The sequence below is a fragment of the Achromobacter sp. 1012554356 genome (assembly GCF_059760815.1).
In genome coordinates, this window is the sequence record NZ_JCBANC010000038.1 from 1 (window position 1) to 57,032 (window position 57,032).

The 57,032-nt window shown below is 63.0% G+C and carries 51 protein-coding genes and 3 tRNA genes (1 of these 54 running past the window's edge); 19 read left to right on the forward strand and 35 right to left on the reverse strand.

Translation table 11 applies throughout. The annotated features are described in order from the left end of the window. From AC6LJW_RS18990 to AC6LJW_RS19040, 11 genes are all read right to left on the reverse strand, one after another. On the reverse strand, positions 1–102 hold a 102-nt coding region (locus AC6LJW_RS18990), incomplete at its 3' end, for a GTP-binding protein (RefSeq protein WP_033456734.1). 55 nt (positions 103–157) lie between these two features. Further along, positions 158–232, reverse strand: a tRNA-Thr gene (locus tag AC6LJW_RS18995). 12 nt (positions 233–244) lie between these two features. Then, positions 245–318: transfer RNA gene (locus AC6LJW_RS19000), tRNA-Gly, on the reverse strand. Positions 319–465: 147 nt separating this feature from the next. After that, positions 466–552: transfer RNA gene (locus AC6LJW_RS19005), tRNA-Tyr, on the reverse strand. A 113-nt stretch (positions 553–665) separates the two neighbouring features. Next, a complete protein-coding gene (locus AC6LJW_RS19010) occupies positions 666–1,829 on the reverse strand; it encodes an iron-containing alcohol dehydrogenase (protein WP_498087991.1) in 1,164 nt (387 codons plus the stop codon). 24 nt (positions 1,830–1,853) lie between these two features. Beyond that, positions 1,854–3,260 carry an aldehyde dehydrogenase family protein gene (locus AC6LJW_RS19015; RefSeq protein WP_498087992.1) on the reverse strand — a complete coding sequence of 469 codons (1,407 nt, stop codon included), beginning with the start codon at positions 3,258–3,260 and terminating at the stop codon, positions 1,854–1,856. A gap of 27 nt (positions 3,261–3,287) precedes the next feature. Then, positions 3,288–4,673, reverse strand: coding sequence for a glutamine synthetase family protein (locus AC6LJW_RS19020; RefSeq protein ID WP_056566129.1), 1,386 nt, complete (start codon positions 4,671–4,673; stop codon positions 3,288–3,290). Positions 4,674–4,832: 159 nt separating this feature from the next. Further along, positions 4,833–5,831 (reverse strand): Bug family tripartite tricarboxylate transporter substrate binding protein, encoded by a 999-nt coding sequence (locus AC6LJW_RS19025; protein ID WP_498087993.1) that lies wholly within the window; start codon positions 5,829–5,831, stop codon positions 4,833–4,835. 154 nt (positions 5,832–5,985) lie between these two features. After that, positions 5,986–7,590, reverse strand: coding sequence for a rhodanese-like domain-containing protein (locus tag AC6LJW_RS19030; RefSeq protein WP_498088015.1), 1,605 nt, complete (start codon positions 7,588–7,590; stop codon positions 5,986–5,988). Further along, positions 7,590–8,783 carry a cystathionine beta-lyase gene (gene metC / locus AC6LJW_RS19035; protein ID WP_498087994.1) on the reverse strand — a complete coding sequence of 398 codons (1,194 nt, stop codon included), beginning with the start codon at positions 8,781–8,783 and terminating at the stop codon, positions 7,590–7,592. The genes AC6LJW_RS19030 and metC overlap by 1 nt, the downstream gene beginning before the upstream one ends. 2 nt (positions 8,784–8,785) lie before the next feature. Continuing rightward, positions 8,786–9,373 (reverse strand): cysteine dioxygenase family protein, encoded by a 588-nt coding sequence (locus tag AC6LJW_RS19040; protein ID WP_056566118.1) that lies wholly within the window; start codon positions 9,371–9,373, stop codon positions 8,786–8,788. Between the two features lie 140 nt (positions 9,374–9,513). On the opposite strand from AC6LJW_RS19040, the gene AC6LJW_RS19045 reads away from it, so the two are divergent. After that, positions 9,514–10,413: a LysR substrate-binding domain-containing protein gene (locus tag AC6LJW_RS19045; RefSeq protein ID WP_056566113.1), complete on the forward strand. Its 900-nt coding sequence runs from the start codon at positions 9,514–9,516 to the stop codon at positions 10,411–10,413. Here the strand turns inward: AC6LJW_RS19045 and AC6LJW_RS19050 are convergent. From AC6LJW_RS19050 to AC6LJW_RS19090, 9 genes are all read right to left on the reverse strand, one after another. Continuing rightward, on the reverse strand, positions 10,407–11,411 hold the full coding sequence (locus AC6LJW_RS19050) for an asparaginase (RefSeq protein WP_498087995.1): 1,005 nt from the start codon (positions 11,409–11,411) through the stop codon (positions 10,407–10,409). The genes AC6LJW_RS19045 and AC6LJW_RS19050 overlap by 7 nt on opposite strands. Continuing rightward, complete coding sequence (locus AC6LJW_RS19055; protein WP_056566108.1) at positions 11,404–12,321, reverse strand: ParB/RepB/Spo0J family partition protein; 918 nt, start codon at positions 12,319–12,321, stop codon at positions 11,404–11,406. Before AC6LJW_RS19055 ends, AC6LJW_RS19050 begins: the two co-directional genes overlap by 8 nt. A 45-nt stretch (positions 12,322–12,366) precedes the next feature. Further along, on the reverse strand, positions 12,367–13,188 hold the full coding sequence (locus AC6LJW_RS19060) for a GNAT family N-acetyltransferase (RefSeq protein WP_056566104.1): 822 nt from the start codon (positions 13,186–13,188) through the stop codon (positions 12,367–12,369). Positions 13,189–13,196: 8 nt separating this feature from the next. Next, complete coding sequence (locus AC6LJW_RS19065) at positions 13,197–13,997, reverse strand: ParA family protein (RefSeq protein WP_056566102.1); 801 nt, start codon at positions 13,995–13,997, stop codon at positions 13,197–13,199. Further along, complete coding sequence (gene rsmG, locus AC6LJW_RS19070; RefSeq protein ID WP_056566099.1) at positions 13,994–14,683, reverse strand: 16S rRNA (guanine(527)-N(7))-methyltransferase RsmG; 690 nt, start codon at positions 14,681–14,683, stop codon at positions 13,994–13,996. Before rsmG ends, AC6LJW_RS19065 begins: the two co-directional genes overlap by 4 nt. Beyond that, positions 14,680–16,599: a tRNA uridine-5-carboxymethylaminomethyl(34) synthesis enzyme MnmG gene (gene mnmG, locus AC6LJW_RS19075; protein WP_427986286.1), complete on the reverse strand. Its 1,920-nt coding sequence runs from the start codon at positions 16,597–16,599 to the stop codon at positions 14,680–14,682. Before mnmG ends, rsmG begins: the two co-directional genes overlap by 4 nt. Before the next feature lie 2,713 nt (positions 16,600–19,312). Next, positions 19,313–19,489, reverse strand: a complete 177-nt coding sequence (locus AC6LJW_RS19080) for a hypothetical protein (protein ID WP_156395160.1) — start codon at positions 19,487–19,489, stop codon at positions 19,313–19,315. A gap of 292 nt (positions 19,490–19,781) precedes the next feature. Continuing rightward, positions 19,782–19,988, reverse strand: coding sequence for a cold-shock protein (locus tag AC6LJW_RS19085; protein ID WP_056566091.1), 207 nt, complete (start codon positions 19,986–19,988; stop codon positions 19,782–19,784). A gap of 223 nt (positions 19,989–20,211) precedes the next feature. Beyond that, entirely contained in the window at positions 20,212–21,246 is a 1,035-nt protein-coding gene (locus AC6LJW_RS19090) for an AbrB family transcriptional regulator (RefSeq protein WP_498087996.1), read from the reverse strand. A gap of 111 nt (positions 21,247–21,357) precedes the next feature. Between AC6LJW_RS19090 and AC6LJW_RS19095 the strand changes: the two genes are divergently transcribed. Continuing rightward, on the forward strand, positions 21,358–22,524 hold the full coding sequence (locus tag AC6LJW_RS19095; protein ID WP_498087997.1) for a pyridoxal phosphate-dependent aminotransferase: 1,167 nt from the start codon (positions 21,358–21,360) through the stop codon (positions 22,522–22,524). A gap of 155 nt (positions 22,525–22,679) precedes the next feature. Here the strand turns inward: AC6LJW_RS19095 and AC6LJW_RS19100 are convergent, their stop codons facing one another. The 5 genes from AC6LJW_RS19100 to AC6LJW_RS19120 form a co-directional block, all read right to left on the reverse strand. Next, a complete protein-coding gene (locus AC6LJW_RS19100; protein WP_427986289.1) occupies positions 22,680–24,206 on the reverse strand; it encodes a tripartite tricarboxylate transporter permease in 1,527 nt (508 codons plus the stop codon). Continuing rightward, positions 24,203–24,640 carry a tripartite tricarboxylate transporter TctB family protein gene (locus tag AC6LJW_RS19105; RefSeq protein ID WP_427986290.1) on the reverse strand — a complete coding sequence of 146 codons (438 nt, stop codon included), beginning with the start codon at positions 24,638–24,640 and terminating at the stop codon, positions 24,203–24,205. The genes AC6LJW_RS19100 and AC6LJW_RS19105 overlap by 4 nt, the downstream gene beginning before the upstream one ends. Before the next feature lie 114 nt (positions 24,641–24,754). Further along, the gene (locus AC6LJW_RS19110) at positions 24,755–25,753 is read right to left on the reverse strand and encodes a Bug family tripartite tricarboxylate transporter substrate binding protein (RefSeq protein ID WP_427986291.1); all 999 of its coding nucleotides are present in this window, start codon (positions 25,751–25,753) and stop codon (positions 24,755–24,757) included. Positions 25,754–25,871: 118 nt separating this feature from the next. Then, positions 25,872–27,356: a sensor histidine kinase gene (locus AC6LJW_RS19115; RefSeq protein WP_369818956.1), complete on the reverse strand. Its 1,485-nt coding sequence runs from the start codon at positions 27,354–27,356 to the stop codon at positions 25,872–25,874. Continuing rightward, entirely contained in the window at positions 27,346–28,023 is a 678-nt protein-coding gene (locus tag AC6LJW_RS19120) for a response regulator (RefSeq protein ID WP_056566075.1), read from the reverse strand. Before AC6LJW_RS19120 ends, AC6LJW_RS19115 begins: the two co-directional genes overlap by 11 nt. Positions 28,024–28,512: 489 nt before the next feature. On the opposite strand from AC6LJW_RS19120, the gene AC6LJW_RS19125 reads away from it, so the two are divergent. Then, complete coding sequence (locus tag AC6LJW_RS19125; protein WP_498087998.1) at positions 28,513–29,892, forward strand: ClcB-like voltage-gated chloride channel protein; 1,380 nt, start codon at positions 28,513–28,515, stop codon at positions 29,890–29,892. A gap of 60 nt (positions 29,893–29,952) precedes the next feature. Here AC6LJW_RS19125 and AC6LJW_RS19130 read toward each other — a convergent pair whose 3' ends face one another. The 5 genes from AC6LJW_RS19130 to mnmE all read right to left on the reverse strand — a co-directional run bounded on the left by AC6LJW_RS19130 (position 29,953) and on the right by mnmE (position 34,525). After that, positions 29,953–30,423, reverse strand: coding sequence for a GNAT family N-acetyltransferase (locus tag AC6LJW_RS19130; protein WP_498087999.1), 471 nt, complete (start codon positions 30,421–30,423; stop codon positions 29,953–29,955). 16 nt (positions 30,424–30,439) lie between these two features. Further along, the gene (locus AC6LJW_RS19135; protein WP_498088000.1) at positions 30,440–31,462 is read right to left on the reverse strand and encodes a DUF6708 domain-containing protein; all 1,023 of its coding nucleotides are present in this window, start codon (positions 31,460–31,462) and stop codon (positions 30,440–30,442) included. Continuing rightward, a complete protein-coding gene (locus tag AC6LJW_RS19140; RefSeq protein ID WP_498088001.1) occupies positions 31,440–32,135 on the reverse strand; it encodes a DUF6708 domain-containing protein in 696 nt (231 codons plus the stop codon). The genes AC6LJW_RS19135 and AC6LJW_RS19140 overlap by 23 nt, the downstream gene beginning before the upstream one ends. Positions 32,136–32,245: 110 nt before the next feature. Next, positions 32,246–32,965: a hypothetical protein gene (locus AC6LJW_RS19145; RefSeq protein ID WP_498088002.1), complete on the reverse strand. Its 720-nt coding sequence runs from the start codon at positions 32,963–32,965 to the stop codon at positions 32,246–32,248. 207 nt (positions 32,966–33,172) lie between these two features. Continuing rightward, positions 33,173–34,525, reverse strand: a complete 1,353-nt coding sequence (mnmE, locus tag AC6LJW_RS19150; RefSeq protein WP_427986294.1) for a tRNA uridine-5-carboxymethylaminomethyl(34) synthesis GTPase MnmE — start codon at positions 34,523–34,525, stop codon at positions 33,173–33,175. A gap of 115 nt (positions 34,526–34,640) precedes the next feature. Between mnmE and AC6LJW_RS19155 the strand changes: the two genes are divergently transcribed. From AC6LJW_RS19155 to AC6LJW_RS19200, 10 genes are all read left to right on the forward strand, one after another. Then, entirely contained in the window at positions 34,641–36,227 is a 1,587-nt protein-coding gene (locus AC6LJW_RS19155; protein ID WP_056566056.1) for an ABC transporter substrate-binding protein, read from the forward strand. Between the two features lie 19 nt (positions 36,228–36,246). Next, positions 36,247–37,221 carry an ABC transporter permease gene (locus AC6LJW_RS19160; RefSeq protein ID WP_056566054.1) on the forward strand — a complete coding sequence of 325 codons (975 nt, stop codon included), beginning with the start codon at positions 36,247–36,249 and terminating at the stop codon, positions 37,219–37,221. Beyond that, the gene (locus AC6LJW_RS19165) at positions 37,218–38,138 is read left to right on the forward strand and encodes an ABC transporter permease (protein WP_056566051.1); all 921 of its coding nucleotides are present in this window, start codon (positions 37,218–37,220) and stop codon (positions 38,136–38,138) included. The genes AC6LJW_RS19160 and AC6LJW_RS19165 overlap by 4 nt, the downstream gene beginning before the upstream one ends. 11 nt (positions 38,139–38,149) lie before the next feature. After that, positions 38,150–39,160 (forward strand): ABC transporter ATP-binding protein, encoded by a 1,011-nt coding sequence (locus AC6LJW_RS19170; RefSeq protein WP_056566049.1) that lies wholly within the window; start codon positions 38,150–38,152, stop codon positions 39,158–39,160. Further along, the gene (locus AC6LJW_RS19175; protein ID WP_498088003.1) at positions 39,157–40,185 is read left to right on the forward strand and encodes an ABC transporter ATP-binding protein; all 1,029 of its coding nucleotides are present in this window, start codon (positions 39,157–39,159) and stop codon (positions 40,183–40,185) included. Before AC6LJW_RS19170 ends, AC6LJW_RS19175 begins: the two co-directional genes overlap by 4 nt. A 111-nt stretch (positions 40,186–40,296) precedes the next feature. Continuing rightward, positions 40,297–41,496, forward strand: a complete 1,200-nt coding sequence (locus tag AC6LJW_RS19180; RefSeq protein WP_056566046.1) for a M20 aminoacylase family protein — start codon at positions 40,297–40,299, stop codon at positions 41,494–41,496. A 178-nt stretch (positions 41,497–41,674) separates the two neighbouring features. Then, positions 41,675–42,583 (forward strand): TauD/TfdA dioxygenase family protein, encoded by a 909-nt coding sequence (locus tag AC6LJW_RS19185; protein WP_498088004.1) that lies wholly within the window; start codon positions 41,675–41,677, stop codon positions 42,581–42,583. 43 nt (positions 42,584–42,626) lie between these two features. After that, complete coding sequence (locus AC6LJW_RS19190) at positions 42,627–43,670, forward strand: ABC transporter substrate-binding protein (RefSeq protein ID WP_498088005.1); 1,044 nt, start codon at positions 42,627–42,629, stop codon at positions 43,668–43,670. Position 43,671: 1 nt separating this feature from the next. Next, positions 43,672–44,502: an ABC transporter ATP-binding protein gene (locus AC6LJW_RS19195; protein ID WP_498088006.1), complete on the forward strand. Its 831-nt coding sequence runs from the start codon at positions 43,672–43,674 to the stop codon at positions 44,500–44,502. 11 nt (positions 44,503–44,513) lie between these two features. Further along, positions 44,514–45,392: an ABC transporter permease gene (locus AC6LJW_RS19200; RefSeq protein WP_056566032.1), complete on the forward strand. Its 879-nt coding sequence runs from the start codon at positions 44,514–44,516 to the stop codon at positions 45,390–45,392. A gap of 136 nt (positions 45,393–45,528) precedes the next feature. Here AC6LJW_RS19200 and AC6LJW_RS19205 read toward each other — a convergent pair whose 3' ends face one another. The 5 genes from AC6LJW_RS19205 to rpmH form a co-directional block, all read right to left on the reverse strand. Next, positions 45,529–46,974: a catalase gene (locus tag AC6LJW_RS19205; protein WP_498088007.1), complete on the reverse strand. Its 1,446-nt coding sequence runs from the start codon at positions 46,972–46,974 to the stop codon at positions 45,529–45,531. A gap of 283 nt (positions 46,975–47,257) precedes the next feature. Beyond that, entirely contained in the window at positions 47,258–48,934 is a 1,677-nt protein-coding gene (gene yidC / locus AC6LJW_RS19210; protein ID WP_056566026.1) for a membrane protein insertase YidC, read from the reverse strand. A 48-nt stretch (positions 48,935–48,982) separates the two neighbouring features. Continuing rightward, complete coding sequence (gene yidD, locus AC6LJW_RS19215) at positions 48,983–49,255, reverse strand: membrane protein insertion efficiency factor YidD (RefSeq protein ID WP_056566024.1); 273 nt, start codon at positions 49,253–49,255, stop codon at positions 48,983–48,985. Continuing rightward, the gene (locus AC6LJW_RS19220; RefSeq protein ID WP_056566021.1) at positions 49,252–49,623 is read right to left on the reverse strand and encodes a ribonuclease P protein component; all 372 of its coding nucleotides are present in this window, start codon (positions 49,621–49,623) and stop codon (positions 49,252–49,254) included. Before AC6LJW_RS19220 ends, yidD begins: the two co-directional genes overlap by 4 nt. Before the next feature lie 107 nt (positions 49,624–49,730). Further along, a complete protein-coding gene (gene rpmH, locus AC6LJW_RS19225; protein ID WP_006228069.1) occupies positions 49,731–49,865 on the reverse strand; it encodes a 50S ribosomal protein L34 in 135 nt (44 codons plus the stop codon). Positions 49,866–50,256: 391 nt separating this feature from the next. On the opposite strand from rpmH, the gene dnaA reads away from it, so the two are divergent. The 6 genes from dnaA to AC6LJW_RS19255 all read left to right on the forward strand — a co-directional run. Continuing rightward, the gene (dnaA, locus tag AC6LJW_RS19230) at positions 50,257–51,717 is read left to right on the forward strand and encodes a chromosomal replication initiator protein DnaA (RefSeq protein ID WP_498088008.1); all 1,461 of its coding nucleotides are present in this window, start codon (positions 50,257–50,259) and stop codon (positions 51,715–51,717) included. A gap of 2 nt (positions 51,718–51,719) precedes the next feature. Continuing rightward, entirely contained in the window at positions 51,720–52,829 is a 1,110-nt protein-coding gene (dnaN, locus tag AC6LJW_RS19235) for a DNA polymerase III subunit beta (RefSeq protein WP_056567008.1), read from the forward strand. A gap of 98 nt (positions 52,830–52,927) precedes the next feature. Further along, a complete protein-coding gene (gene gyrB / locus AC6LJW_RS19240; protein WP_056566013.1) occupies positions 52,928–55,375 on the forward strand; it encodes a DNA topoisomerase (ATP-hydrolyzing) subunit B in 2,448 nt (815 codons plus the stop codon). A 314-nt stretch (positions 55,376–55,689) separates the two neighbouring features. Further along, the gene (locus AC6LJW_RS19245; RefSeq protein ID WP_498088009.1) at positions 55,690–56,439 is read left to right on the forward strand and encodes an SDR family NAD(P)-dependent oxidoreductase; all 750 of its coding nucleotides are present in this window, start codon (positions 55,690–55,692) and stop codon (positions 56,437–56,439) included. A 32-nt stretch (positions 56,440–56,471) separates the two neighbouring features. Next, complete coding sequence (locus tag AC6LJW_RS19250; protein ID WP_498088010.1) at positions 56,472–56,927, forward strand: nuclear transport factor 2-like protein; 456 nt, start codon at positions 56,472–56,474, stop codon at positions 56,925–56,927. Between the two features lie 14 nt (positions 56,928–56,941). Continuing rightward, a protein-coding gene (locus AC6LJW_RS19255; RefSeq protein ID WP_498088011.1) for a VOC family protein crosses the window boundary here: on the forward strand, positions 56,942–57,032 show its 5' portion. 497 nt of this gene lie beyond the right edge of the window; the window shows 91 of its 588 coding nt (coding positions 1–91); the start codon lies at positions 56,942–56,944; the stop codon falls past the right edge of the window.

Sequence of the window (57,032 nt, forward strand, 5' to 3'; positions counted from 1 at the left end):
GGTCGTGATCGCCGCCGTCAACGTCGTTTTGCCGTGGTCAACGTGACCAATCGTACCCACGTTCACGTGCGGCTTGGTACGTTCAAACTTGCCTTTTGCCATGGCTGACTCCTGACCTGGATTGCGCTTCTGACTGAAGAAAAGAATTTGGAATTTGTGGTGCCCATGGCGCGGATCGAACGCGCGACCTCTCCCTTACCAAGGGAGTGCTCTACCACTGAGCCACATGGGCATTTAAAAATCTTGGAGCGGGTGAAGGGAATCGAACCCTCGTCGTAAGCTTGGAAGGCTTCTGCTCTACCATTGAGCTACACCCGCGGCAAACCCTTTCACCTTTTCACTTCCCAACCCTTCGAAATGAAGGCCGGTAAAACCTTGCCACCTTCTTTGCGAAGGGTGCGCAAGGCCGCCTGGCCTTACATTGCAAATCCAGGCAAACCGCGCCTGGATTTAGGTATGGGTCTCTGGTGGAGGAGGTTGGATTCGAACCAACGTAGGCGCAAGGCCAACAGATTTACAGTCTGCCCCCTTTAACCACTCGGGCACCCCTCCAGCGGAGAACTTGAGATTATGAACACTTTCAAATCCGCTGTCAAACCATTCGGACGAAAAATTCAAAATTTCAGTTCCACCTCCGCCGCGTTTCCGCGCAGAGGGGGCGAAGCTTACAGGTTTCCGCGAATTGCTGCACGAAAAAGCTGAGAATATTTTTCAGCGGAGAAATTGACCGGGTTGGTTCCAGCGGACGGATCCTGGCTGGCCATGTGCCCCACCCGCTCGGCCTGGGCATCGTCCAGGCCGATTTCGGCGAGGGTGTGAGGGATGCCGACCTGCTCGCGCAGGGCCAGGACCCAGTCGAGCACCGCGGCCGGGCCTTGCTGGGGCAGACCGAGGTAGCGGGCGAGCGCTTCGAGGCGCGGCGCGACTGCCTGTTCGTTGGCCTTGAGGACATAAGGCATGAGGATGGCGTTGAGCAGGCCGTGGTGTGCGTCATAAAGCGCGCCAAGCGGGTGTGCCAGCGCGTGCATGGCGCCCAGGCCGCGCTGAAAGGCGGTGGCGCCCATGCAGGATGCGGTGAGCATTTGCTGGCGCGCCTGCAGATCGGCGCCATTGGCGACTGCCTGCGGCAGATATTCCTTGATGAGGCGCATGCCTTCCAGCGCGATGCCTGCCGCCATCGGATGAAAGACCGGCGAATAATAGGCTTCGAGATTGTGCGACAGCGCATCCATGCCCGTGGCGGCGGTGATCTTCGGCGGCAGGCCGATCGTGAGTTCGGCGTCGAGGATCACGATGGACGGCAGCATGCGGGCATGGAAGATGATGCGCTTCACTTGCGCGGCTTCATCGGTGATGACGGACGCGCGTCCAACTTCGGAGCCGGTGCCTGCGGTGGTCGGCACGGCCACGACGGGCGCCATGCCGGCGGCGTTGACGCGCAGGTAGTTGTCGCCGACGTCTTCGAAGTCCCACAGCGGCCGGTCCTGGCCGGCCATCAACGCAATGGCCTTTGCCGCATCGAGCGCGGAGCCGCCGCCGAATGCGATCACGCCGTCATGGCGCCCCCGCCTGAACACCGCCACGCCGTCATCAACATTGCGCCCGGTCGGATTGCCCTTGATGTCGTGGAATACGGCGCAGTCGAGGCCCGCATCGCGGCACGCGGTCACCGCATCACGAACCATGGGCAGCGTGGCAAGTCCCGGGTCAGTGACGAGCAACGGACTTTTCATGCCGAGCTCGCCGCAATAGCCCGGCAGCTCCTTGATGCGTCCAGGGCCTGTCTTGATGGCCGTGGGATAGTTCCAGTTGACGGCGGGGACGGTCATGTTTCGAATCCTGATGGCGCGGCGTCAGAGGCTGCGCAGATGGAAGGACTTTGGCTGCGTGAGCTGTTCGTATCCGACTGACGACAAGGACACGCCGCGTCCCGATTGCTTGACGCCTGTCCACGCGAGCGCCGGGTCAAGGTAGTCGCAACGGTTCATGAAGAAGGTGCCCGTGCGCAACTGCCTGCCGATGTGCGATGCGGCGGCTTCGTCCTGCGTGTAGGCCGCCGCCGTCAGACCATACGGGCTGTCGTTCATCAGCGCGATGGCCTGATCGTCGCTGTCTACCGGCATGATGCCGACGACCGGGCCAAAGCATTCTTCGCTCATGATGCGCATGCGATGATCAACCTGGGTCAGTAAGGCGGGCGCGACATAACATGAGCTTTTGCTCATAAGTGAGTCTTCGCTCGCATTTTGAAAATGCGAGTGATCAATCAGATTTGCCGCGCCGGCGCTTACCGCCTGTTCGATGACGCCGCGAATCTCGGCCGCCGCGCGGGCACGAACGACCGGACCAAGCGTCGTGTCCGGCTGCAGCGGATTTCCCAGTACGTAGCGGTGCGTCAGGGCAACCGCGCGCTCGACAAACGCGTCATGCACGCTGCGCGCCACGTAGATGCGCTGGATGCCGCAACAGGATTGGCCGGCGTTGAAGAAAGCGCCGTCCACCAGGGACTCCACCGCCGCATCCAGATTGGCGTCTTCACGCACATAGGCGGGATCGTTGCCGCCCAGTTCAAGTCCGACGCCGATGTAGCGGCCCGCCGCGCTCTCCTGAACGATGCGCCCTCCCCGCACGGATCCGGTGAAGGACACATAGCCGATCTCGGGCGCGCGGATCAGCCGTTGCGTGATGTCGTGACTGGCGTGCAGGTACTGAAACACGCCTCTGGGCGCGCCCGCGTCGCGAAATGCGCGTTCAATGAGTTCCGCGCACAGCGGTGTCTGGTCGGAATGCTTGAGGATGACGGTATTGCCCGCCATCAATGCAGGCACGATGCTGTTCACAGCGGTCAGCAAGGGATAGTTCCATGGCGCGATGGTGAGCGCCACGCCGATGGGTTCGCGGCTGATGAAGCGCGTGAAACCGGCTTGCGCCGGCGCGGCGATGGGTGCGAGCGCGTCTTGCGCGATCGCGATCATGTGACGCGCCCGGGCCGCGAAGCCGTCTACCTCGCCGGGCGCGTGGCGCAACGGACGGCCCATCTGGATGGTGATGGCGCGCGCGATCTCGTCCTTGGCCGCCACGAAATGGGCCACGGCCGCCTCGACGATGCGCCCCCGCGCGTCGATGCCGAGCGCATGCCACTCAGGCTGCGCGCCCTGTGCGTTGGCCAGCGCCTGCGCGATCTGCGCGTCGCTGGCATAGGCGCGGCGGACGACCTCGCGTCCGTCTATCGGGCTGATGGTGATCAGTTCGTCGGTCATGGCGGCCCTGGGTTGCAATGGACGGGATCAGATGATTTCGAAGTAGCGGGCCAACTCCCAGTCGGTCACGTGGCGCCGGAACTGCCGCTCTTCCCATTCACGCGTCGCGGCATAGTGCTCGACAAACGCGTCGCCAAACAGCAGACGCGCGGCCTCGGATGCACGAAGACGCTGCGCGGCCTCCCACAAGGTGGTGGGCAGATGCAGATGCGCGGGAAATTCTTGCGTGTAGGCATTGCCCTGCACCATGGGCTCGGGCGACAGGCCCTGCTCGATGCCGTGCAACCCGGACGCCAACGCCGCAGCCAGGGCCAGATACGGATTGGCGTCGGCTGAACCGATGCGCACTTCGACGCGCTGCGATTTATCGCTGCCGGGAATGAGCCGCAGCGCCGTCGTCCTGTTCTCCATGCCCCAGGTCGCGTCCAGCGGCGCCCAGTACCCGGGCACCAGGCGCGAATAGCTGTTGATGGTCTGTGCGTACAACGCCATGAACTCGGGCAGATAGTGCTGCACGCCCGCCATGAAGGCGGCTTGCGTGCTGCTGACGCCATGCGGCTGCGACTCGTCGAAAAAGGCCGAGCGCCCCGAGTCGTGATGGCGCAGCGACAGATGGATGTGACCGCTCTGGCCGGGATGCTCGTGCGACCACTTCGCCATGAATGTCGCCATCAGACCGTTCTGCTGCGCGAGCGCCTTCGTGAAAGTCTTGAACAGAAACGCCTTGTCGCCCGCCGCCGCAGCGAGGTCCACGGCAAGCGCCGCTTCCAGCACGCCCGGGCCCGTTTCGGTGTGCAGGCCTTCGATCGGCATGTCCATGCGTTCACACAGGTCGAGCAGCTTGCGGTAGAAGTCCCCTTCGACCGTGCTGCGCAACACGGAATATCCGAAGTTGCCCGGCGTCCAGTTCTCCATGTTGCGGTAGTGCTTGGCGCGGACCGAATGCGGCGTTTCGCGGAACATGAAGAACTCATATTCCAACGCGGCGTAGACGTCGAATCCCATGTCCGCGGCGCGATCGATCACGCGGTGCAGCAGACGGCGCGGACAGATGGCGGCGGCATCGCCTTCGAATTCGGCCAAGAACAGCAGCATGTCTTCGCCGCCGGGGCCTTGCTCCAAGGGAAGCCGGCGCGCGCTCTGCGGCACGATCCGCATCTTTGCATCGGGGTATGCCGTGTGCCAGCCCGTGTAGCGGGTGTTGTCGTAGAGCTGGTCATCGAGGTCCCATCCCAACACGACATCGCAAAACGCGAGCCCGGAACGCAAGGCGCCCAGAAACTTGTCGCGCCGCAGGTACTTGCCCAGCATGACGCCGTCGACGTCGGACAAGCCCACTTTGATATGCGAGAGCGGGCTGGATTGGACCAGCCGCTCTGCGTCTTCCAGCGTTGCTACCCCTAGTGCGTGCATGCTTGTTCACCTTGTGGCTGAAGCGTTGCGCGGGACTGCACGTTTTTCCAGTCTAGTCACGATGCCACACGTTGGCAAACATGCCCTGCCCTGTATTCGCGCTACACCCAGCTGCAGCCACGCCGCGCCCCGTGGTTTCCCTAGGGCGGGCACACGACCTCAGTCCAGCGACACGCCGGCCGTCTTCACCATTTCGGCCCAATAGGCTGTGTCCTGCTGCAGCCGGCTCTTGAAGGCGTCCGGCGCGCTGCCGACAGGTTGGCTTCCGCCGCTGTTGATCTTGGCGATCACGGCGGGCGACTTCATGGCGCGGTCCACGGCCTGCGCCAGATACGCAACACGCTCAGGCGGCGTGCCGGCGGGCGCGAAAAGGCCGTACCAGTCGTCCGCGGTGATGCCTTCAAGGCCGGCCTGCTTCAACGTGGGTGCGCGCTTGAACACGCCGACGCCGTCGCCATGGCTCATGGCTAGGATCTGCAGCTTTCCGGCGGCCACCATGGGCTCGGCGGACGCGGGCGATGTGATGAGCATGTCGACGGTGCCGCCCAACAGATCCGTCACGGCGGGCGCGGCGCCGCGGTACGGCACGTGCACCAGCTTGACGTCGGCCTTCTTCGACACCAGCGCGCCCATCAGGTGGCTCATCGTGCCGTTGCCGGGCGTCGCGTACGTGATGACACCCGGCTGCTTGCGCGCCGCCGCCAGATAGGCGTCCAGCGTCTTGTACGGCCCGTCCGCACGCGACACGAGCACGAGCGGCGCCGAGGTGATCTGCGAGATCGGCACGAAGTCCTTCAGCGGATCGAAGCCCACATTCTTGTACAGGCGCGGATTCACGGCCATGACGCTGGTCTGCGACATCACGAGGGTGTAGCCGTCGGGCTTGGCGCGCGAGACCTGCGCGGTGCCGACGTTGCCGCCCGCCCCCGAACGGTTCTCGACCACCACGCTCTGGCCCGTGATGGCGCCCAGTTCCTGCGCGATCAGACGCGCAACGCCGTCGTTGCCACCGCCGGGCGGAAACGGCGAGACCACGGTGATGGCCTGCTTCGGATAGTCCGCCAACGGCGCCGGTGCCTGCGCGTGGGCCGTGACTCCCCACAGCAGGCCCGCCATCGCGGCGGCGGTCTTGCATGCGTGCAATGCGTGATGCTTCATCTGGATTTCCCCTTGAGTTGGCGGCCGGATACTCGGCCGTCCTTTGCATTCCGGTTCGCCATGAACCGTCCGCACCCCGCCGGCAAAGGCCGCCGGGGCGTACTGATCAGGTTGAAGCGTGGGTGACGCCGCGCGCGCAAGCGCGGCGGCGGTGTCAGCCGGCCGGAGACCCGGGGAACCGGTAGGTGGCGCGTTCCCGCTCGTCGATCTGCTTGACGAGGTTGGTTTCCCAGGCCAGGTACTGCCTCGCGGCAGCCTTGTTGCCGTCGTGACGGTCATGCACGAAGAAGAGGTAGTCGATGCAGTCGCTGTCGGGCGGATCGGCGGGCGAGGATTCCAGCGGGATCCCTTGCGCGGTCCAGCTTTCGGGCGTGCCCGTGTTCGCCTTGACGTCCGGCATGCCCAATGCGCGCAGGTCGCTCGCCGCCCAGGCCGCCAGCGCGGCGTCCTCGGCCAGCAGGATGACGGGACGCGCGGGATCGAGCGGCAGCCGATCCAGGCGCGGCCGGATCGACCAGCGCGCGCCGGCGATGTGGCGCGTTCGATACCGCATGCTGGGGCGGATATCGATGGCCTGCGCGCCCTGCGCCAGCGCATCCGCAAGCTGCGCAGCGGACAGCACGGTGACCGCCGGGACCGGCGCTGAGGACACGTCGTTGACCAGGACGGCGCCGCTTCCTGCATCGAGCGTGCAGGCGTCCCAGCCCATTTGCCGCAGCCAGCTGGCGACGACCGGCGCGCGCACGCCTTCCGCATCGAACACGACGATCCGTGCGCCGCGCACGGCAATGTACTGGTCCGTCGCCTGGATGAGCTGTCCACCCGGCGCGTGTTGCGCGCCCGGCAGGGAACCTTGCGCGAATTCCTCGGCGCTGCGTACATCGCACAGGAACGTGGTGCGGGCGGCGTCGCCCAGCCAGGCCTGGACCTGCGCGGCGTTCGCCGTCGGTACGCCATGGCGCCGTGCGAGCTGCGCGGAGCGCTGCGCCAGCGCAGCAACATCGCCCTGCGGAACGTCGTCCGCATAGCGGCGGCGCGCGCCGTGCTCGAGCTGCAGGTCCTCCAGATACCAGCCCTGCGTGCCGTTCTCGAGCGCGTAAACGGGATTGGGAACGCCAAGGTTGATCAGCGTCTGCGCCCCGATGATGCTGCGGGTGCGGCCGGCACAATTGATGACGATGGTGGTGTCTGGCCGTGTCGCCAGCGTGTGGGCGCGCAGCGCCAGCTCGCCGTTGGGGCAGCAGATGCCGCCCGGAATGCTCATCTTCTGATATTCGGTGAAGGGACGCCCATCCAGCACGATGAGGTCGTCGCCGCGGCGCTGGCGTTCGGCCAATTCGCGGGCGCCGATGCGTGGGGTGTGGAAAACCTCTTCGGCCAGTTCGCCGAAGGTCTTGCTGGGTACGTTCACGCCGGCAAATGCCGCGTAGCCATCGCGCTGCCATTGCGCCAGCCCGCCCGCCAACTGACGCACATTGGTGTAGCCGAGCGCGGCCAGTGCGCGGGCGGCACGCGCCGCGGTGTCGTCATCACCGCCGTCGTCGTAGACGACGACGCGCACGTCACGGCGGGGGGCGAGACGCACGATGTCGACTTCAAGCCTGCTGTAGGGCACCGGCGCGGCGTAGAAAAGATGGGACTCGCCGTACTGGCCATGTTCGCGCACATCCAGCAGCGCGATCTCGCCGCCATCGTGCAGCCACTGCTTGAGCGTATGCGAGTCGACGCTGGCGGAATGTTGGTCGTGAGAGGACTGCATCATGAGATTCGGAGGGAGCGAAGGGGTTGGGACAGCGCGGCAAGGCCGCGTTCCAGATCGGCGATGAGGTCGTCGGGATCTTCCAGGCCGATATGCAGGCGCAACATGGGGCCGCTGGCCTGGTAGCCGGGGAGGGATCGCGAGTTCTGCAGATAGACCGGTATCACCAGGCTTTCGAATCCGCCCCACGATGCGCCAATGCCATAGAGCTGCAGGCTGTCGATAAGCCGTTCGGCATCGGCGTCGGTGTAGGCGTCGGACAGTTCGAGCGTCAGGAGGCCATTGGCGCCATTGCAATCGCGCCGCCAGATGGCGTGGGACGCGTCGCCCGGCAAGGCGGGATTCAAGACGCGCGAGACTTCGGGCCGTGCCTGCAGCCACTGAGAGATTCGCAGCGCGCTGCGGGCGTGCTGCGCCAAGCGCAACGGCAGCGTGCGCATGCCGCGCAGCACCAGAAAGGCATCGTCGGCGCCCACCGTCTGGCCGAAGTCGATCGTGGCGCGTTCCAGCGCGCGCCAGGCACGTTCGTTGGTGACTACCGCGCCCATCATGACGTCGGCATGGCCGCCGAGGTATTTGGTCGCGGCCAGGATGGAAATATCGGCCCCTAATGCGAGCGGCTGTTGCAGCAAACCGGACGCCCACGTGTTATCCACAGCCAGCCAGCAACCGTGTTTTTTCGCAGTTGTGGATAACTCGATGAGATCCGGCATCTCGTAGGTCAAAGACCCCGGCGACTCGGCGTAGATCATGCGGGTATTGGGCCGGATCTGCAGTTCGATGCCCACGCCGTCTGGGCGGTAGTACGTGAATTCGATACCCAGGCGGGTCAGGTGTTCGGCGCAGAACCGGCGCACCGGCTCATACACGGCATCGGTCAGCAGCACGTGGTCGCCCGCGCGAAGATAGGCGAGCAGCACGGTGACGATCGCGGCCTGGCCCGTGGGGTAGAGCTTGGCGCGATAGCCCTCTTCCAGTTCGACCAGCGCGTCTTCCAATGCGTGCGTGCTGTCGGTGCCGCGCGCGCCGTAGGAGGGCAGCCGCTCCTGTTCGCGGCGCGCCCGCGTATCTCGCCACGCCTGCACGCTGTCGAAAACATACGTGCTGGCGCGCGTGACCGGGGTGTTGACCCAGCCTTGTTGAGGACGTCCCGCGCGCAGCAGGCGCGTTGCGGACCGGAAGGGCTTGCTCATGATCAGCGCCGCGTCTGCACGCCGATGGGCATGATCTTGCAGGTGCCGGTGTCCAGGTCGAAGCCCAGACGTTGGTCCAGCGTTTCCAGGGCGCGCCCGTACATGTGCAGGTGGCGGATGACACTGTCGCCTTGAATCTCCACGGCGTGGATATCGTCGGGCATCAGCGCGATGCCGCTGCCGGGGCCGACGACGACGGTGTCGACCTTCTCCAGCTTGCCGACGCCCGGCTGGGAGCCATCGTCGATGCGGTCGTACACGTAGTTGTATTCGACGCCTTCGACCGCCGCGATACACGCCCAGGTGGTGTGGTTGTGCGGCACGATCTTCTTGCCCGGGCGCATCACGTTCAGGTAGAGCGCGTAGCTTTTGTCGGCGTCTTCGGCAATGAGATAGCGGGCCTGACGTTCGTCGCCTTCAGGCGGCGGATAGCGGTCGGCGCCCCACCAGGCGGTGTTGCCGGCCAGGGCGACCAGCTCGTCCAGAACCGATTGCAGGCTGTCGCGGTTCAGGCCCTTATTTCCTACAGTTTTTTTAATATTTTCGACCGCGCTATCGATGCCGGCCTGTTGAGGATGTGCAGTGCTCACGTCGACGTTCCCTCTTGTTTCATGAGTTATTGCACTTACTGTATCGCCGGGTCAGCACGCCAACAATTTAAATTGCTTGAAGATTCCATTAGGACTGCTAATGTGTCGGGTTATCCCTGAACCCGTTCTTCACACCCAGAATGCGGAATCTCGACCTTGATCTGCTGCGCACGCTTGCGGCAATCGCCCAGCATGAAACGTTCTCGGAAGCCGCCAACCGGCTGCACAAGACGCAGTCGGCAATCACGCAGCAGATGCAGCGGCTCGAGGCCATGATCGGCCTGCCCCTCTTTGAAAAGCAGGGGCGCAACAAGGTGCTGTCCTCTCACGGGCGGCGTCTGGTGGAATACGCGCGGCACATGCTGGCCATCAATGACGAAGCGTTGCGGGCGCTGCAGGCCGGGCCGTTGGAAGGCGATCTGCGGTTGGGCGCACCGCTGGACGTGGCCGACACGATCCTGCCCACCCTGCTGACGCACATCGCGCGCGTCGCGCCGCGCGTGAAGCTGGAGATCCGGGTTGATCGCAGCCCATTCCTGATGGACGCGCTGCGCGCCGGCGAGATCGATCTGACCATCTCGACGCGCTTTGATCAGGACTTCGAGGGCGTGGCGTTGCGCACGTCGCCGACGGTCTGGCTGGCGTCCGCGGATTACGTGCACGATGCCCATTCGCCCGTGCCGCTGGTGCTGGCGGACGAGCCCAGCATCTTCCGCCGGCTGGCGCTCAACGCGCTGGAGCAGGCGCAGGTGCGCTGGCACACGAACTACGTGGCGCCAAACCTGGTGGGCATCAAGGCGGCGCTACGCGCGGGCCTGGGCGTGACGGCGCGCAGCGTGGAACTGCTGGGGCCGGAGATGCGGGTGCTGGGAGAAAAGGAAGGACTGCCGCCACTGCCGGATGTGACGTACTTCCTGTGGATAAGGCGTGATCTCATCAATCCGCTGACGCGGCAGGTGTACGACATGCTGCGGACCAACCTGGGGCTTGCGCAGCAAGGCGCCGCGGCGGCTACCCCGCCGCGGTCCGTGGTTCAGTAACGGTCGAAGATCTGCTGCATGGCAGCCGTATCGCGCGTGACCGTCAAGGCGAGCATCAGCAGGATGCGCGCCTTTTGGGGATTGAGATCACGCGCCGCGACAAAGCCCAAGGTGGCGTCGTCGACTTCGACGTCGCGCGCCACGAACCCGCTGCCGGTGCGGCTGGATCGCACGACCGCCACGCCGCCATCCGCTGCGCGGCGCAGGCCTTCGATGGCCAGGTCGGTGGCGTTGCCGTCACCCACGCCCGCCAGCACGATGCCGTCGGCCGCGCTGGCCAGGAAATCGATCAGGTCGGCCTGCAGGTTGGCGTACGCGTAGACGATGTCGACGCGCGGCCAGCCGGCCTTTTCCAGTAATGCGAGTGAAAACTCGCTTTGTTCGCCGAAGGTGGTGGCGTTGCGCGAATAGAAGTTGGGCGCGCCGCCGTGCATGACGCCGGCGCGGCCACGATTGGGCGACGCGAAGGCGCACAGGCCCGCGCTGGCGATCTTCTGGATTTCGCGGGCGTAGTGGATGTCTTCGTTCATGACGACGAGCGGCCCGCGGCCGCGCGCGTCGGGATGACGCGCCAGCGCCACCGCGTTGTACAGGTTGGCCGGTCCTTCGGCGCCGAGCGCCGTGGCAGGACGCATTGCGCCGACCAGCACGACGGCCTTGTCATGGCGGTTGACCAGGCTGAGGAAATACGCCGTTTCCTCAAGCGTGTCCGTGCCGTGCGTGATGACGATGCCGGCCACCGAGGCGTCCTGGCAAAGCGTGTCAACGCGTTGCGCCAGCGCGCGCCAGACGTCGTGCGTCATGTTCTGGCTGCCGACGTTGGCCACCTGCTCGGCGCGGATCTCGGCAACGCTGGCAAGCTGCGGCACCGCGGCAAGCAGGTCGTTCACGGAAAACGTGCCGGACTTGTAGCCCGCGGACGTGGCGTCGGTTTGGGCCCCTGCTATCGTGCCGCCCGTTGCGAGCACCGCAATGACGGGCAATGCGCGTTCAGGCATCCACGGCTCCGGAAAGGCCTTGGCGTTCGAGGAGCGAGTTCAGATGCTCCCAGCCGTGGAAGTCGATGACGATCTGCCCTTTTTCCTTGGCGCCCACCTTCAGCGCGACGCGCGTGCCCAGATGGTCGGACAGCGCTTCTTCAAGACGCGTCAGGTCGCGCGACACGCCGTTGGCTTTCTTCTTGGGCGAGGCCGAGGCTTCGGCTTCCTTGGCGGTCTTGGCGACGAGCTTTTCGGCCTCGCGCACCGACAGGCGGCGCGCGATGATGAGGTTGGCCAGCTGGATCTGCGTGGCCGCGTCGACGGCCAGCAGCGCGCGGGCGTGGCCCATGTCAACGTCGCCGGCCAGCAGCATGGTCTGCACGGGCGCGGCCAGGTTCAGCAGACGCAGGAGGTTGCTGGTGGCGGAACGCGAACGGCCGATGGCCTGCGCAGCCTGTTCGTGCGTCAGGCCGAACTCATCGAGCAGACGGCGCACGCCGTGCGCTTCTTCCAGCGGATTCAGGTCTTCGCGCTGAATGTTTTCGATGAGCGCCATGACGGCCGCGTTTTCGTCGGCGACCTCTCGCACGAGCACCGGCACTTCCTTCAGGCCGGCAAGCTGCGCCGCGCGAAAGCGCCGTTCACCCGCGATGATCTCGTAGTGGCCGGGCACATCGCCCAGCGCACGCACGAGAATCGGCTGCATGATGCCTTGCGTGCGAATCGATTCGGCCAGCTCGCCCAGGGCACCCTCGTCCATGCGCGTGCGCGGCTGGTATTTGCCGGCGCGCATCTTCGAGATGGGCAGGGTGGAAGGCGGACCCTCGGGCTTGGCGACAGCCTTGCCGATGTTGTCGATCGCGGGCGCGTCGGCGCCCAGCAAGGCGTCCAGTCCGCGACCCAATCCCTTGGGTTTCTTGGTGGCCATAATTAAATCCTCTTTCCTTCTGTCTTTGTATCCTGAGCGCCGAGCTCAGGCGTCCGCCTGCTCGGCGGGCAGGCGGTACCAATACGCGTAACAGTCTTTGAATCCGTAGCGGGCATACAGCGTCCGCGCCGCGGTGTTTTCCGGCTCGACCTGCAGGTAGGCCGTGCTGGCGCCGCCGGCGGCCCCTTCGGCCAGCAAATGCTCCATCAGGACGGCGGCGTAGCCTTTGCGCCGATGTCCTGGATGGGTAACGATGTCGAACAGGCCGAGCAGGTCGCCTTCGCGCACGGCCATGCCCGCGACCACCACCTGCCCTGCCGCGTCGGTGGCCAGCACGGGCAGCTTATCCACAGCCAGGCCCTGCAAGCGCGTCTGATGTTCGTCGATGTGCGCGGCAGACGAGCCGCGCAACGCCCCGACCGCCGCCGCGAAGCGTTCGGCATCGACCATGCTGAAATGCAAATCGCTCCTGACGCTTGCGCGGGGAGCGAGCGGCGTGCTCATGACGCGAGTCTCACCGGTGTAGATATAACCGCGGGCCTCCAGTTCGGCGTCGAGCGAAAAATCGGGGCCGATGGAGGTGATGCGAAGCACCATGGGCAAACCCTGGCGCGCATACAACGATGAACAATACGCCAGCCGCTCATCCAAAGGACGTGTGGATAACCCCAGCACATTGACGCTGCGAACCCGCTTGGCCGGCGAATGGGCGAAACGCACCAACCAGCCATCATAGATCACCTGCGCGCCCACAGCAGTGGCGTTGAGCGCCGCATCTTCCAGCCGCACGCGCAGCGTATCGCGCACGTCGGCGGGCGGCGTGGAGATGGCTGTCTGGGTCGGAAAAAAGAGCGCGGCGTCGGACATGGGGACGGCTAGTTCAGGTCCTTCCTGACGCGTTCTATCATTTCGGCACCGAACGAGATGTAGGCCTGCGCGCCGCGTGACGCGCGGTCATACACGACACCCGGCATCCCGTAACTGGGTGCTTCGGCCAAGCGCACATTGCGCGGCACGACCGTCTTGAAGACCTTGTCGCCGAAGTGCGATTCGAGTTGCGCGGACACCTGCTGTTGCAGGGTCATGCGCGGGTCGAACATGACGCGCAGCAATCCGATCACGCGCAGATCGTCGTTGATGTTGCGATGCACGCGTTTGATGGTGTTGACGAGATCGGACAGGCCTTCGAGCGCGAAGTATTCGCACTGCATCGGGATGATGACGCCATGCGCGGCAGCCAGGCCGTTGAGGGTAAGCAGGGACAGCGTGGGCGGGCAGTCGATGAGCACGAAGTCGTACTGGGTCGCGACGGTGTCGATGGCGGCCTTCAGTTGGCGTTCGCGCTGTTCCATCTGCACCAGATCGATCTCGGCGCCGGAAAGTTCGCGGTTGGCGGGCAGCACGTCGTAGCCGCCGGACTCCGACTTCACGCGCGACTGTTCGATGGAGGATTCGCCGATCAGCACCTGGTACAGATTGGATTTCAGCGAATTCTTGTCGATGCCGCTACCCATGGTGGCATTGCCCTGCGGGTCCAGGTCCACCAGCAGCACGCGCTGATTATGCGTGGCAAGGCCCGCCGCCAGATTGATGGCGGTCGTCGTCTTGCCCACTCCGCCCTTTTGATTGGCAATGCAGAAGACGCGGGCGGATGTGCTGGGGGGTATGTTCTTCATAGGGTTCCTTGACTGCGGCGCATCCAGATCAGGCAGCGTTCTGCTTGCAGCTCCGGGACTTGGAGCGGCTGAATATGATCGACTTGCCATTCCCCGCGCGCGTGCAGCGCCTGGATTTCTTCTTCGGGGAGCTTGCCCTTCATGGCGACGAGGGTACCATTCTTGGCTACGTGGCGACCCGCGAGTTGCGCAAAATCATCCAATGATGCAAACGCTCGCGACGTCACGATGTTGCACTCGGCGGGATCCAGCGTTTCGATGCGCGCATGCTGCGATTGCAGGTTGGGCAAACCCAGCGCGCCGCTCATCTGACGCACGAACGCAGTCTTCTTTTCGACCGCGTCAACGCAGGTTACCGACCACTGGGGCCGCATGATGGCCAGGACGACGCCAGGCAGCCCGCCACCCGAGCCGACGTCGTAGACCTTGGCCGGACCATCGGGCGCTGCCAGCGCCTCGCTGAAGGGCTTCACGGCCGCAAGGCTATCGAACAGATGCTGCACGAGCATCTGCTGCGGATCGCGGATGGCGGTCAGGTTGTAGGTGCGATTCCAGCGCTGCATCTGCGCAAGATAATTGAGCAGTTTGGCGATGGCGCCGTCGTCGGCGTTCACGCCCAGCTGCTCGCATGCGCGAGTGAGTCGGCCGGCCATGTCGATGCCGGCCTGATTGGCGGGCGCGCTCATGCCGCTTGCTTGCGCGAGCCGTAATGCAGGCGCTTCAGGTGAATGAGCAGGAGCGAAATGGCAGCCGGCGTGACGCCGGAAATGCGCGCGGCCTGGCCGATCGTTTCCGGACGATGCGTCTTGAGCTTCTGACGCACTTCAAAGGACAGGCTGGTCACGGCGTCGTAGTCGACATCAGCCGGGATCGGCTGTTGCTCGTGGGCAATGTGCTTTTGCACCTCGTCCTGCTGGCGCGCAATGTAGCCGGCGTACTTGACCTGGATCTCGACCTGCTCCGAGAGCACGTCGTCCTCGACGACGCCCGGGCCGGCTAGCAGCGTGCCGTCCACGTTTTGGGCGGCCATCAGGGCTTCATAGGTCACGTTCGGGCGCTTCAACAGATCTGCTAGTGAGTACTCACGTTCGATCGCCTTGCCGAGCAGCGGCTCGGCCACCTCGGCGGGCAGCAGACGCGGATTCACCCATGACGACTTCAGGCGCTCGACTTCAGCGGCGACGGCGTCGCGCTTACGGTTGAACGCGTCCCATCGTGTATTGTCGACAATTCCGAGTTCACGACCGATTTCCGTCAGGCGCAGATCGGCATTGTCTTCGCGCAGGCTCAGGCGATATTCGGCACGGGACGTGAACATGCGGTACGGCTCAGTCACACCGCGCGTGACCAGATCGTCGACCAGGACGCCCAGATAGGCTTCGTCCCGGCGCGGGGTCCACTGCTCACGGTCCTGCGATTTCAGGGCGGCGTTCACGCCAGCCAACAGGCCTTGAGCCGCGGCTTCTTCGTAGCCGGTGGTGCCGTTGATCTGTCCGGCGAAGTAAAGCCCTTCAATTGCCTTGGTTTCGAGCGTGCTCTTAAGTCCACGTGGATCGAAGTAGTCGTATTCGATGGCGTAGCCAGGCCGCATGATGTGCGCGTTCTCAAGCCCGGGCAGCGAATGAATCAGATCCAGCTGCACATCGAAAGGCAGGCTGGTCGAGACGCCATTGGGGTACACCTCGTGCGTATCCAGCCCTTCCGGTTCCAGGAACACCTGGTGGGATTGCTTATCGGCAAACCGATGGATCTTGTCTTCGATGGACGGGCAATAGCGAGGGCCCACGCCCTCGATGACGCCGCTGTACATCGGCGACCGATCGAGGCCGCCACGAATGATGTCGTGGGTGCGCGCGTTGGTATGGGTGATCCAGCACGGCAACTGGCGCGGATGCATGGCCACATTGCCCATGTAGGAGAACACGGGTACCGGGTCCAGGTCGCCGGGCTGTTCTTCCAGGATGGCGTAGTTGATCGTGCGGCCATCAATGCGCGGCGGCGTGCCGGTCTTGAGGCGGCCTTGGGGAAGCTGCAGCTCTTTCAGACGCTGACCCAGCGAAATCGCGGGAGGGTCTCCGGCGCGGCCGCCCGAATAGTTTTGCAGGCCGACGTGGATCAGACCATTCAGAAACGTGCCGGCAGTCAGCACCACCGTCTTGGCGCGAAACTTCAGGCCAACTTGCGTCACGGCGCCAACGACCCGATCCCCTTCCACCATCAGGTCCTCGACCGCCTGCTGGAACAACCACAGGTTCGGCTGGTTCTCGAGGCGTCCCCGAATGGCCTTGCGGTACAGGACACGATCGGCCTGCGCTCGCGTTGCGCGTACGGCCGGACCCTTCGAGCCGTTCAGAATACGGAACTGGATGCCGGCCTCGTCGGTGGCCAATGCCATGGCCCCGCCCAACGCGTCCACCTCTTTGACGAGGTGGCCCTTGCCGATTCCGCCGATGGACGGATTGCAAGACATTTGGCCAAGGGTCTCGATGTTGTGCGTGAGCAGCAGCGTCTGCGCACCGGTGCGGGCGGCAGCCAATGCCGCCTCAGTGCCGGCGTGGCCGCCACCGACGACGATGACATCGAATTCGCGGGGATAGTCCATGATGGGGGGAGGTAAAGAAGAGAGCGATCGGCGCTCATTATAGAGGCAGGGGTTGCATGTTTCACGTGAAACATGCGGACAGGTTGTTTTATGTGGCGACCGGGCGCATTTGGGCTGGGCGGTTGGTATCGAATGGCTGGATGGGTGGGTAGATATCGGCACCTGCCCGGTGTTCTCGGGGATGTTCCACGTGAAACATGTCCGTCGCTTGTCGACTAAGTACGTAAAGGGCGGACGTTGGCGGTGTTTCACGTGAAACAGTGATGACGGTCTGAAGAGCTTATGGTTGACCGAACGTGGCATGAGGGTGATCGGCGGCGGTGGGCTCTCCGCAAAACTTATCTGCGCCTGGGACCAAGAGACCGAATGCGGGTCCTGCTCATTAAGCTATCTTTGCCATAACAGAGAAAGGCGGTGGCGGCCGGTGCTTGCAGTGTTTCACGTGGAACATTCCACGCAACGTTGCTTCGGCGCGTTGTGAGCCCCCTCCCCTACGACAATCTTCTAGTTTCTCGTCGCTCGACAAGGTGATGGCGGGGGTATTGCGGCCGCAACCCACATCTGTTCCCGTGAATCCGGGTCCTGCATCCGGCCTCTCGAGCAATAACGCGTTTGGTGTGCATAACCTGCAGTCCCGGGACACGCAGGCGAGACTGGCTGCGACGTTTCACGTGGAACAATGTGTCTGGGCTGCAGGGTGCCCAACCAATCTGTCATCCGGGAAGTCGGAGGCCGAGAGCGCTGGCAACCGGCTCCGTTTGGCCACTACCTACTGCGGATCAGGGCATGGTCGTTGTCGCCACTCCGCCTCTGTCTCGGCAAACGAGCCAGCAGACAAGGCCTCCCTACCCCAACGAGAGCCGAACCCGACCACACTTTCCCTTGTGCGGCAGTTGGATTCCTCATCCGGCAAATTCGCCGCCAAGGGTCGTGGGAGGCCGTTGTTCCACGTGAAACAACGGTGTGCAGCGGGTCCCGCCTCCATCCCGAACCATCACTATGTGGCCTCGCCCCCGAAGTGGGGAGTTCCGCCACGTAGTAATCGAAGAAACCGCCAGACCGCTCTATCCCCGCTGACAGACTTTGACTGTTTCACGTGGAACATCGTGCGAGGCACCCGAAAATTGGTTCGGGCAGCCAACTAATCGCCGACGCCCAGGGCTATAGCAGCTCTCGTGATAGCGGAAAACCAGGAGCCGATGTTCGCGGTCCGCGCACCAGAAACCACGCGTCGGCCACTCTATCAACGGTGCTCAGCGCTAAAACGATGGATGGAACCTGGCAAAGCTGCGTGCGCAACGCGGAATTCTCAGGCGTCCGCGCTCCTGCGCCCAGCCAAATCGAGAGAAATGTTCCACGTGAAACACGCGGATGCAGCGAGACGTTTTGCAGGAGCTGTGTTTCACGTGAAACACGACTTGGTGCTATTAGCCATTGAGCTCTATGGCAAGTCCGTTGGCACCGGCGATCTCCCCTACTGCGCTTTTCGAAAGCGCTGACACGAGTCCAACCTCGACGCGTCCAATAATCGAGTCAGCAATCCGAAAAGGTAAGAAAAATGATAAATAACGATTTATTCGACCCTTACCTACCCCCTGCCCGGAAAAACGCCTTTTTTTCCATGGCCAGGCCGGACGGCAACGCGTCAGCGCGTATGTTTGCAGATCGCCGCCGATCGACCAGGTCTCAATCCCTACGCCCGCGCAAGTCTTCGCCGGCGAAGTTACCCACACGTTTGCCCGAGCGCCGGGCCGTCTGGCGAGAGCGCATCAGAGCATGCGGACAGAATGCGGCGAATCGAACAGACCTGGTCGTGACGCGCGGAGCTACCCAGGCATGCGGCTTATCCACAGACACTAGCTAACGACAACGCACTATGAAAAGAATCGAAATCCCACGCGGAGAACCTGGGTTACGCACACTCTTATCAACAGGCAATCCTGTGAGCAGACCTAGGATGCCGCGATCAAACCGCGGCCCCGCAACGCGGTCACGTAACGCCTGACAGCTCATCGACATATGCACACTCGGGCCGTGCCCCTCCGGCAAATTCGACTTAATGCGAGACGACTTATCCACCGAAATCCCCACGCATTCGAAGCAAGACCACAGAAACTGAAACTGCGGTGAGTGCAGGAGAAAACACGCGCAAGTGAAGTCGGTTATGGGAGTGCGGAAAGACGAAAAGCAACTTCAACAACTTGCTGAACTCTTGCACAAGCGCACGGTCAAATCGCGCGGCCCAAAACCCCGAGGCGGTTTATTCACAAAATTATCCCCACCCCGGATATCCAGTGGGCAGTGCCAGACCGGCGCACCTGTTCATTGACCCGACAATAATCTTCCTCGTACTCCCGACGCCGCGCCATCATCCATATGGCCGAGGCGCTCGCGGCTTCATGTGAAATGCTGTGGACAAGTCGCCGGAAGATATCCGACCACAAAAAATTCGTCTGCCGCAGCGGCCATGACCGCGTGGGGGTCGTCAAAGAGCAACCCTCCCAGACCGCAATTTCCGTTCCCGCACCCTCACCCTTTGAGCGATATCCCCATTTCTATCCACAGGCGAGGACCCTCAATTTGGATAACGGGAGGCGTAATTCTGTGCATAACCCACATGGGGATATCTTTGTGAACAACAGTCCCCAGATCGGCATTCCACACGCCCTGCTCGACCGAAAATGCACATGAATGCACTCTTGGATACTGAAATTCACCGCGCTTGAACACCCTGGTAATCGACGCGTTTCCCTATGAAAACGCTGATTAAACCGCCTTCGCGCCACTCCAGGATGACGCGCTGGACTATCCACGGGAAACAGCACGCCGCAGCCTGCATTAATGCAGAAATCTGTGCAAAACCCGGTTTGCCAAAACCCAATTGCTTCATTACTGAGCAGCTAGATGCTCATGTCCGGAAATAATTATCCACAGAGTTATCCAGTGCTCGAGGATATGTTAGTGAACACTAACAAACTGGCAGATGAGCGCCAACACATGACGCATGACGGTCCGCAGCGCACGGCGATTTAAGCGCGACGGCGCGCGGGCGCAATGGCCCAACGGTGGCGCATCGAATGGCGGCAAGTGCGGCCGCAAATGAAACAACGCCCCAGACCGGGAGGTCTTGGGGCGTTGTAGCCAGGCCTAGCCTGGCTGACGGGAAATTGGGATTTCCCGATTTAGAGCGGGCGAATTTCGGCCGCTTGAGGTCCTTTCGGACCATCCTTAACTTCGTATTCGACTTCCTGGCCTTCGTTCAGGCTGCGATAGCCGCGACCCTGGATGGCGGAAAAGTGTGCGAACACATCGGTGCCGCCCACGTCCGGCGTGATGAAACCGAAACCCTTGTCAGCGTTGAACCACTTGACTTTGCCCTTCTGAGCCATTTTTTCTAGCGTCCTGTAATTAAATCGAAATGCATTGAATCAAGGACGCCGTGCGAACTGAACGATCGGTGCAAAACCAGTGTTCCCGCTTGTCGCCAGAGCGGCAGAAACGAGTCTGCGCGCGCTTGAATCAACTGCGGAATCAGCATACTCATCCGGCATTACCGAGTCATATAGTTGTTTACCCCAATGTCGCTTTTTTTTCACTGGAACGGCAATACCGCTAGGCGGAATTACCGCGCCGGCGCGCCAGAATTGCATAAAGGGGACCCGTCACGATCACGACGAAAACCATACGCGTGACGTGAAACGCCGTCACCACCGGAACGCCCAGCTGCAGCACTTTCGCGGTGATCGCCATCTCGGCAATGCCGCCTGGGGTCGTACCTAGAATCAAAGTGGGAATGGGCGCCGCAGACCACAACGACAGCAACGCGCCCACGCCGAAGGCCAGCGCTAATGCCAACACCGTGAAGCCCGCCACCGCCGCCATGAAACGCGGCGCGGCGCGGAAAAAATCGGGCCGGTATCGGTCACCAAGCGACCAGCCGATAAGGAGCTGTCCCGCCTTGGGAACATAATCCGGCAATGCGGAAAGTTCGATGCTCGACGCGGTCAACACCATCGCGACAAGCATCGGCCCAAGCACCCATGGATTGGGTAGCCGCAACTTCGTAAACGCGGCGCCGCCCAGAATGGTCAGGGCCACCAGCGCTGCCAGGCCAAGTACGTGCACCTCGCGCGGTCCCGGGACCGTGGGATCCAGACCCGCCACGCCCCACCACTGGAATATGAACGGGACCGTCACCACCACCAGCAACACCCGCACGCTGTGCGCGGTCGCCACGCGATCGATCCGCGCGCCATGGCGTTCGGCCAGATTGGCCATTTCGCTCGCACCGCCAATGGCCGACGAAAACCACGCGGTCTTGAAATCCACGTCCGTGAAACGCCGCAAAATGGCGGTCCCCAGAAACGCGAGCGCCAGCGCGAATAGCATTCCCACGACAATGGGTCCGGCGTTGCTGCCAATGTGCCCAATGACTTGCGGCGTGAAATACAGCCCCAACGATGCGCCGATGACCCATTGGCCCGCATTGCGTGCCGGCCGCGGGCACACGGTCCGCACGCCGGCGATCCGGGTGCTCGCGGTCAGCAGCAGCGCGCCCAACATCCACGGCAGCGGCAGGTTGGCCCACACTGCGAGCAACGCGCCGGCCAGCGCAATACCGAAGCCCCCCAGCACTCGCACCAACATGTTCTGAACCACAATCCCATCCGCGTTAGAAGCTCATGAAAAATGAATTATGAGTTAGTGGGATACTTACGAAAACTTTCCTCGGCTACCCGTGTTCACTTCGCGTCCAACATGATCCGCTCCAAACTCCCCGACGTCGGCACCACCATATTCACCGTGATGAGCCGCCTGGCCATCGAGCACAAGGCCATCAACCTGGGCCAGGGCTTTCCTGACTTCGATCCGGACCCCGCGCTGTGCGGCCTGGTCACCAAGGCGATGGCCGACGGCCACAACCAGTATCCGTACATGCCCGGCGTCGCGCCGCTACGCGAGGCCATCGCGGCCAAGACGCGTGAGCTCTATGGCCATGCCTACGATCCCGAAACCGAGATCACGGTCACCAGCGGCGCCACCGAGGCGTTGATGGCCACGGTGCTGGCTGCGGTGGGCAGCGGCGACGAAGTGGTGGTGATCGAGCCGTGCTATGACTCGTATCTGCCGGCGATTCGACTGGCTGGCGGCACCGCGGTGCCCGTGCCGCTGCGCGCGCCCACCGAAGCCGATCCGTATTACCGCATCGACTGGCAGCGTGTGCGCGACGCCATCACGTCCAAGACCCGCCTGTTGATGCTGAACTTCCCGCACAATCCCACGGGCGCCGTGCTTGACGACAGCGACCTGGACGCGCTTGAAGCCATCGTTCGCGACACGGGCGTGCTGCTGGTGTCGGACGAGGTCTACGAACACATCGTTTTCGACGGCAAGCCGCATGCCAGCGTCGCGCGCCGCCCCCTGCTCGCCGAACATGCGTTCGTGATCTCGTCGTTCGGCAAGACCTACCACACCACCGGATGGAAGATCGGCTATTGCTGCGCGCCGCGCCAACTGAGCGCCGAGCTGCGCAAGGTGCACCAGTTCATGGTGTTCACCGTGCCGTCGCCGATGCAGTTCGCGCTGGCCGAATTCATGCGGGATCCCAAGCCGTACCTGGACCTGCCCGCGTTCTATCAGGCCAAGCGGGACCGCTTGTCGCAAGGCCTGGCGCAGACGCGATTCCGCCCGCTTCCCAGCCCCGGCACGTTCTTCCTGCTGGCTGACTACAGCCAGATCTCCAAGCAGAACGAAGCCGACTTCGCGCGCGACCTGACCGTCAACCATGGCGTGACCGTGATTCCGGTGTCCGCGTTCTATCGCCACCCCGACGCGCCGGAATCCAATCATCGTATCGTGCGCTTCTGCTTCGCAAAGAAGGATGCAACGCTGGACGCCGCGCTGGAACGCCTGCAGCAGGTGTGATAGTTCAATATCTGAGTAAAAGCTCATATATGAAAACGCGGATGCAGCATCCGCGACAGGCCTGAAAAAAAGGGGCGCCGAATGGCGCCCCTGAACATTTGCCAGCCTGGCTTTGCGTCAGCCTGCGCCCCGGCCGGTGCGCGGACCCGCTTCCATCAGACCGGCCCAGCGGCAACCTTTCTTGCGGCGCGCACGCGGCGCAGGATCTGCGGCACGATGACGACCGCCGCCGCGCCCGCCCACAGGGCAATCGACACGGGACTGGCGAACAACACGCCGACGTCGCCATCCGTCATCGACAGCGCACGGCGCAGGTTCTGTTCCATCATGTTGCCCAGCACGACGCCCAGCACCAGCGGCGCCATCGGCACACCGAACTTGCGCAGGAAATAGCCCAGCGTGCCGATGCCGGCAACCAGCAGCAGATCGAAGGTGCCCGCGTTGATCGCGTAGACGCCGATATAGCTGATGCACAGGATGCCCGGCACCATCAGCCAGCCCGGCACCGAAAGCACCTTGGAGAAGAACCGCACCAGCGGCACGTTCATCACGAAGAGCAGCACGTTCGCTACGAACAGCGACGCGATCAGGCCCCATACCAACTCGGGCTTGGTGTCGAACAGGACCGGACCCGGCGTGATGTTGTAGAGCGTCAAAGCCCCCATCATCACCGCGGTGGTGCCGGAACCGGGCACGCCCAGCGTCAGCATCGGAACGAAGGAACCGATCGCCGACGCGGTGGCGGCGGCTTCCGGCGCGACGAGACCGCGCATGTCGCCCTTGCCGAACTTGGCTTCGGGATCCTTCGCTTCGATGATGCGCTTTTCCTGCGAATACGCGACCGCCGCGGCCACGCTGGCGCCTGCGCCGGGCAGCACCCCCACGCCGAAGCCCACGAGCGCGCTGCGCACCACGCTCCACCAGGTGAACGCCATCTCCTTCAGATTGAAGAGCTTGCGGCCGCTGGGCTTGACCTCGACGCTGTGGCCGGCCATCACCTTCTCAAGCATTTCCAGCATCTCGCTGACCGCGAACAACGCGATGACGACCACGACAAAATCGATGCCATCGGCCAGATGCACGGACTCGAACGTGTAGCGGTAGACGCCCGAGTTCGCGTCCACGCCCACCACCGAAATGGACAGGCCGATCATCGCCGCCAGCACGCCCTTGACCGGCTGCTTGCCCAGCAAACTGGTCAGGCAGCAAAACGCGAAAATCATGAGCACGAAGTATTCGGCGGGGCCGAATGCGAGCGCCCATTTCGCCAGCAGCGGCGCGAGCAAAATGATGCCCACCACCGACACGATGGCGCCAAAGAACGCCGACCACGCGGACAACGACAACGCCACGTTGGCCAGACCCTGCCGCGCCAGCGGATAGCCATCCAGCGTCGTCATGATGGCGCTGGCCTCGCCCGGCACGTTCAGCAGAATCGCAGTGATGCGGCCGCCGTACTCGGCGCCCACATACACCGCCGCCAGCAGGATCAGCGCCGTTTCGGGCGGAAGGTTCATGGCAAAGGCGATCGGGATCAGCATCGCCACGCCGTTGACCGGCCCCAGCCCCGGCAGCACACCCACCATGGTTCCGATGAAGGAGCCGATGGCCGCCACCAGCAGGTTCGTCAGCGAAAACGCGACGCCAAAGCCTATCGAGAGATGATCGAGAATGCCGCTCATATCAGGTTCTCCAGCAGTCCACCGGGCAGGACAACGTCCAGCACCTTGTCGAACAGCACGAAAAAGAAAAGGCTCATGACGACGCCGCCGATCGCGCACTTCACCCAGCTGCCGCCGAACAGGCGGCCCACGAAGATCGTCATGAGAGACGTGGCGACAATGAAGCCCAGCCACTGGAAGAGAAACGCGTAGGCGGTCACGAACACCACCATCAGCGCGATGCGCCCGTTGGCGCCGGCCGGGTTGCGCTCGACGGCGTGCCCGCCCTTGTAGACGAGCCACAGCCCGCACAGGCCGATGATCAGCGCCAACAACAGCGGGAAGGCGCGCGGGCCGACGGGCTCGTAGGCGAAGGGCGCCTCGATGCTCCAGCCGGCGGCCGTCATGAAGACGGCCAGCGCCAGGGCAGCAATGCCCAGGATTCGATCATTCATGGTCCAGGTTTCCGTTCAAGTCGGATCGCGCGGCGCAGCGGGACCTGCCGCCGGCCTGAGCGGGCGGCAGGTGTGCCCTCTCGGGCGCGATCGGGGTCAGTCCTTGCGGCTGGCTTACTTTTTGATCAGGCCGAAGGTGTCGGCAAGTTCGCCGTACTGCTTGACCTGGTTCTTCACGTAGGCGTCCAGTTCCGGGCCGGTCTTGTTGAAGGGGAAGAGGCCCTGCTGCTGGCGCAGCTTCTCGAACTCGGGTGCGGCCGTCGTCTTGTTGAACGCGTCCACCCAGAACTGGTAGTCGGCGTCGGAGACCTTGGGACCGACGTAGAAGCCGCGGATGATCGGCCAGACGATGTCGTAGCCCTGTTCCTTGGCGGTGGGCACCGAACCCAGCTTGCCCGGCAGGCGCTGGTCGTTGAAGACCGCCAGCACGCGGATCGGGGCGCCGCCTTCGAGCATCGTGAATGCTTCGGCCGCATCGCCCATGTAGGCCTGGATATGGCCGCCGCGCAGCGCCGTCACGGCCTCGCCGCCGCCTTCGAAGGCGACAAAGCGCATCTTCTTGAAGTCCACGCCTGCCGCCTTGGCGGTCAGCGCTGCCTTCATCCAGTCCTGGCTGCCCACGGTGCCGCCCGCGCCCAGCACGATCTTGGTCGGATCCTGCTTGAAGGCGTCCATCAGGCTCTTCAGGTCGGTGTACGGCGAGTCGTTGCGCACCACGGCCACACCGTAGTCGGTGCCGATCGCGGCCAGCCAGCGCACGTCGTTGACGTTGTACTTGCCGAACTTGCCCTGCGCCAGGTTCAGCAGCGAGCCGCCGGAGAACGCGACGATGGTGCCCGGCTCGTTCGGGTGCTGGGCCACGATGTTGTTGTACGCCACCGCGCCGATGCCGCCGGGCATGTAGACGATGCGCATGGCGCTCTTGAGCGCCCCACTCTGCTTCAGGCCTTCGGTGGCCAGGCGGCACGTCAGGTCGAATCCGCCGCCGGGCTGCGCGGGCGCAATGCATTCCGGGCGGCGGGGTTCATCGGCGGCATGGGCCGTGCCGAGGGACAGGGTGATGGCGCCAAGCGCCGCCATGGCTGCGATGCGCAGCTTCAGGATCGTCTGCATTCTTGCGTCTCCAGGATTTATAGGTCTAGGTATCGCTGGCAGCGGCGCTGCGGCGAATGATCGCGTCCAGCGGCTCCAGTGGACGCAACCGTACAAAACCGAAGCTTTCCGTAACCTTTCAATTTCGGCCGATTTCGTGACGCGGCGCAGCATGCGGTCCGGTTTCCAGGGTAAACACCAATGCCGCGCGCAATCCCGGTTGCCCGATCCGGTTCTCGAGCACGAGCCGGGCGCCCAGGATTTCGGCAATGGTGCCCACGATCGCCAGGCCCAGCCCGGCGCCGGAGGTGTTCTTGCCGGCGGCGCCCCGCCGAAAGCGCACGCACGCCCGGGCGATGTCCTCATCCGACATGCCGGGGCCGTCGTCTTCGACAAAAAGCCGAGCCTGGCCAGCGTCTGCTTCGATCCGGACGGTGACCACGCCGCCGGCGGACGCATACCGGATGGCATTGTCGACCATGTTGCTGACCGCCTCCCGCAGCAGCCACTCCGCCCCGCTGACGAGAACCGGCCTGCGTTCGGCCTCCAGGCCGATGTCCAACTGCCGGGCGCGGGCATTGGGTAATTGGGTGCGGATCACTCCGTCTGCCAGATCGACCAGGTCCACCGATTCGGGCGCCAAACCGCCTTCGGCCAGCGAGGCGTCTTTAGCGCGCGCCAGGGCGAGCATCTGGTTGGTGGTGCGTACGGCCCTGTCCAGCCCCTCTTGCATCGCCAGAAGGGCTGTACGGACCTCCTGGGGGTCTGTTTCGCGCAGGGCATAGGCCGTCTGGGTCCGCAAAACCGATAAAGGTGTGCGCAATTGGTGCGATGCGTCGTCCAGGAACTGCGCCTGCACCCTCCCCAAGGCCGCAAAACGGGCCATGTGAAGGTTTACGGCGGCCACCAAGGGCAGGACCTCCCCTGGCATGTCGGACGCGCTGACGGGGCTTAAATCGTCTGCAGACCGGCCTTTGACTTCCTGCCGCAACCGCTCGAGGGGGCGCAGGGCCATGAAAACGCCCAGGATGATCACCAGGACGCTGATGAGGATCACCGCAAGGTCCCGCTCCACTGAACGCACCAAAACCTTGTGGAGGAACGCCTGACGGCTTTCCAGGCCCTCCGCGACCTGCACGATGACCCGGCCGCCCTGATTTGCGTACAAGGGGGGGTTCATGGGCCGGGCCAGCGCCGCGACCCGGACGGGCTGCCCCTGGTAGGTTGCGTAGAAAAACCGCGGTTCGCCGGACAGCAGAGGCTGCTCCGGCAGGGGCAGACCCGGATGGCCGATTTCGGCCAGCCCGTCTTCGGTCGCCACCCGGTAGAACACGCTGCCATTGGCCGTCAGCTCGAAAAATTCAAGCATCAGGTATGGCTGCTCCATGGCTAATCCACCGCTGGCTGTGGATATGTTGTGGTCGATCGCGCGAAGCGCGCCGGCGAGAGACCGGTCGTAGGCATTGTCGACCTGGTTGCGCAACTGGTGGTTGGACAGCCAGAGCGCACCCATCATCACGAAGACCAACGTGGGAATCAGCCACCAGAGCAACTGCGTTTTCAGCGTCCGGGCGCGTTTTTTCGCCGAAAAATCAACGCTGTTTTGCGGACTTCTAGTTGTCAACAAGGTTCTCCAGGCAGTACCCCATGCCCCGCATGGTCACGATTTGCACACCGGTTTCCGCCAATTTTTTGCGCAATCGGTGAACAAGGACCTCGATGGCTTCCAGGTTGATGTCGGCATCGTCCGTGAGGATGCGGTCCAGGATCTGCTGCTTGTTGATGGGTTCGCCGCTTTTCTGAATCAGCACCCGAAGTACCGCATGTTCACGTGGGGATAACTGCAAGGGCTGTCCATTGACCGTGAATTTCTGCGCGGAAGTTTCAAAAACCAGGTTTCCCAGCGCCAGGCGCGGATGTTCGCGCCCGCGGCTGCGGCGAATCAGCGCAATCAATCGCGCTTCCAACTCTTCCACAACAAAGGGTTTCGGCAGGAAATCGTCCGCTCCTTCGTGAAGTGTTCCGATTCTCTCGGCCAGTGAATCGCGCGCGGTCAAGACCAGCACCGGCGTACGGTCGTCCCGCGCGCGAATCTTCGCCAGCAAAGTATGGCCATCCATGCCGGGAAGTCCCAGATCCAGGATGACCGCATCGAAATCTTCGACGGCCAACCTTCTTTCGGCAACCAGACCGTCGTCTGCCCACTCCACGACAAAGCCCGCATGTCTGGCCAGGCTTCTGGACAGCCAGCGGGCAAGTTCAGCTTCATCTTCGATCAGGAGGATACGCATGGACGCAGTCCGGGGGGCGGTGGATGGGCGGGATAGGAAAGCATGTTTGGCTTTTCCTTTTTTTCTATTTATATAAAGACTAATGATTAATAAGGGCTGTGGATAACTACCTTAACCTTGAAAACATCTTTCTTTTCATCGTCTTACGGCCGTTTTTGCCTGTGCAAGAACTCTGTGTGGGAAAAAAGCTGAAGTTGGACAAGATTTTGGACCACGTACGAAACCCCTGCTTGTTCAACTTGCCTCCACAACATGTGCACAAGCGCGCTACTTAGGAGTTATCCACAGGGCGTTTCTGGCAACTGGGTTCCAGGAAGCGCCCTTTTACCCTGGAAAACCGCCCTTCGCCTACCCTGATTTTTGCCGTTGCTGCGCCCCAAAACGGGCCGCTACGCGGCGATCGGAATCAGGCATTCGAGGGGAGACCCGAACGGCTTGTTGACGGTGCGCTGAACAAAAAGTGAGCAGATTCCGCCGTAGAATCCGGCCATGGATAGCGACCTGAAACTGCGGCGGCCGCCCTGGGCCAGGCGGCTGAAACGCGGACTTTTGGCGGAAAATTTAGCTTTGACGTTGTGTGCGGCCGCGTTGATTGGCGCCCTGGGTGCGCTGGCAACGGTGGTGTTTCGCGAACTGCTTGGCTGGATGCAATTCTTGGTGGGGGGCGGCGAGGTTCCCCACGGCATGGTGTCGCTGGCCCGTGGGCTGGATCCCTGGCAGCGGTTTCTGATGCCAGCGGGCGGGGGCGCGATCGCCGGCCTGATACTGCAGGCCGCGACCCGATGGCTGCCCCGGCGCGGGGCAGCCGACTATATGGAAGCCATCTCGATCGGACGGGGCGTCATCGGCTTCCGCCAGACGGTCGCGCGCAGCCTGTCCTCGATTTTTTCGATCGGATCCGGCGCATCGATCGGCCGCGAGGGGCCGATGGTGCAACTGGCGGCAATGTGTGCATCATTGACGGGCCGCTATCTAGTCCTGCCGCCCCGCCATCTCCGGCTGTTGGTGGCCTGCGGCGCCACGGCGGGCATCACCGCGGCGTACAACGCGCCGATTGCCGGCGCGGTGTTCATCTCGGAGATTGTGTACGGCGTGATTTCAACGGCGACGCTGGTGCCGCTGGCTGTCGCCTCCGTGGTCGCCAACATTGTGACGCGGCAGGTGCTGCACTATGACGCGGTCTTCCAGATGCCGCATTTCGAGTTCGTGTCGGGGTGGGAAGTGATCAATTACCTGGGACTTGGCCTGATCGCGGGCCTGGCCGCGCCCCAATTCTTGCGATTCCTGGACTTGTCCCGCGCGGCGTTTCGCCGGTTGCCATTTCCGATATGGGCCAGGATGGCGGCAGGCGGGCTTGTCGTGGGAGCGCTGTCCGTGATCGACCCAGCGGTGTGGGGTAACGGCTACAGCGTGGTCAACAGCATGTTGCATACGGATTGGGCGTGGCAGGCGGTGGCTGTCCTGCTCTTGCTCAAGATATTAGCCACGGCGGCCAGCGTCGGGTCCGGCGCCTTGGGCGGCGTTTTCACGCCGACCTTGTTCGTCGGGGCGGCGCTGGGCGGCTTGTACGGGACTGCACTACAAGGCGTGTTTCCGGCCGGCAGCCTGTCGGCGGTGTCCAGTTATGCCGTCGTGGGAATGGGCGCGCTACTGGCGGCCACCACGCATGCGCCGCTGATGTCGATCTTGATGATCTTCGAGATGACGCTGAGCTATGAAGTCATGTTGCCGCTGATGCTGGCGTGCATGATGGGGTACGTCGTTGCGCAGCGCATCCGGCCGGAGTCCGTCTATGCGAAATCGCTGGCGAACAACAGGATTTCCGCTCATCTGATAGCGAAAAAAGGTACGACGACAAATTGCGAGTAAAAGCTCATATATTTAGACGGCTCGTTTTTGGCGAGTTAGATCTTTGCAAAAGACGCTCAATTAAAGCGGCTTTTGCATAAAAACACGATTCAGCCCAATCTCCGTTGCTCGATGCGTCTCCACATAGCCGCGCCGCGTGTAGATGGCGATGTTCTCGGTCATTGCTTCCTGCGAGTAAAGCCGAATGCGTGAAAAGCCGGCGCGGCGCGCGGCGTCTTCCGCCCATTGCAGCAGCGTCCGGCCGTGCCCTTTGCCTTGCGCGGTTGGCGACACGGCGATGTTGTCCAGCAGCATGCAGCTGCCGTCGGGTTCTGGTATCAGCACGATGAGGGCTTCGATGCCAGCGTCCGACTCCAGCACATGAACCACACCTTGGGCGACGCGCACCGGATAGTCGTCCAGCAAGGGTCCGGGCGTGGCGCCGTTGCGTGCGACGTAGGGGGTGTAAGCCTCATGGACGATGTGCTCGATGCGGGCGACATCAGCAGGCTTCGCGGCGCGGATACGAAAGGGGGTGGGAATCGTATTCATGACGACGCGCCTCCGGTTATCTTCCCGATGCAAAAGCGATAGATGCAATCTGACCGGTCGAATCTAGCACGGAGTCCGTGTCCGGCGCCGTTCGTGATTCAAGATCCATATTCGCCGGCCATTGAACCTTGGGGGCCAGGCGCAAGGCGATGTTGTAGGGAGCGACGTCGTTGGCGTCACGCGGTTCGGCACGATCGGGGTCGAGGCCATTAATGCCGTTTTGCATGTAGGCGCACACATATGCCCAGAAATTGGAGGTGTTGGCAGCGTCGGTGTTTAAGTGGAAACGCGTCACGACGTTGTTGGTGCCCGGTTCCACCACCGCGATGGAGACGCCTTCCTTGATGATGAGCCCGCCGCCAGGCGTCGCGCCACGGACTTTCCACTTCTCTGCTCGCAGATCGTCCCAGTCATAACTCGCCGTCGTCACGTACCCGTGCTCGAAGGGATTCCACCAGACTGAATGGAAGCCATAGACGTAGACCTTGCGACGTAGGCGATTGAAGCGGAGCGGAAGATCGCGGGGTGGAGAGACCTCGGCACGGTAGATTACAAACGCCGTCCAAAAGCCGATGGAAATTGAACCAGCAAGCATCAGAAAAATTCCGGCCATAAGTGCGCTAACACCTGTAGTGGCGAATGAATATATATCCTTTGCGGCCATTACTAAGAGATCTAAAAGAACCCATGCGACCACCGGTAAAAAGAAAAAGCAAACACCGCGCAAACTCGACATGTTCCGAGCGAACTCGACATACGTCTCATCCATATGCGTCGGTGCTTGCCATAGCAGCATTGGGGGTTCGTCGAGCGGGTCATTAGGGCCGGGCAGATCGCGTTGCCAGCCGCTGCAGGGGGGATTCAGTTGAGGTCTGGCCATCAGCGCTTCTTCGTAATCTGCGCGGCGGCGAAGCCTGAGTGCATTGACCGGACGCATCGCGGCTGAGAAGCTGCGGCAGCTGACAAGCGAAAGATTCCTTCCGGATAGCGAATCAAGACTTCGGCCTCGACCGCCTTCATGGTGCGGTTCGTGATTCAAGATCCATATCCGCGGGCCACTGGACCTTCGGGGCCAGGCGCAAGGCGATGTTGTAGGGAGCGACGTCGTTGGCATCACGAGGTTCGGCACGATCAGGCTCGAGCCCTTTAATGCCGTTCTGCATGTAGGCGCACACGTATGCCCAGAAATTGGAGGTGTTCGCGGCGTCAGTATTTAAGTGGAAGCGTGTCACGACGTTGTTAGTACCCGGTTCCACAACTGCGATGGAGACGCCTTCCTTGATGATGAGACCTCCGCCTGGCGTCGCTCCACGGACTTTCCATTTCTCCGCACGCAGATCGTCCCAGTCATAACTCGCGGTGGTCGCATACGCGCGCTTAATCGGATTCCACCAAACAGAATGGAAGCCATAGACGTAGACCTTGCGACGTAGACGATTGAAGCGAATCGGGAGATCGCGGGGTGGGGAGACTTCGGCACGATAGCCAACAAATGCCGTCCAAGCGCCAATCGCGAGTATGCCAACGTGTAGTAGAAAAATCCCTGCAAGTTCAAAGGTAACTCCTGCAACTGCCGTACTTGTCGCATAGATGTCCTTTGCGGCAAAAATTACAAGCTTGAACTCTGTCCATACCACCAGCAGTAGCAGGAAAAATAAAGCGCCGCGGATACTCGAGGTATTCCGAGCGAACTCGACATACGTTTCATCCATGTGAGTGGGAGCCTGCCAGAGCAACATCGGGGGCTCATTGAGCGGGTCGTTGGGACCTGGAAGGTCGCGTTGCCAGCCGCCACACGGGGGATTCAGTCGAGGTCTTGCCATTAGAGTTCCTCGGTAATTTCGATAGCGGCGAAGCCAGAGCTATCGCTTTTATCTGGCCAGAACGCCACAACCAAAGTTGCCGATTTGATGTTGTTGAGCGAATCCAGCCAGTACCTACCGCTAAGGATTGGCCGAGAGGACGTTGGTCTAGTTTCGTTATCCAGCGTGTAATCCGGCCGACCCAAGGTGGAAACTGGCAGGGCGGGGTCTGTATCGTTGACTTGCCCGGATGCCATGACATGGGAAGACAGATGGGGGGTACGTCTGGCGCCCTGTGCTAGACCAAAACGCTCGGTGGTAAGCGTAAAGCGGTAACGAGATCGTTCGGCATCAAAACCAGGAAAAATTGCGCTGTAGACGAGCGCTTTTGTTGTCTCTACGGGGCCTCTGTTTTTGAGGACCTCTATGTCTTCGGTGTAGAGTTCGTCTATCGGTCTCGCCCGTGTTTCATCAGTGAAACGGAGGTCCACGTCCATACCGATCACTGCAGCATTGAGTGCAGCAATGGAGACGTCGATATCTTCTGGATGGCGCCAGCGCTCATCTGCTTGACCGAAATAGCATCGCCGGGCCCAATTTTCCAATGCATCGGATTCGAGGCTTTTTGCTAGTTGCGATACTGCATAGGCGGCGAGTCCGATGGCGGTGCCCGCAGCCAGCCCCTTGCGGCAACAGCGACCGTAACAGGTCTTCCTGCAGCGAAAATTCGGCGACTTCAAATGATTCGTCGCTAACTGCGAACGTGAAGCGCAGATCGGATTGGGTAGGCATGGCGTGCTTCCGGTGGGGACAGACCACTCGGGTCGTCCTTGGTGCCAAAGGGCACCACCGGTTGTAAAAGCCGCCGATATTTCGTGTAAATCAGAAGAGTCTTATTAATTAAGAAAATCGATGTGCGCAAGCATGTTGCGGGGTGCAGACCCTGACTACTTCCCGATGCAAAAACTGGAAAAAATCTCCCCCAGCAAATCATCGCTGGTGAACTTGCCGGTAATGCTGGACAAACTATCGTGCGCCAGCCGCAGTTCCTCGGCAAACAGGTCCAGCACCCGGTCATCCTGGCTGGCATGCGCGGCGGCCAGTTCCAGATGTTCGGCCGCTTCCTGCAATGCATGCAAATGCCGTTCGCGCGCGAGCCACGGCGACTCGGCGCCGGGGTTCCAGCCGGCGATCTGCAGCAGTTCGGCGCGAAGCGCGTCCAGGCCGGCGCCGCGCTTGGCCGAGATGCCCAGTTCGCCGGGACCGGGGACGAAAGGCTCGGCCAGCAGGTCAACCTTGTTGAATACCTTCAGCACCGGCGTGCGGGCGGGCAGGCGCGCGGTGATCTGCGCGTCGAGTTCGTCGCCCGGCTGGGTGGCATCCTGCAAATGGAGGATGACGTCGGCGCGCTCGATCTCTTGCCAGGTGCGCGCGATGCCGATGCTTTCCACCGTGTCTTCGGTTTCGCGCAGGCCGGCCGTGTCGACGATATGCAGCGGAACGCCATCAATATGGATTTCCTGCACCACTTTGTCGCGCGTGGTGCCCGCAATGGGTGTGACGATGGCGATGTCGTCGCCCGCTAGCGCATTGAGCAGGCTGGATTTGCCGACGTTGGGCTGGCCCGCCAGAACGACATGCAGGCCTTCGCGCAGGATGACGCCCTGGCGCGCCTGCGCGATCAGCGCGGATAGGTCGCCGGCTAATGCGTCCAGGGTGGGACGCGCCTGATACTTTTCCAGGAAGTCGATTTCCTCTTCGGGAAAATCCAGCGTCGCTTCGACCAGCATGCGCAGGTGAATGATGCGGTCGGACAGGTCGTTGACGCGTGCCGAGAATTCGCCCGATAGCGACGCCATGGCGCCGCGCGCGGCCGCGACCGATGAGGCTTCGATCAGGTCGGCAACCGCCTCGGCCTGCGCCAGATCCATGCGGTCGTTCAGAAACGCGCGGCGCGTGAATTCACCGGGTTCGGCCAGTCGCACACCCAGGTCGCGGCCGGCGGTCAGACAGCTATCGAGCACGCGCCGCAACACGGCCGGACCGCCGTGTCCCTGCAGTTCCAGCACGTCTTCGCCGGTGTAGGAATGCGGCGCGCGAAAGTAGATGGCGATGCCTTCGTCCAGCAGTTCGCCGTCCACCGTCTTGAACGGAAGATAGTGCGCGTGGCGGGGCGTGAGATCGCGCTGAAACAGGCGCCGCACCAATTCGGACAGGTCCGCACCAGAAATGCGCACGACGCCGATGCCGCCTCTTCCGGGAGCGGTGGCAATGGCGGCAATGGGGGCGTAAGCGGACATATCGAGGTAGATGACAAGGCGAAACAATAGGGGAATATAACTGTTGCGCGGCGCGTTGTTTGCTGGTTACTGTGGCCCCGAGGTTCAAAACCCGAAACAACTCTGGGAGATCACGATGGCATCTCGGTTTTCGCGTGTCTTGGCCTGCGGCGCTGCCGCGGTGGTGATGGCCTGTGGCACATACAGTTCGGCCATGGCCCGCGATCTGGTGATCGGCCTGAAGACCGAGCCGTCTTCGATGGATCCGCAGTACCACGCGTTGACGCCGAACACGCAGATCTCCCAAACCATCTTCGATACGCTGGTCGCCACGGACGCGCAGCTCAAGCCGCAGCCTTCGCTGGCGGAATCGTGGACTGTCGATGGCAAGGTCTGGACCTTCAAGCTGCGGCCGAACGTGAAGTTCTCCGACGGCACGCCGTTTACCGCCGAGGACGTCGTATTTACGTATGACCGCGTCCCGAAGGTGCCGAACAGCCCGTCGCCGTTCACGCTCTATCTGGGTTCGGTGGCCAAGACCGAAGCCGTGGATCCGATGACGATCCGTATCACCACCAAGGATGTTGCGCCGAACCTGCTGGTGAATCTGGCGCAGTTGCCCATCCTGTCGAAGAAGGCCGCTTCGGGTCCAGCGGCCGAAGGCAAGACGACGACAGAATTGAATAGCGGCGACGGCCTGATCGGAACGGGCCCGTACAAGTTCGTGTCGTGGAAGCGCGGCGCTGAGTTTGTGCTGGCGCGCAACGAGAACTACTGGGGCAAGAAGCCCGAATGGGATCGCGTGGTCTATCGGCCCATCAGCAATGCGGCCGCGCGCGTGGCTGCCCTGCTGGCCGGCGACGTGGACATGATCGAGGATCCTCCCACCGACGACCTGCCCAAGCTCAAGTCGGACAAAAAGCTCTTTGTCGAGGAAACGCCGTCGGTGCGCGTGGTGTACGTGGCGCTGGACCAATACGCGGAGCCGTCGCCCGGCGTGCAAGGCACCGAAAAGAACCCGATGAAGGACAAGCGAGTGCGCGAAGCCTTGTCGCTGGCGATCAACCGCGATGCGCTCGTTGAGCGCGTGATGGGCGGCGTCGCCCTGCCTGCGGGCAACCTGCTGCCCTACCCCATGTTCGGCGCCAGCAAGGAACATTCGAAGGCGCCCAAGGCCGATGTCGAAAAGGCCAAGGCGCTGCTCAAGGAAGCGGGCTATCCGAACGGCTTTTCGATCACGCTCGGTTCTCCGTCCGGCCGCTACGTCAACGATTCGAAGGTGGCGCAGGCCATCGCGTCGATGTGGACGCGCATCGGTGTAAAGACCAGCGTGGACGCGATGGCGCCTCCGGTGTTCTTCAAGAACCGCGACAGCTATTCGTTCTCGGCGTATCTGGCGGGCTGGTCGGTGACCAGCGGTGAAATGTCCAACGCGCTGACGTCGCTGCTGATGACGCGCAATCCGGAAGCGGGCCAGGGCACGACGAACCGCAGCCGTTATTCCAATCCCAAGATGGATGACCTGGTGAAACAGGCGTCGTCCACGATGGACGACGCCAAGCGCGCGGAGTTGCTGTCGACGGCAAGCAATATCGCGATGGATGACTTTGCGATGCTGCCCGTGCATTTCGAATTGTCGGTCTGGGCTATGAAGAACGACATCCGCTACGAGGGCCGTCCGGACCAGGTCACGCTGGCGCAGAACGCTACGCTGAAGAAGTAAGCGCGCCGGGCCATCTCTCGTGCTTGCAACCATCGTCAGAAGGCTGCTGCAAACCATCGTCGTCATGCTCGTCATGTCGGCGTTGGTCTTTGCCGGCATTTACATGGTCGGCGATCCCGTCTCGATGCTGGCCAGTCCCGAAGCGACCGAGGCGCAGCGCGCCGCGATCAGCGCGTCGCTGGGGCTGGACCAGCCGTTGTGGCGGCAGTACCTGATCTTCATGAGCCAAGCAGTGCGAGGCGACTTCGGCAACAGCTTCCTGACCGGCGAGCCGGCCATGCACCTGATCCTGGAGCGCATGCCGGCCACCGTGGAACTGGCCTGTGTGGCGATGCTGCTGTCGGTGCTGATCGGCGTGCCGCTCGGCATTCTGGCGGGCTTGAAGCCCGCAGCGGTGGGTTCGCGCGCGATCATGACGGGCTCGGTGCTGGGGTTTTCATTGCCGAATTTCTGGGTGGGCCTGATGCTCATCATGGTGTTCGCGGTGATGCTGGGCTGGGTGCCGGCCGGCGGCCGCGGCGACACGATCAGCATCGGTTCGCTGCAGTTGAGCGTGTTGACGTTCGATGGCTGGCGGAGCCTGGCATTGCCCGCCGCGACCATTGCCTTAGCCAAGTGCGCGATGATCATTCGCGTGACGCGGGCCGCCACGCGAGAGGCGCTGCCCATGGACTACATCAAGTTCGCGCGCGCCAAGGGCCTGTCGGAAAAGCGCGTGTTGGGCGTGCATCTGCTCAAGAACATCCTGATTCCGGTGGTGACGGTCGCGGGCCTGGAGTTTGGCCAGGTGATGGCGTTTGCCGTCGTGACGGAAACCGTGTTTTCGTGGCCAGGCATGGGCAAGCTGCTGATCGATTCCATCATCAACCTAGATCGTCCCGTGGTGGTGGCGTATCTGCTGCTGATTGTTTTCTTCCTGGTCATGTTGAATCTGGTGGTGGACATCATCTACACGGTGCTGGACCCCCGCGTACGCCTGGATAGCCGCCGATGAACACGCCCGCCACCGTTGCCTCGCCCCCGGCCCCGACGAAAGAGCAATCGCCCTGGCGCCGCTTCGTGTCGGATTTCTTTGCCAGCAAGCTCGCCACGTTGGGGCTGGTGATGCTGATCGTGATCGTGGGGGCGGCGCTGCTCGCGCCGTGGATCGCGCCGCAGAATCCGTACGATCTGGCCAGCCTGGACATCATGGATTCGAAGCTCAAGCCGGGCAGCGAAAGCGGGGATGGTTCGATGCGGCACTGGCTGGGCACGGACGGCCAGGCGCGCGATCTGTTTTCCGCCATTCTCTACGGCATGCGCACCAGTCTGATGGTCGCCACCGTGTCGGTGCTGGCGGCCTTTGGCATTGGGGCCACGGTTGGGCTGATTGCCGCCTATTTCGGCGGACGCATCGATGCCCTGCTGATGCGCGTTGTGGATATCCAGTTGTCGTTTCCGGCGATCCTGGTGGCGCTGATGTTGCTGGCGATTCTGGGCAAGGGTGTGGATAAGGTGATCATCGCGCTCATCGTCGTGCAGTGGGCGTATTTTGCGCGCGCCGCACGCGGGGCCGCGCTGGTCGAGCGCGGCAAGGAATATGTGGAGGCGGCGCGCTGCATGTCGTTGTCGTGGTCGCGCGTGCTGTTCCGGCACGTGCTGCCGAACTGCATGCCCCCGCTCATCGTGATCGCCACGATCGACCTGGCGCACGCGATCGCGCTGGAAGCGACGCTGTCGTTCCTGGGAGTCGGCGTGCCGGTGACCGAGCCGTCGCTGGGCATGCTGATCTACAACGGCTTTGAATACCTGCTGTCCGGCCAGTATTGGATTTCGTTCTTTCCCGGCATTGCGCTGGCGCTGGCCATCATCGCCATCAACCTGGTGGGCGACCACCTGCGCGATGTGCTCAACCCGCGGCACGCGAATTGAGGACGGGAGCGATGCAGACACTTGCGGCGCAACGCCCCCTGCCTGGCCCGGCCCCTGTACTTGAGGTGCATGGCCTGAAGACGCATTTCTTCACGCGCAACGGCGTGGTGAAGGCCGTGGACGGTGTGGATCTGACGCTGGCCGAAGGCGAGATCCTGGGCCTCGTCGGCGAGTCGGGATCGGGCAAGAGCATCACGGGATTTTCCTTGATGGGCCTGCTGGATGAACCCGGACGCATTGTCGATGGCGAGGTGCTGCTCAACGGCGAGGACCTGCGCGCGGCGACGCCTGCACGGTGGCGCCAGTTGCGGGGTCAGGAGATCGCGATGATCTTCCAGGATCCGATGATGACGCTCAATCCGGTGCTGCGCGTGGATACGCAGATGATCGAAGCGGTGCAGGCGCATGCCAAGGTGTCGCGCGACGAGGCGCGCCGGCGCGCGTTGCAGACGCTGGCGATGGTCGGCATTCCGTCGCCGGAGGAGCGGCTGCGGACGTATCCGCATCAGCTGTCGGGCGGCATGCGCCAGCGTGTGGCCATCGCCATTGCGCTGTTGAATTCACCGCGCCTGATCATTGCGGACGAGCCCACGACGGCGCTGGACGTCACGATACAAGGCCAGATCCTGTTCGAGGTGCAGAAGCTCTGCCGCGAAACGGGAACAGGCCTGATCTGGATCACGCATGATCTGGCCGTGGTGGCGGGTCTGGCCGACCGCGTGTCGGTGATGTATGCGGGGCGCGTCGTGGAAACGGGCAGCACCGAGGCGGTCATCAGCCACCCGATGCATCCTTATACGCATGGGCTGATCGCTTCCATTCCGACGCCGGCGTCGCGCGGCAAGCCGCTGGTGCCGATTCCCGGCATGACGCCGTCGCTGTTGAATCTGCCGCAGGGCTGTGCGTTTCGCGGGCGCTGTCCGCGTGCGACGGACGCCTGTCTGGCCGAGCCGCCGCCCGTCGAGGTTCGCCCGGCGCAATGGGTGCGCTGCTGGCATGCTGGAGCGCCGGACGCGACATGAACGCCCCCCAACACAATCTCACGCCCGATCCCACGCCGATCCTCGCCCTGCGCGGCGTCGAACTGCGCTTCGTGCAGCCAGTGGATCTGGCTGGCCGCATCGCCAACCTGCTGGGCGCGGGCCTGAAGACGCAGGTGGTGCATGCCGTGGCCGGCGTCGACCTGGCGATCAGGCCAGGCGAGGTGATCGGCATCGTCGGTGAGTCGGGCTGTGGAAAATCCACGCTGGGCCGCATCGTGTCCGGCATTCTGCCGCCGACGGCCGGCCAGGTGGACTACCAGGGCAAGCCCGTGCAAGCCATGAAGGGTCCGGAGCGGCGCGCGTACGAGCTGGGCGTGCAGATGATCTTCCAGGATCCGTACGCGTCGCTGAACCCGCGCATGCGCGTGCGCGACATCATTGGGGAAGCGCCCGCGGCGCACGGCCTGATCCGTTCGCGGGACAAACAGGAATATGTGGCCGGGCTGATGCGCCAAGTGGGCTTGGACGCGAGCTTTGCACAGCGTTATCCCCATCAGTTTTCGGGCGGCCAGCGCCAGCGCATCGGCATTGCGCGGGCATTGGCGCTGAAGCCTTCGGTGATCGTCTGCGACGAGGCCGTCGCCGCGCTGGATGTGTCGATCCAGGCGCAGGTGCTGAACCTGTTCGAACGGTTGCGCGATGAGCTGGACCTGACGTATCTGTTCATCAGCCACAACCTCAGCGTGGTCAGCCATATCTCGGATCGCGTGGCGATCATGTATCTGGGACGCATTGTCGAGCTGGCCGATACCGATACGGTTTTCGCGCGCGCCAACCACCCGTACACGCAGGCGTTGCTCAAGGAGCTGCCGACGCTGACGCCGGGTCGGCGAAGCTATCAGCCCATCCGCGGCGAGCTGCCCTCGCCGCTGGATCCGCCCACGGGGTGTGCATTTCACCCGCGGTGTCCCCATGCCATGCCGCGCTGCAAGGCCGAGCGCCCCCTCCTGCGGGAGATCGCGCCGGGGCAGTTCAGCGCCTGCCATTTGAACGATGCCGCGTGACCTGCGCCGAAAAAGGGCTGGACGCGGCACGCGGGGCGGCGCGAGAATTCCCCGACCAGCAGGCCATTTGCGCGTGCGCCCTCCTTCAATCCAGACAGCTTATCCACACCCATGAAAACCATTGCCGAAATCGAACGCGTACACGGGGATTTGACCGCCCTGCGGCGCGACATCCATGCGCATCCCGAACTGGCGTTCCAGGAAACGCGCACGTCCAACCTGGTGGCCGAACGCCTGCGCGGCTGGGGACTGGAAGTCCACACGGGGCTGGGGAAAACTGGTGTGGTGGGCATTTTGCGCGCCGGCAGCGGCGGCAAGACCATCGGCCTACGCGCCGACATGGACGCGCTGCCGATGCCGGAGCACAACCGGTTTGCCCACAAGTCCACGATCAGCGGGCGCATGCACGGATGCGGCCACGACGGGCATACGACGATGCTGCTGGGCGCCGCGCAGTATCTGTCCACGCATCGCAATTTTGACGGCACGGTCGTATTCATCTTCCAGCCGGCCGAGGAAGGCGGCAACGCCGGCGCGCGCGCCATGATGCAGGACGGGTTGTTCGACAAGTTTCCCTGCGATGCGGTGTTCGGCATCCACAACATGCCGGGCATGCCGGTCAACCAGTTCGGTTTCCGGGCCGGGCCGACGATGGCGTCGAGCAATCGCTGGGACATCGTGATCAAGGGTGTGGGGGGCCATGCCGCCCAGCCGCATTCGTCCGTGGACCCCATCATCGTGGCCGCCGACATGGTGCATGCGCTGCAGACGGTCATCTCGCGCAGCAAGAATCCGCTGGATCAGGCCGTGCTGTCGATCACGCAGATTCACGCGGGCGATGCCTATAACGTGATTCCCGGCGAAGCCGTGCTGCGCGGCACGGTGCGCACCTATTCGGTGGAGACGCTGGACAAGATCGAGGCAGACATGCGGCGCATCGCCACCACGCTGCCGCAGGTGTATGGCGGCACGGGCGAGCTGGATTTCGTGCGCGCGTATCCGCCGCTGGTGAACTGGGAAAACGAAACCGCGTTTGCGGCCAAGGTTGCGGAAGACACCTTCGGCGCGGAAAACGTGCTGCGCGACATGCCGCCGTTCATGGGGGCGGAGGACTTTTCGTTCTTCCTGGAATCCGTGCCGGGCTCGTACCTGTTTCTGGGTAACGGCGACGGCGATCATCGGATGGAGTCCTATCACGGCATGGGTCCGTGCCAGCTCCACAACCCCAACTACGACTTCAACGACGCGCTGCTGCCGGTGGGTGCGACGTACTGGGTGAAGCTGGTCGAGGCGTTCATGCCGGCCAAGTAAGGACCGATACGCTATTTGCTTATATGCAGATGGCGATGAAGCCGCGGGCGCGCCCCGCGGCTTTTTTCTATATGACGTAAAGCTTTGATCAAACGCCGATATCTTCGTTTGAGATACATGGCGCGGTTTCCATAATCGGTCGTTCCAGCCATGCCGCAAGGCGATTTCGGAGCGATCGATGTCCCAGAGCAATGCCTTGCGGCGCGAAGCGCCCGCCGCCACCCAGCCCCAGGCGCAGTCCTTTGACGTGCGCCCCCTGCCCGGTCCCGTGGGCGCGGAAATCATTGGCCTGGACCTGTCGCGCGAACTGACGCCCGCGGATTTTGCGCGTGTGCACAAGGCGCATCTGGACCATCATCTGCTGGTGTTCCGTGACCAGCGCATCACGCCCCAACAGCACATCGACTTCAGCCGCCGGTTCGGCCGCCTGATGATCCACGTGCTGCACCAATTTCACCTGCCGGGCCATCCCGAGATCCTGACCGTCTCGAACATTCTGGAAGACGGCAAGCCCATCGGGCTGGGCGACGCGGGCAAATACTGGCACTCGGACATCTCGTACAAGGAACTGCCCAGCCTGGGGTCGCTGCTGCATGCGCAGGAATTGCCGGCCGAAGGGGGCGACACCTTGTTCGCGAACATGCACCTGGCCTACGACACCCTGCCGCAGGCGTTGAAGGACGCGATCGACGGCAAGCGCGGGGTGCATTCCTATCTGGCCCAGTACGGGCAACTGCAGAAGGAAGGCAACTGGCGCCCGAACCTGAGCGCGCAGCAGATTGCGCAGGTGCAGGAGGTGGTGCATCCGGTGGTGCGCACGCACCCGGAGAACGGCCGCCGCGCGCTGTTCGTGAGCGAAGGCTTCACGACACGCATCGAGGGACTGCCGGACGACGAGAGCCGCGCGCTGCTGGCCGAACTGTTTGTCCATAGCGTGCGGCCGGAACACATCTACCGCCACAAATGGCAGCCGCACGACCTGGTGTTCTGGGACAACCGTTCGCTGATCCACCTGGCGGGCGGCACGCCGGATCACCTGCGCCGCAAGCTCTATCGCACGACGATCGAAGGCGATACGCCGTTCTGACGCGGCTCGATCCGCCCCCCATTACTTATCCACAAGGAACGCCATGCGTTTGACCTCCACGCTACGGGATCGACTGGTCCAGACCGCCACGGGCGCGGGCCTCGCGCTGATACTTGCCGTGCTGGCGCTGGCTTCGCCCACGCCGGCCATGGCCGAAGGGCGAATCCGCATCGCCGAACAGTACGGCATCGTCTATCTGCTGCTGAACGTGGCGCGCGACCAGCAGCTCATCGAAAAGCACGGCAAGGCCGAAGGTGTGGATATCTCGGTCGAGTGGGCCAAGCTGTCCGGCGGCTCGGCGGTGAACGACGCGCTGCTGTCCGGGGCTGTGGATATCGCGGGGGCGGGCGTGGGACCGCTCTTGACGATCTGGGATCGCACGCACGGCAAGCAGAATGTGAAGGGCGTGGCGTCGCTGGGCAACTTTCCCTATTACCTGGTCACCAACAATCCCAACGTGAAGACCATTGCCGACTTCACGGACAAGGACCGCATCGCCGTGCCGGCGGTGGGCGTGTCGGTGCAATCGCGCGTGCTGCAGCTGGCGTCGGCCAAGCTGTGGGGCGATGCGCAGTACAACAAGCTGGACAGGATCTCGGTGGCGCTGCCGCACCCGGACGCGGCGGCGGCCATCATTGCCGGCGGCACGGAAATCACCGGACATTTCGGCAACCCGCCGTTCCAGGAGCAGGAGCTGGCCGAGAACCCCAAGGCGCGCATCGTGCTCAATTCGTATGACGTGCTGGGCGGCCCCAGTTCGTCGACGGTGCTGTTCGCCACCGAGAAATTCCGCCGCGACAATCCCAAGACCTACAAGGCCTTCCAGGAAGCGTTGAAGGAAGCCGCCAGCTTTGCCGCCGCCAATCCGGAGAAGGCCGCGGACATCTACCTGCGCGTCACCGGCGCCAAGCAGGACCGCGACTTTCTCATCAAGGTCATCAAGAATCCCGATGTGCAGTTCAAGCTGCAGCCGCAGAACACGTTCGCGCTGGCGCAGTTCATGCACAAGGTGGGCGCGATCAAGAACGCACCGGCCAGCTGGCGCGACTATTTCTTCGACGATCCCGTCACGGCGCAGGGCAGCTGACATGGCCGTGAGTCCCGCCGCCCCTGTGGATAACATTCAACGGCCCACGCCTTTGCTGGCTGTGGATAAGGTGTCAATCGAATATAAGACGCGCGAACGGCGTGTGCGGGCGACACATCAGGTCAGTTTTGACGTGCACGGCGCCGAGCGTTTCATCCTGCTCGGGCCCTCCGGCTGCGGGAAATCGACGCTGCTCAAGGCGGTTGCGGGCTTCATCGAGCCCACCGAGGGACGGATCGCGATCGACGGAAAGACCGTGCAAGGGCCGGGTCCGGACCGCATCGTGGTGTTCCAGGAATTCGACCAGCTGCCGCCCTGGAAGACGCTGCGCCAGAACGTGGCGTTTCCGCTGCTGGCGTCGCGCAAGCTCAACCGGCGCGAGGCCGACGAACGGGCGATGCACTACCTGGACAAGGTCGGGCTGGCGGGCTTTGCCGATGCCTATCCGCATACGCTGTCGGGCGGCATGAAGCAGCGCGTGGCCATTGCGCGCGCGTTGGCCATGCAGCCGCGCGTGCTGCTGATGGACGAGCCGTTCGCGGCGCTGGATGCGCTGACGCGCCGGCGCATGCAGGAAGAATTGATGGCGCTGTGGGACGACGTGCGGTTCACGCTGTTGTTTGTCACGCACTCGATCGAAGAGGCGCTGGTGCTGGGCAGCCGCATCCTGTTGCTGTCCCCGCATCCGGGCCGTGTGCGCGCGGAATTGAATGCGCACGGCTTTGACCTGCACAGTCAGGGATCGGCAGCGTTTCAGGCGGCGTCGCGCCGCATTCACGATTTGTTGTTCGACGCTCCGCCGCTGGCTCAGGCCGAGCGCGCGGCGGCTTGAGAGGAGCGCGCATGAGCATCAGCCATGCCGGATCGGCGTTCATTCGCCCCGAGGTGGAATACGATCTGCCGCCCCTGCCCCCTCAGGCTGCGGAGACGCCGCTGCCGTGGCACGAGCGGCTGTGGCAGCACGCCGCCCTGCGCAAGGGCGTGATCCTTGCCCTGTTGGCGGCGGTGTGGGAGCTGGCGGCGCGCTATACCGACAATGATCTGCTGTTGCCCGGCGCCTGGCAGACCGGCCAGGCCTTCGTCGACGGCGTGACCAGCGGTGAACTGCTGGCGCGCGCCGGGCAATCGATGCGCGTGCTGGTGCAGGGCTATCTGGCGGGCGTCGTACTTGCCTTTGTGCTGACGACGCTGGCGGTGTCCACGCGGTTCGGTCGCGATCTGTTGTCCACCCTGACGGCGATGTTCAATCCGCTGCCGGCGATTGCCCTGCTGCCGCTGGCGCTGCTGTGGTTCGGCCTGGGCGAAGGCAGCCTGATATTCGTGCTGATCCACTCCGTGCTGTGGGCGCTGGCGCTGAACATGTATGCGGGCTTTCTCGGGGTGTCTGACACCCTGCGGATGGCGGGGCGCAATTACGGGCTGACCGGGTTGCGCTACGTGCTGCAGATTCTGGTGCCGGCCGCCCTGCCCGCCATCCTGGCCGGCCTGAAGATCGGCTGGGCATTTGCCTGGCGCACGCTGATCGCAGCCGAACTGGTGTTCGGCGCGTCTAGCGGCAAGGGCGGGCTGGGCTGGTACATCTTTCAGAACCGCAACGAGTTATACACAGACCGGGTGTTCGCCGGCCTGGCCGCGGTTGTCATCATCGGTCTGCTTGTGGAAAACCTGGCGTTCGATACGCTGGAGCGGCTGACGGTGCGGCGTTGGGGGATGCAACGGTGATTGGCGTGCAGTTCGCGGCGGTTGCTGTGGGATGATTCCGGCGATTGTTGCGGCGATTGTTGCGGCGATCGAGCGATCGGCATGAAAAAGGGGGCGGCCATGATGCCGTCCCCTTTTCATGGATGGTGCGTAACGCTTACAGCTTCAGCCCCAGCGCCTTGGCCACGCCCTCGGCGTAGGCTGGATCGGCCTTCCTGAAGTGATCCAGTTGGCGGCGCTGGATGACTTCCGGCACGCTCGCCATGTGACGGCCGATGTTGCTAAAGAGCAATTCCTGCTGCGCCGGCGTCATCAGGCGGAACAAGGCGCCCGGCTGCGAGTAGTAGTCGTCATCGACGCGATGGTTCCAGCGTGCCGCGGCCTGCCCGTCCAGCGCCAGCGGCGGTTCGGCCGCCGAGGGCGTTTCCTTCCACTCGCCCGCGCTGTTGGGCTCGTAGTTGATCGTGGCGCCAGCGTTGCCGTCCACCCGCCCGGCCCCGTCGCGATGGAAGCTGTGGAACGGGCACTTGGGCGCATTCACCGGGATCTGGTGATGGTTGATGCCCAGGCGATAGCGGTGCGTGTCGCCATACGAGAACAGGCGGCCCTGCAGCATCTTGTCCGGCGAGAAACCGATGCCCGGCACCACGTTCGCCGGCGTGAAGGCGGCCTGCTCGACTTCGGCGAAGTAGTTCTCGGGGTTGCGGTTCAGCTCCAGCACGCCGACCTCGATCAGCGGATAGTCGCCATGCGGCCAGACCTTGGTCAGGTCGAACGGGTTGATGTGATACGTCGCGGCTTCGGCCTCGGGCATGATCTGCACCTTCAGCGTCCACTTCGGGAAATTGCGCTCTTCAATGTTCTGGAACAGGTCACGCTGCGAGCTTTCGCGGTCGTGGGCGACGACCTGCGCGGCCTCTTCGTCGGTCAGACAGGCGATGCCCTGCTGCGACTTGAAGTGGAACTTCACATAGAAGCGCTCGTTGTTGGCGTTGATGAAGCTGAACGTGTGCGAGCCAAAGCCGTGCTGCTGGCGCAGGTTGGCGGGGATGCCGCGATCGCTCATCAGCGTGGTGACCTGGTGCAGCGATTCGGGGTTGAGCGACCAGAAATCCCACGCCGCGGTGGCGTTGCGCAGGTTGGTCTTGGGATCGCGCTTCTGGGTGTGGATAAAGTCGGGGAACTTCAGCGGGTCGCGGATGAAGAAGACGGGCGTGTTGTTGCCGACCAGATCCCAGTTGCCTTCGTCGGTGTAGAACTTGATGGCAAAGCCGCGCACATCGCGTTCGGCGTCGGCCGCGCCGCGTTCGCCAGCGACAGTCGAAAAGCGCAGGAACAGCGGCGTCTGCTTGCCGACTTTGGAAAAGATGTTGGCGCGGGTGTAGCGGCTGATGTCGTGGGTGACGGTAAACGTGCCGTAGGCGCCGGAGCCCTTGGCGTGGACGACGCGCTCGGGGATGCGTTCGCGGTCGAAGTGGGCAAGTTTTTCAATGAGCCAGAAATCTTCCAGCAGGGCGGGACCGCGCGGGCCGGCCGTCAGGGTGTTGTTGTTGTCCGGTACTGGGGCGCCCGAGGCGGTAGTCAGAGGCTTCTTGTCGGTCATCGCACACTCCCTAAGTCGTTTCTGAATGGCGCGGCCCAGGTTGCCGGGCGGCGCGGCGTTGCAGCAAAACTCCGGCAGACAGGCCGCCGGAGGGAAAAATCAGAGCCATCATAGGTGTGATGGTGGGCTATGTGAAGTTGATTGATCTTGCTTCGGCGATAAGTAATACCTATGTATATGCCTCATGGGCATAGAAAATGCTGAGTGTGCCTTTCGCTTTTCATTGGCAACGGGCGTAAAAAAACCGGCCTCGAAAGGCCGGTTTCTTGTTTCGGGAGAGCGATCAGCGATTGGCCGCCGCTTCCGACTTCTTCTGGATGGCGCGGGTGATGGACCACTGCTGCGCAATCGACAGGATGTTGTTGACGCACCAGTACAGCACCAGGCCGGCGGGGAAGAAGAACATCATCCCGCCGAACACCAGCGGCATGATCATCATGACCTTGGCCTGGATGGGATCCGGGGGCGTCGGGTTCAGTTTGATCTGCAGGAACATGGTGGCCATCATGATGGCGGGCAGAATGAAGAACGGATCGCGGACCGACAGGTCGTGAACCCACAGGATCCACGGCGCGCCGCGCATTTCCACGCTGGCCAGCAGCACCCAGTACAGCGAGATGAACACCGGAATCTGAACCAGCATCGGCAGGCAGCCGCCCAGCGGGTTGATCTTCTCGGTGCGGTACATCTCCATCATGGCCGCATTGAGCTTCTGCTTGTCGTCGCCGTACTTTTCCTTCAGGGCCTGCAGGCGGGGAGCCACCTGCTTCATGCGGGCCATCGAGCGGTAGCTGGCGGCGGCCAGGGGGTAGAACACGGCCTTGATCAGCACGGTCAGCGCGACGATCGTCCAGCCCCAGTTGCCCAGGATGGAATGCAGCCAGGTCATCAGGGTGAACAGCGGCTTGGCGATGATGGTCAGCCAGCCGTAGTCGACCACCAGTTCCAGGCCCGGCGCGAGCGCGGCCATGGCCTTCTGGTCTTGCGGACCGACCCACAGGTGCGAATCGACGCGGGCGGCGGCGCCCGGGGCGATGTCGCCGACGGCTTCGATGCTGCGGCCGGCGTACAGGTTCGGCTGGACTTCGAGCAGTTCGTTGGTGCGCGGCTTGCCTTGCGGGGGCACCCAGGCCGTGGCGAAGTAGTGCTGGACGACGGCGATCCAGCCGTTGTCCGCCTGCTTGATGTAGCTGGCCTTCTTCTTCTGGATGTCGCTGAACGTGCTCTTCTGGAACTTGTCCTGGTCCGAGTAGACGGCAAAGCCCGTGAACGTGTGATAGAAGCTGGACGTGTCGGCCGGGTCGTTGCCGTCGCGCTCGATCTGCAGGTACAGCGAGGGCGTGACGGGGGCGGCGCCGACGTTGGCCAGGTCATGGCGCACGTCGATGTCGTAGCGGCCACGGTGCAGGGTGAACGTCTTGGTGACCTTCACGCCGCCGGATTCGCCTTCGAACGTGACGACCAGGTTGTCGCCGGTCAGTTCGCGTTCCTGGGAGACCAGGCGGAAAGGCGTCTGGTGCGTGGGGAAGCTCTGGCCGCTGGGGGCGCCGACCACGCCGGTCTGCACCACGTAGTTCAGGCCCGCAGAGCGGTCCAGCAGAACCGTGGGCTTGTCGGGCTGGCCGGTGGCCGGATACTTCAGCAGTTCGGCGCGCACCAGTTGGGCGCCCATCGTGTCGAAGGTCAGGCGCAGAACGTCGGTGGTGATGACGACTTCTTCGGAGCGCGTGGGAATGGGCGTGGCGGCGCCAGGCACCGTGGAGGCCGGGGCAGCGGTGGCTGTCGGGGCGCTGGGCACGGACGGCGTCGCGTTGTTGGCTGCAGCCGGCGATTCGCTCGTGCTGGCCGCGGGCGGGGCCCCGAACAGCGACGGCTTGCCGTTATGGATTTGCCAGTTGTTCCAAAGGAGCAACAGCGAAAAGGAAAAAATCATCCAGAGGACGGTTCGTCGGATATCCATGGTGCCTACTGAAGTGAATACGGGCCAGCAAAGCCCGCCAGTTTAGCGTCAATCGTGCTCGATGCGGTGGCTGTGGGAGCAGCAACGGGCGTCGTTGGTTCCCTTGGCCGGCGGAACCGGATCCAGGCCCCCGGGCGACCAGGGGTGGCAACGGCCGATGCGCCGGACTCCCATCCAGAAGCCGCGCCATGCACCGTGGCGCTCGATCGCTTCGATCGCGTACGCCGAGCAGGTCGGAGTAAAACGGCACTGCCGGCCGATCCAGGGACTCAGGAAGAACCTGTAGAACCGGATCGGGGCAATGAGTAGCGCCTTGATCATCGCGCGATCCGCTCAAAGTGAGCGTCCACTTCGGCTCGGGCTGCGCGTTTCAGCGCAGTGAGCGTGGCGGGCGCGACCTTGCTATGCAGGCGCACGACGTAATCTTTTGCCGGCAGCGCCAGGCGCCGATGGCGGAACGCTTCGCGGATGACCCGCTTCAAGGCGTTGCGCGTGGAGGCGTGGGCGGCGAACCGCTTGGCGATGATGAGCCCCAGGCGAGCACAGGGGTCCTGACCGGGAGGCAGATCATTGGGAGCGGCGCTCACAATGAAGAATGCCCCTCGGGCAAGACGCCGGCCTTTAAGGGCGGCGGCAAACTCGGAGGGGCGATGCAGCCGCGCCTCCGGGGGAAGCGTGGAGCGCGGCATGGACTGCGGATCAGGCGGTTGCGCGGAACCGGAACAGGATTGCGAGAGGTCTTGCAATATGGTCGGTCCGTGCGAAAGTCAGTTTCCGGAAAACCGGAAAACTGGACTTAGACGGCCAGACGCTTGCGGCCCTTGGCGCGGCGGGCGCTCAGGATGGCGCGGCCAGCGCGGGTTTTCATGCGCACGCGAAAGCCATGGGTGCGCTTGCGACGGGTAACGGAAGGTTGGTAGGTGCGTTTCATGGACGATCCACAAAAAGAACAAAGTCAGAAGGGACCTGCCCGGAGGGTTCCACGTCGCGCTAAGCAGAAGCGGGTATCTAGAGAGCATTCTTGCAACGGCTTTTGCAACCGGTGCAAAAAACAACTCTGAGACGGGGCTCTGTACCGAGAATTTCATCTCGGGCGACCTATTCAGCAAAGCTAAAAACCGGACAAATTGCTCTTGTAGGAGCGTGTCCGGCCAGCTTTCTGCGAAACCTTCTGACAGACAGAATTCGGAAAAGCCCACCATTTCAGCAAGTTTTCCCTGTCTTGTCAAACAGTTAAGGAGGGATCATATAGACACTCATGCCCTTCCCTGTGGATAACCCCCGCCCGGGCAAGGTAGAATCGAGGTTTGAATAAGAGCGACATGAAAGAATTCTGGCAGACCTGCGTCAGTCGTCTTGAGCAGGAACTCCCCCCCCAACAAATCAGCGCGTGGATACGACCGCTGGTCCCGCTTGCGTACGACGAAACGCAGGCGGTGCTGCGCGTTGCCGCGCCCAACCGCTTCAAGCTGGATTGGGTGCGCAAAAACTTTTCCCACCAGATCGAAGCGTTGGCCGCGGAGTGGTTCAAGCGTCCGGTGCAGGTGCTGTTCGAGCTGCCTTCGCAAGGGACCGCGCCGCGCATGCCGGTCGCGCCCGTGCGTGCGCAGCAGCCAGCCCAACAACCGCACCCGTCCGCTGCGCCCCCCTCCGGCGCCGCGCCGCCCGTGACGGTCACCGTGATGACCGCCCCGTCCGCTCCCGCGACGACCGTCGCGGCGCAGGCCGTGAACGCGGACGCCGCCAACATCGTGTACGAGCGTTCGCGCCTGAATACCGACCTCACGTTCGAGAACTTCGTGACCGGTAAGGCCAACCAGCTCGCGCGCGCTGCGGCACTGCAGGTCGCGGAAAATCCCGGCACTTCGTACAACCCGTTGTTCCTGTATGGCGGCGTCGGCCTGGGCAAGACCCACCTGATCCACGCCATCGGCAACGCCATGGTTGCGGCGGGCACCGGGGTGCGCGTGCGCTATGTGCATGCCGACCAATACGTGTCCGACGTGGTCAAGGCGTACCAGCGCAAGGCGTTCGACGATTTCAAGCGCTACTACCATTCGCTCGACCTGCTGCTGATCGACGACATCCAGTTCTTCTCCGGCAAGAACCGCACGCAGGAAGAATTCTTCTATGCGTTCGAGGCGATGGTCGCGCAGCGCAAGCAGATCATCATCACCAGCGATACGTACCCCAAGGAACTGTCGGGCATCGACAGCCGACTGATCTCGCGCTTTGATTCGGGCCTCACGGTCGCCATCGAGCCGCCTGAGCTGGAGATGCGCGTGGCGATTCTGCTGCGCAAGGCCGAGTCCGAAGGCGTGCCCATGCCCGAGGAAGTGGCGTTCTTCATCGCCAAGCACCTGCGCAGCAACGTGCGCGAACTGGAAGGCGCGCTGCGCAAGGTCCTGGCCTACGCGCGCTTCCACGGCCGCGACGTGCTGACGGTGGATGTCTGCAAGGAAGCGCTGAAGGACCTCCTGTCGGTGTCCAACGGCCAGATCACCGTGGAAAACATCCAGAAGACGGTGGCGGACTTCTACAAGATCAAGGTCGCCGACATGTACTCGAAACGCCGGCCGGCCAATATCGCGTTGCCGCGCCAGGTTGCGATGTACCTGGCCAAGGAGCTGACCCAGAAAAGCCTGCCGGAAATCGGCGATTTATTCGGCGGCCGTGATCACACCACGGTGCTGCACGCCGTTCGCAAGATTTCCGATGCCCGCGCCAAGCAAGCGGAGCTCAACCATACCCTGCACGTGTTGGAACAAACTCTAAAAGGATGAACATGCAACTCGTACAAACCACACGCGATGCATTGCTGAAACCGCTGTCGACTGTGGCGGGCATCGTCGAAAGACGCCATACCCTGCCCATTCTTGCGAACATCCTGATGCGCAAGGAAGGCAACAAGGTTGCCTTTATTGCGACCGACCTGGAAGTGCAGATCACGACGCACGCCGACTTTGGTGTCGGCCAGGACAACGAGTCCACCACGGTGGCCGCGCGTAAGCTGCTGGACATCCTGAAAGCCCTGCCCGATACCGGCGACGTGCGCCTGGCCCTGGCCAGCAACAAGCTGTCGGTGCAGTCCGCCAAGAGCCGCTTTGCGTTGCAGACGCTGGCCGCCAGCGAGTTCCCCACCGTCGCTCAGCCCGAGCAGTGGGACGTATCGCTGACCATGCCGCAGCGCACCTTGCGCCACCTGTTCAACATGGTGCACTTTGCCATGGCCCAGCAGGACATCCGCTACTACCTGAACGGCATGCTGCTGGTGTTTGAACCGGGCCGCGTGCGCGCCGTCGCTACCGATGGCCATCGCCTGGCGCACTGCTCGACCGAAGCCGACGGCATCGCCGAGCGCCACGAAGTCATTGTGCCGCGCAAGACCGTGCTGGAAATGCAGCGCCTGCTGGAAGACTCCGACGAGACCGTCTCCATCGACGTGGCGCCGGGCCAGATCCGTTTCCGCTTTGGCGACGTCGAGCTGGTCTCCAAGCTGGTCGAAGGCAAGTTCCCCGATTTCACGCGCGTGATTCCCACGAACTACTCGCGCCACTTCCTGGTCGGCCGCGAAGCGCTTCAGGGCAGCCTGCAGCGCGCAGCCATCCTGACCACGGACAAGTTCAAGGGCGTACGCCTGCAGTTGGCGCAGAACCAGATGAAGATCTCGTCTTCGAACGCCGAGCAGGAAGAGGCGCAGGAAGAAATCGACATCGACTACAGCCATGAAGCGCTGGACGTGGGCTTCAACGTGGGCTACCTGCTCGACGTGCTGGCCAACGTGAAGGTCGACAACATCCAGTGGTCGGTCATGCCCGATGCCAACGCGTCGGCGCTCATCACCCTGCCCGAAGACGACCAGTTCAAGTACGTCGTCATGCCGATGCGGATCTGATCCGCATTCCCCCCCGTGGGTTTGTGCCGCTTGCGGACCGGATGGTTCGCGGGCGGTCCGGCCGCCAGGCCGTTCTTTAAAGCGTTATCGATACAGACATGTCAGATCAGCAGAACACCACTCCCGAGACCAGCGGCTACGGCGCTGACTCGATCAAGATGCTCAAGGGGCTGGAGGCCGTGCGCAAGCGCCCCGGCATGTACATCGGCGACACGTCCGACGGCACCGGCCTGCACCACATGGTGTTTGAGGTCGTCGATAACGCCATCGACGAAGCCCTGGCCGGCTATTGCGACGACATCGTCGTCACGATCCACACCGACAACTCCATCTCCGTCACGGACAACGGCCGCGGCATCCCGACCGACATCCACAAGGACGACGAATTCCACCGCAGCGCGGCCGAAATCGTCATGACGGAACTGCACGCCGGCGGCAAGTTCGACCAGAACTCGTACAAGGTGTCCGGCGGCCTGCACGGCGTGGGCGTGTCGTGCGTGAACGCACTGTCCGAATGGCTGCGGCTGACCATCCGCCGCAACGGCGAAGTGCACCAGATGGAATTCCGTCAGGGCGAGCGCGTGGCGCCCCTGGCCGTGACCGGCACGACCGACAAGCGCGGCACCGAAGTGCGCTTCCTGGCCGACCCGATCATCTTCAACAACATCGAATACCACTACGAGATCCTCTCCAAGCGCTTGCGCGAGCTCTCGTTCCTGAACAACGGCGTCAAGATCCGTCTGGTCGACCAGCGTCAGGGCAAGGAAGAGAACTTCGCGTTCTCGGGCGGTGTGAAGGGCTTTGTTGAGTACATCAACCGCGCCAAGACCGTGCTGCACCCGAACGTGTTTTCAGTCAGCACCGAGTCCGCCGCCGGCGGCGTATCCGTGGGCGTTGAAGTGGCGATGCAGTGGAACGACAGCTACAGCGAAAGCGTGCTGTGCTTCACCAACAACATCCCGCAGCGCGACGGCGGTTCGCACCTGACCGGCCTGCGCGCCGCGATGACGCGCATCATCAACAAGTACATCACGGACAACGAGCTGGCCAAGAAGGCCAAGGTCGAGACGTCCGGCGACGACATGCGCGAAGGCCTGGCCTGCGTGCTGTCCGTGAAGGTGCCCGAGCCCAAGTTCAGCAGCCAGACCAAGGACAAGCTGGTGTCCAGCGAAGTGCGTCCGGCCGTTGAAGAAGCCGTGGCCCGCACGCTGGAAACCTGGCTGCTCGAGCACCCGAACGACGCCAAGGCCCTGTGCAACAAGATCGTCGAAGCCGCGCGTGCCCGCGAAGCCGCGCGCAAGGCGCGCGAGATGACGCGCCGCAAGAGCGTGCTGGAAGGCGCCGGCCTGCCCGGCAAGCTGGCTGACTGCCAGGAAAAGGATCCCGCACTGTGCGAGCTGTACATTGTCGAGGGTGACTCCGCAGGCGGCTCGGCCAAGCAGGGCCGCGACCGCAAGTTCCAAGCCATCCTGCCGCTGCGCGGCAAGGTGCTGAACGTCGAGAAGGCGCGCTTTGACCGCCTGATCGCCAGCGAGCAGATCGCCACGCTGATCACGGCGCTGGGCACCAGCATCGGTCCCGATTTCAACGTGGACAAGCTGCGCTACCACCGCCTCATCATCATGACCGACGCGGACGTCGACGGCGCGCACATCCGCACCCTGCTGCTCACGCTGCTGTACCGTCAGATGCCCGAGCTGGTGCAGCGCGGCTACGTGTACATCGCGCAGCCGCCGCTCTACAAGGTCAAGGTTGGCCGCGAAGAGCGCTATCTGAAGGATGACCAGGAAGAAGCGCAGTTCATGCTGACGCTCGCCCTGAAAGACGCCGAGATCATCTCGGGCGGCAACATCATCCGCGGCGAAGAGCTGAACGACCTGGCCCGCCAGTACGTGGCGGCCGACGGCGTCATCGCCCGCCTGTCGCGCGTGTTCGACGTGGGCGCGCTGTCGGCCATGGCCGAAGGCGTCGAGATCAACCTGGAAACCGCCGAGTCCACCGCGGACTCCGCCAAGCGGCTGGCCGATGCCATGCGCGATCCCATCAACGGCAATGGCGTTGAAGTCGTTCCGCAATTCGACGAAGCCACCGAACGCCATCGCCTGTCCGTGCAGCGCATGCACCACGGCAACGTGCGCGTCAGCATCATCGACGCCGACTTCATCAATGGCTCCGATTACGCCATCCTGTCCAAGGCTGCCAAGAGCTTCCTGGGCAAGGTCGGCGCGCGTTCGATGGCCGCGCGCGGCGAAGGCGACAAGCGCAAGGAGCAGCCCGTGTCCGACTTCCGCGAAGCCATGCAGTGGCTGCGCAGCGAAGCCGACCGCAGCATCTCCAAGCAGCGCTACAAGGGTCTGGGTGAAATGAACCCCGAGCAGCTGTGGGAGACCACGATGGACCCGAAGGTGCGCCGCCTCTTGCGCGTGCAGATCGAGGACGCCATCGCGGCCGACGAGGTCTTCACCACGCTGATGGGCGACGACGTCGAACCGCGCCGCAACTTCATCGAAACGCACGCGCTGTCGGCGGGCAATATCGACGCCTGATCGTGCTGGATCCCGCGAATACCTAGATTCCTCCCGGGATATCCGGCGATCGTACAAGGGGCTGCTTTTGCAGCCCCTTTTTCATTGGTGCCCGGCGTTTCGAATCAACTCTGACGCGGCGTCGATGCGCAGCGTAGTGCCCCGATGCGCGGCGATTATCCATAAATATGGATAGTTATTTCAATCTTGCAGGGTTTATCCATTATCCCGGCACGCCTACAGTACCTCCATGCCCAGTCAACACGGCGATTCAGGAGACTTCCCTCCCTAGCCGGCTGACTGACAACTTCCTCATCAAGTAAATGGAGCTCATCATGAATCAGCAACTCAACGGCAAGATTGCACTCGTCACCGGCGGCACCACGGGCATCGGCCTGGCGACCGCCCAGGAATTGGCCGCGCAGGGCGCGCGCGTTTTCATCACCGGCCGCCGTCAGGCCGAACTGGATGCCGCCGTGGCCAGCATCGGCGGCGCGGCAACGGGCATCCGTGCCGACGCGTCGGTGCTGAGCGATCTGGACGCCGTCTACGCCCAGATCGCCAAGAGCGCCGGCAAGCTCGACATCCTGTTCGCCAACGCGGGCGGCGGCGACATGATGCCGCTGGGCGCGATCACGGAAGAGCACTTTGATCGCATCTTCGGCACCAACGTGCGCGGCACCTTGTTCACCGTGCAAAAGGCCTTGCCGTTGCTGGTCGATGGCGCCTCGGTAATTCTGACCGCGTCGACCGTATCGATCCAGGGCACGGAAAACTTCAGCGTGTATAGCGCCAGCAAGGCCGCGGTGCGCAACTTCGCGCGCTCATGGGCGCTGGATCTGAAGCCGCGCGGCATCCGCGTGAATGTTGTGAGCCCCGGTCCGATCCGCACGCCGGGCCTGGGCGGTCTGGTTCCCGACGAAGCCCGTCAGGGTCTGTTCGATCATCTGGCCGCGCAGGTGCCGCTGGGCCGCCTGGGCGAACCGCAAGAGATCGGCAAGGCCGTGGCGTTTCTGGCTTCCGACGCGGCGAGCTTCGTCAATGGCATCGAGCTGTTTGTCGACGGCGGGATGGCGCAGGTCTGAGCGCATTGCACTTCCGATCGCGACTTCTCAACATGAAATTCGTGACTCATTGCGTACTGGCGCTGGCTGCGATGTGCAGCGCGCCTTATACGCACGCACAGGAAACATCACCAATGAAACCCGACATGCACGACGCCGCCGATGTGGCGCAACGCTTGATCGACATCCATTTTTCGATATGGAACGACGCCGATTCCCACTCCCGCGAATTGAAGTTTGACCAGGTTTACACGCAAGATTTCTTCGTGGCCGATCAAAGCGGCGTCGCTGCAGGTTACGCGGAAGTAAACCGCCTGATCGAGCAGTTGCAAGGAACCCATGCGGGATTCCGGTTCACGCCCGCGCCGATTACTTGGAATCATGGTGTCGGCCGTGTGGTCTGGAGCTATGGTCCGCGCGGCAATCCGGATCAGGTGCACGGAGAGGATATCTTCACCATCAAAGACGGCAAGCTTGCGAGCGCCCACGTCTTTCTCGATCGTCCGTAAGTGAGACACGCATCATGAAACTACTGGCTTCTTGCTTCATGGCGATTGGCGTTCTGGCAGGCGGGGCATTGCACGCGGCGGGCATCCGCGTGGCGGGTGTGGATC

Bases quoted from the DNA above. Each gene is read 5' to 3' on its own strand.
- AC6LJW_RS19010 (WP_498087991.1), bottom strand. From the start codon at position 1,829: ATGACCGTCCCCGCCGTCAACTGGAACTATCCCACGGCCATCAAGACA.
- AC6LJW_RS19015 (WP_498087992.1), bottom strand. From the start codon at position 3,260: ATGACCGACGAACTGATCACCATCAGCCCGATAGACGGACGCGAGGTC.
- AC6LJW_RS19020 (WP_056566129.1), bottom strand. From the start codon at position 4,673: ATGCACGCACTAGGGGTAGCAACGCTGGAAGACGCAGAGCGGCTGGTC.
- AC6LJW_RS19025 (WP_498087993.1), bottom strand. From the start codon at position 5,831: ATGAAGCATCACGCATTGCACGCATGCAAGACCGCCGCCGCGATGGCG.
- AC6LJW_RS19030 (WP_498088015.1), bottom strand. From the start codon at position 7,590: ATGCAGTCCTCTCACGACCAACATTCCGCCAGCGTCGACTCGCATACG.
- metC (WP_498087994.1), bottom strand. From the start codon at position 8,783: ATGAGCAAGCCCTTCCGGTCCGCAACGCGCCTGCTGCGCGCGGGACGT.
- AC6LJW_RS19045 (WP_056566113.1), top strand. From the start codon at position 9,514: ATGCGGAATCTCGACCTTGATCTGCTGCGCACGCTTGCGGCAATCGCC.
- AC6LJW_RS19050 (WP_498087995.1), bottom strand. From the start codon at position 11,411: ATGCCTGAACGCGCATTGCCCGTCATTGCGGTGCTCGCAACGGGCGGC.
- AC6LJW_RS19055 (WP_056566108.1), bottom strand. From the start codon at position 12,321: ATGGCCACCAAGAAACCCAAGGGATTGGGTCGCGGACTGGACGCCTTG.
- AC6LJW_RS19060 (WP_056566104.1), bottom strand. From the start codon at position 13,188: ATGTCCGACGCCGCGCTCTTTTTTCCGACCCAGACAGCCATCTCCACG.
- AC6LJW_RS19065 (WP_056566102.1), bottom strand. From the start codon at position 13,997: ATGAAGAACATACCCCCCAGCACATCCGCCCGCGTCTTCTGCATTGCC.
- rsmG (WP_056566099.1), bottom strand. From the start codon at position 14,683: ATGAGCGCGCCCGCCAATCAGGCCGGCATCGACATGGCCGGCCGACTC.
- mnmG (WP_427986286.1), bottom strand. From the start codon at position 16,599: ATGGACTATCCCCGCGAATTCGATGTCATCGTCGTCGGTGGCGGCCAC.
- AC6LJW_RS19080 (WP_156395160.1), bottom strand. From the start codon at position 19,489: ATGAAGCAATTGGGTTTTGGCAAACCGGGTTTTGCACAGATTTCTGCA.
- AC6LJW_RS19085 (WP_056566091.1), bottom strand. From the start codon at position 19,988: ATGGCTCAGAAGGGCAAAGTCAAGTGGTTCAACGCTGACAAGGGTTTC.
- AC6LJW_RS19090 (WP_498087996.1), bottom strand. From the start codon at position 21,246: ATGTTGGTGCGAGTGCTGGGGGGCTTCGGTATTGCGCTGGCCGGCGCG.
- AC6LJW_RS19095 (WP_498087997.1), top strand. From the start codon at position 21,358: ATGATCCGCTCCAAACTCCCCGACGTCGGCACCACCATATTCACCGTG.
- AC6LJW_RS19100 (WP_427986289.1), bottom strand. From the start codon at position 24,206: ATGAGCGGCATTCTCGATCATCTCTCGATAGGCTTTGGCGTCGCGTTT.
- AC6LJW_RS19105 (WP_427986290.1), bottom strand. From the start codon at position 24,640: ATGAATGATCGAATCCTGGGCATTGCTGCCCTGGCGCTGGCCGTCTTC.
- AC6LJW_RS19110 (WP_427986291.1), bottom strand. From the start codon at position 25,753: ATGCAGACGATCCTGAAGCTGCGCATCGCAGCCATGGCGGCGCTTGGC.
- AC6LJW_RS19120 (WP_056566075.1), bottom strand. From the start codon at position 28,023: ATGCGTATCCTCCTGATCGAAGATGAAGCTGAACTTGCCCGCTGGCTG.
- AC6LJW_RS19125 (WP_498087998.1), top strand. From the start codon at position 28,513: ATGGATAGCGACCTGAAACTGCGGCGGCCGCCCTGGGCCAGGCGGCTG.
- AC6LJW_RS19130 (WP_498087999.1), bottom strand. From the start codon at position 30,423: ATGAATACGATTCCCACCCCCTTTCGTATCCGCGCCGCGAAGCCTGCT.
- AC6LJW_RS19140 (WP_498088001.1), bottom strand. From the start codon at position 32,135: ATGGATGAAACGTATGTCGAGTTCGCTCGGAATACCTCGAGTATCCGC.
- mnmE (WP_427986294.1), bottom strand. From the start codon at position 34,525: ATGTCCGCTTACGCCCCCATTGCCGCCATTGCCACCGCTCCCGGAAGA.
- AC6LJW_RS19155 (WP_056566056.1), top strand. From the start codon at position 34,641: ATGGCATCTCGGTTTTCGCGTGTCTTGGCCTGCGGCGCTGCCGCGGTG.
- AC6LJW_RS19165 (WP_056566051.1), top strand. From the start codon at position 37,218: ATGAACACGCCCGCCACCGTTGCCTCGCCCCCGGCCCCGACGAAAGAG.
- AC6LJW_RS19170 (WP_056566049.1), top strand. From the start codon at position 38,150: ATGCAGACACTTGCGGCGCAACGCCCCCTGCCTGGCCCGGCCCCTGTA.
- AC6LJW_RS19175 (WP_498088003.1), top strand. From the start codon at position 39,157: ATGAACGCCCCCCAACACAATCTCACGCCCGATCCCACGCCGATCCTC.
- AC6LJW_RS19180 (WP_056566046.1), top strand. From the start codon at position 40,297: ATGAAAACCATTGCCGAAATCGAACGCGTACACGGGGATTTGACCGCC.
- AC6LJW_RS19185 (WP_498088004.1), top strand. From the start codon at position 41,675: ATGTCCCAGAGCAATGCCTTGCGGCGCGAAGCGCCCGCCGCCACCCAG.
- AC6LJW_RS19190 (WP_498088005.1), top strand. From the start codon at position 42,627: ATGCGTTTGACCTCCACGCTACGGGATCGACTGGTCCAGACCGCCACG.
- AC6LJW_RS19195 (WP_498088006.1), top strand. From the start codon at position 43,672: ATGGCCGTGAGTCCCGCCGCCCCTGTGGATAACATTCAACGGCCCACG.
- AC6LJW_RS19200 (WP_056566032.1), top strand. From the start codon at position 44,514: ATGAGCATCAGCCATGCCGGATCGGCGTTCATTCGCCCCGAGGTGGAA.
- AC6LJW_RS19205 (WP_498088007.1), bottom strand. From the start codon at position 46,974: ATGACCGACAAGAAGCCTCTGACTACCGCCTCGGGCGCCCCAGTACCG.
- yidC (WP_056566026.1), bottom strand. From the start codon at position 48,934: ATGGATATCCGACGAACCGTCCTCTGGATGATTTTTTCCTTTTCGCTG.
- yidD (WP_056566024.1), bottom strand. From the start codon at position 49,255: ATGATCAAGGCGCTACTCATTGCCCCGATCCGGTTCTACAGGTTCTTC.
- AC6LJW_RS19220 (WP_056566021.1), bottom strand. From the start codon at position 49,623: ATGCCGCGCTCCACGCTTCCCCCGGAGGCGCGGCTGCATCGCCCCTCC.
- rpmH (WP_006228069.1), bottom strand. From the start codon at position 49,865: ATGAAACGCACCTACCAACCTTCCGTTACCCGTCGCAAGCGCACCCAT.
- dnaA (WP_498088008.1), top strand. From the start codon at position 50,257: ATGAAAGAATTCTGGCAGACCTGCGTCAGTCGTCTTGAGCAGGAACTC.
- dnaN (WP_056567008.1), top strand. From the start codon at position 51,720: ATGCAACTCGTACAAACCACACGCGATGCATTGCTGAAACCGCTGTCG.
- gyrB (WP_056566013.1), top strand. From the start codon at position 52,928: ATGTCAGATCAGCAGAACACCACTCCCGAGACCAGCGGCTACGGCGCT.
- AC6LJW_RS19245 (WP_498088009.1), top strand. From the start codon at position 55,690: ATGAATCAGCAACTCAACGGCAAGATTGCACTCGTCACCGGCGGCACC.
- AC6LJW_RS19250 (WP_498088010.1), top strand. From the start codon at position 56,472: ATGAAATTCGTGACTCATTGCGTACTGGCGCTGGCTGCGATGTGCAGC.